Below are 57,671 nucleotides of genomic sequence, written 5' to 3' on the forward strand. Positions count from 1 at the left end.
GTTGGGGATGGCGTCTGGGATGTTATTTTCGGTCCCATCATCCTTGGCAGGGTCGATGTGCGGGATGCCACTGATGGTTATGTAACACTTAAGGTGTTGTCACCTATGTGAGTGAACTTTTGTGTAACCCATGTGGGTGATCCGTACACGGCCCCTTGCCGGTGTAATTTTTTATTGACACCCAGAAAACCTGTCAGTATCGTCCTCGCTCCCTCCTTTTCGGCTACCTCTGCCGTGAACCGCCCAGGCGTTAACTCGCGAAGCGGTCATACACGTTGCCGGCACTTATACGGTCGCTATCGACTAGCGCGCCTCATTTCCGCTATCAAGTGTAAAGGATGATTCAATGATCATTCGTCAGGCTACCCACGCCGACTACCCGCAACTGCTCGACATCTGGCTGCGCTCGGTGCGCGCCACTCATCACTTCCTGCAAGAATCCGATATTCAGGCATTGCTGCCTCAGTTACGCGATAGCTACCTGCCCGCTGTTGAATTATGGGTTGCGGTAGATGCCGAGGACTGCCCGCTGGGGTTTATCGGGCTTAATGAAAACCACGTAGAGATGCTCTTCATCGAGCCAGATCTGCGCGGCAAAGGTATTGGCCGCGCACTGCTGGACCATGCCCGCCGCTCGCGCAGCCAGCTGAGTGTCGATGTCAACGAGCAGAACCCCGAAGCAGCAGGGTTCTATCTACATTACGGGTTCGTTCAAACAGGTCGCTCTGCGCTGGATGGCGAGGGCCGGCCCTTCCCCTTGCTACACCTGAGCCTGCCCGGCTAGGCCTGTAAACGTGGATCGCTCCAAAGCTTGTGCTGCGGGGCGATTCATTTTCCGTCAAGTTCTCGAGTTCTACATCAATCCGCTGGGATCTACCCGCGGGGCGGCCTGGCGCTGCGCGCAAGCAGGCCCTTGATGCACACCAGCAAAGGCGCCGCGACAGCGAACAGCAGTACCACGGCAGTGAACGCCACATCGAAGGCGATTACCGCTGACTGCCCTGACACGGCGCGCCCCAGCAGCGCCAGCGAAGCCCGGCCGGCCGCGAGGGTGTCCAGCCCCCTGCCCTGCAGCATGGCGACCGTGATGCCGAGCCGCTCGATGACCGTGGCGGCGCCGGCCGTGACATGGGCGCCCAGCACTGCCGCATTGTGCGCCAGCTGCTGGTCGATGAGTGTCTGGAAGCCGGCGACGCCCATCAGCCCGCCCAGTTGGCGCCCGACGTTGAACAGGCCGATCCCGCTGGCGAGGTTTTCAGGCGCCAGCTTGTCGAAGGCGATCAGGGTGATGGAAAGGAACAGAAAGCCCAGCCCCAGACCGCGCAACAGCACGCCGCCCAGCATGTCCGGTGCGCCACTTTCACTGGTCGAACCCGACAGCATCCACATCGCCCCCATGATCATCAGGATGCCGAAGGGCACCGTGGCGAATGGCGCCACGCCACGGGCCTGGATGAGATAGGCCGCCAACAGCAGCGCGCCGATGAAACACGCGCCACTGGGCAACAGCAACAAGCCGGCGTCGGTGGGCGTGAAGGCCAGCACCGTCAGGGCAAATGCCGGGATCAGGTAGGCACTGCCGAACAACGCCGCACCCGCGACGAAACTGACGATGAAGGCGAAGGTGAAGTCGCGGCAGCGGAACAGGCTGAAGTCGAGCAGGCCCTGGCGGTTGCTCAGCAACTGATGACCGAGAAACAGCAGCAAGGCCGCGACGCCGACTGCCGTGGCGCCGAGGATGTGCAGTTCTGCGAACCAGTCCCAGCGGCTGCCCTGGCTCAGCACGTAGGTAAGGCAGCCGAGGCTGGAGAACGCCAAGAGCATGCCCACGGCGTCGGACCTTGGGGCGGTCGGCAGCGCGACGTTCGGCACGCCCGCCATCAGCAGGACGCCTGTCGCGGCCAGGGCCAGGGGCAAGACACTGAAGAAGATCCAGGTCCATGACTGGCTGTCGATCAGCCACCCTTGCAAGGCTGGCGTCAGGGTGGCGGGCGCAACCACCGCGCCCATGGCGAAAAGTGCCTGGAGTACAGGTTGCTGGTCGCGTGGGCAGACGAGAAAGATCAAGGCCTGCCCGCCCACCAGCAGCACACCGCCGGCCAACCCCTGGAGCACGCGCAGCACGGTCAGCAGGTCAAGGCTGTCGGTAAAGGCAGACACACCGCAAGCCAGCCCCATGACCAAGGTCGCCGCGATGATCACCTGACGTGGCTGGATACGCGCCACAAACCAGGCGGCACTCATGAAGCCAATGAGCTTGCTGGCGGTGTAGCCAACATCCAGCCAGGCGAATTCGTCCGGCGTTGCGTGGGTATCGCCCAGCATGTCGTTACGGCCAAGTACCAGCACGCTGCTGGCGAAGGCCTCGGTCAGTGCGGCCAGGATGATCCCGACGATCAGCAGCAGCCCCTGCAGTGATCGGCCTTCGATCGATGCAGCGTTCTGGACGCCGGGGCCGGGAGTGTTCACGAGCCGCCTCCAGTTTCAACCTCGACCCGTGCCGACAGCCCCGGCACGATGCGCCCCGGCAGCGGGTTGTGCACCAGGCGGATCTTCACCGGCACGCGCTGCACCACCCGCACGAAGTTGCCCGTTGCGTTGTCCGCTGGCAGCAGGCTGAACGCGGCACCACTGCCTGGCGCAAAGCTGTCGACCACGCCTTCGAGCGCGCCGTCCGGATAACCGTCGATCGTCACCTGCGCCCGCTGCCCCGGTTGAATCTGCGCAACCTGGGTTTCCTTGAAGTTCGCCACCACCCACACACTCTCCACGGGGACAAGGTCCAGCACTGCCCCGCCCGGGGTAACGAAACGCCCGACGCGCACCTGGCGGTTGCCGACAACACCGGACACTGGCGCGCGTACTACCGTGTGCTCCAGCTCCAGCCCTGCCAGGTCGCGCGCGGCCTGCGCCTGGGCGATCGTCGCCAGGGCCGACTCACGCTGGGCCATCAGCACGGCGATGCGTTGCTGCTGGGCCTCGAGCGTGGCCGATGCGGCCGCTACCGTTGCCTGGGCGCTGCTGCGGGCAGCATCGGTCTGATCAACCACCGACTGGCTGACGGCACTGAACACGATCAGCTTGCGGCTGCGCTCGTGAGTCTTGTTGGCCAGCCCGCGCTGGGCGACCGCCGACTGCACGCTGGCCTGCGCCTCGCGGATCTGCGCGTGTTGCAGCTGGGTCTGGGCCTCGACATTGGCCAGGCTCGCCTCGGCCGCCTTGAGGTTGGCCTCGGCCTGCGCGAGCTGCGCCCGATAGTCGCGGTCGTCGATCCGAAACAGTACCTGCCCTGCCTGCACGCGTTGATTGTCCTCGACCTCGACCGCCACGACATAACCCGCCACCTTGGCAGCCAGCGAGGTGACATCGCCGCGCACGTAGGCATTGTCGGTAGACGTCGCACTGCTCGAGCGGGCAATGGCCCACCCTGCGGCCAGCACCGCCAGGGCGACGATGCACAGCACGATGCCAATGCGCTTTTTCTGCTTGGGCTTGGTGCTGTCGCCCGTGGCGACAGGCTCCTCGAGCGTGTTCATTATGCGGATTCCTGTGCGGTGCCCCGGCAGCTTGCCAGCCACCGGGGGCCTTCAGTCGTGACGTTGCTTACTTCGCGCTGGGGGTCACCAGCACGGTCTCGGTGCTGTCGAGCACGAATACCGCCATCAAGCGTGCGGGCTTGGTGTCACTGGCATTGGCACTGACGCCATGGAACGCGCCAGGCGCCTCGTACCAGTTCTCGCCTGCCGTGTAGGTTTTCTCCGGTTCGCCGTTGACGCTGCTGCGTACCTCACCTTCGAGCACGGTGGCGTAGATGAAGGCAGAATTCGGATGCCGGTGGGACGGCGACGACGCCCCCGGGGCATAGTCGACGATCACGCCGCGCATGCTCTTGCCGGGGACATTCGGCAAGGGCTTGTCGAACACGACAGTGACCTTGCTGACCGGGCGCTCGTCGGCCGACGCCGGGTTGATCGCTGCCGTGGTAAGGAACAGTGCCGCGACGACCACGGCGCCGAGGATTCGACTGGACATGATGGACTCCTGGTGAAGGTTGTTTGCGATGGAGGTTGCTGTTTCTCAGGAACGCGCGAGCCAATCCTCGAAGCGGGTGCCGCCCAGGCGTGCCGCGCTACCCGGGGTCAGGGACTGGTCATCGAGCTCGGCGCCGAAATAGCGGGCATGCACGTCCGCGACGACTGTGCGCGCATCGCCGGTCAGGCGCAGGAAGCGCCGGACCAGCTCGTCAAGAGGCATGGCCTCTGGCCCGGCCACTTCGAGGGTGCCGTTGACCGGCGCCGCAAGCGCTACATCGAGCAGCGCCGCCGCAACGTCGGCCGAGGCCATCGGCTGGATCAGCGCCGGCGACAGGCGCACCTCGTCAGCCACGGTGGCCGCCTGGGCGATGCCGCCGACGAATTCGAAGAACTGCGTGGCCCGTACCAGGGTGTAGGGGATGCTCGAGGCCTTGATAATCGCTTCCTGGGCGACCTTGGCGCGGAAGTAGCCGTTTTCCGGCAGGCGCTCGCAACCGACGATCGACAGCGCGACATGGTGGCGAACCCCGGCCGCCGCCTCGGCGGCCAGCAGGTTGCGGGTCGATGTCTGGAAGAACTCCAGCACGGCCTGGTCTTCCCAGGACGGTGCGTTGGCGACATCGACGACCACGTCCGCACCGTCCATGGCCGCTGCGAGCCCTTCGCGGGTGATGCTGTCGACGCCTGTGCTGGGCGCCGCCGCCACGGCTTCATGGCCGCGCTCACTCAGGCTTTTGACGAGTTTCGAGCCGATAAGGCCGGTGCCTCCGATGACAACGATCTTCATGGGGTCTCTCCTGTTCTCGACCGCAACCATTGCCGTCGATGCAGGCTCAAGATGCGCTCCGGGCCCTTGGGAGTCTTTGCCTTGAGGCTGTATTTACCTTCAAGAAAGCTTGGTTTTGCGTCCAAGCCCGCGCGGACAGTGCAGGCCCTTTCGCGCTGCCGTATCATCGACGGCGACACTTATGAAGCAATCGCCTCGGACACGATGCCTAAGGCGCTCGGCCAGGGGACAAGACGTTGCAATTCGTGTTTGAAGACTACGTGCTCGATCAACAGCGCCGGGAGCTGGCCCTGCGCGGCCAGGTGGTGACCATCGGCCCGCAGGTCTTCGATCTGTTGCTGTTGCTGGTGAGCCAGCGTGACCGGGTGATCAGCAAGGACGAGTTACTGCAGACGGTCTGGAGCGGGCGGGTGGTCTCCGAGTCGACGGTCACCAGCCATATCAATGCAGTGCGCAAGGCCATCGGCGACACTGGCGAGGCCCAGCGCCTGCTGCGCACGGTCGCCCGCAAGGGCTATCGTTTCGTCGGCGAAACCCGGGAAGTACCCAGCCTCGAACAGCCCGCCACGGAGCCAGCCGAGCAGTCAGCGGAGCAAAGCCTCGCCCTGCCGGACAAACCGTCCATCACGGTCCTGCCCTTCCTTAACCTGAGTGGCGACCCGGGGCAGGACTATTTTGCCGATGGCATCGTCGAAGACATCATTGTTGCCCTGTCGCGCATCCGTTGGCTGTTCGTCATCGCTCGCAACTCCAGTTTTACCTTCAAGCACCGCCCAGTCGACCTCATCGAGGTGGGGCGCACCCTGGGTGTGCGCTATGTGCTCGAAGGCAGCGTGCGCAAAGTGGCGAACAGGGTCCGTATCACCGGCCAGTTGATCGACGCCAGCAGCGGTACGCATATCTGGGCGGAACGCTTCGAAGGGCAGCTCGACGATATCTTCGAACTCCAGGACCAGATCGCCGAAAGCGTGGTCGGGGCGATCGCGCCACAACTCGAACGCGCCGAGATAGAGCGGGCCAAGCGCAAGCCTACGGGCAGCCTGTGCGCCTACGACTACTACCTGCGCGGCACCGCGAAGCTGCACCTAGGCACGCGCGAGGCTGTGGAGCAGGCATTGGCGCTGTTCTACACCGCCATCGAACTGGACCCGGACTTCGCCTCGGCCTATGGGATGGCTGCCTGGTGTCATTTCTGGCGCAAGCTCAACGGCTGGATGGCCGATCGCCCGCGTGAAATAGCCGAAGGCGCACGGCTGGCCAGACTGGCCGTGGAACTGGGCCGCGACGACGCCGTTGCCCTGACCCGCGGCGGCCATGCGCTGGGCCACCTGGCCAGGGACCTCGACCAAGGTATCGCCCTGCTCGACCGCGCTCGACTGCTCAACCCCAACCTGGCGCCGGCCTGGTTCCTTGGCGGGATCCTGCGCGCGCTACGCGGCGAGGCCGACGTCGCCATCGCCAACCTGGAGCACGCGGCACGCCTGAGCCCCCTGGATCCGGAAATGTTCCGGATGCACGTGGGCATGGCCCTGGCCCACTTTTTTGCCGGGCGCTTCGATTGCGCCCTGGGCTGGGCCGAAAAGGCCCTGGGCAATCTGTCCAGCCTGCTGGCCGCCACCGTGCTGGTCGCGGCCAGCCAGGCACACATGGGGCGGGAGGGCGAGGCCAGGCAGGCCATGACAAGGCTGCGTGAGCTGGACCCGAATCTGCGGGTCTCGCAACTGAGGGAATGGCTGCCGATCTATCGGGATGAAGACCTCACCCTGCTCGCTGAAGGGCTGCGCCGGGCAGGGTTGCCGGAGTAGGTGCCGATACTGGATCAAGCGCTTGCCGGGCCACCGCCCGGTTTTCAGAGATCCAGGGCGCCCCTTAGCAAGGCGTTGAGCATCCCCGCCACATCGTCCCCCTGCTCGTCCAGCACACGCAGCGGGATGCCCTGCAACGCCGCTTGCGAACCCGCCACCCCGGTCAGGGCCAGCGGGCAGGCAACCTCCATCTGCAACGCGCGCAGTCGTCTGGCCAGGCTAACGTTCACCGGCCCCTGCACCGCGATCACCAACGCCGCCGGCTGGGTCGCCGCGCACACCAGCGCAAGCTCCTCCAGCGGCTGCCCGCAGCCGAGCACGTCGACGTGCTGTTGCTCGCCGCTCAGCAGCAGGCCGGTACACAGCAACGGCAGTTCGGCATGCCCCTCGGTGCCGGCCAGCAGCACCCTTGGCGCATCGGCCTGGTTCATCTGCAGGCGCAGCAGCAAGCGGGCGCGCAGGAAAGTGTCGAGGAACAACCATTGGCTGCGTTCCCCGAAGGCCCTGCCCGCCGCCATGTCCTGCCACACCGGCAGCAGCACTTCACGCAGCACGGTGGCCTTGGGCAGGAGCGTGAACAGCTGGCCATGGACACCTTCCAGCGCCCGTGCATCGAATGCCATCGCCGCCCGTTTCACGCTGGCGCGCCAGGCGTGGAAGGCCGAGTCCTGCTGCATGGGCACCTGACACTGGGTGGCAAGCATTTCGCCGACCTTGCTGATCGGCACGCCGTTGGCTGTCCAGTGCAGGATGTCGCGGATACGCTGCACGTCGGCGGGCGTGTACAGGCGATGGCCGCCGTCGGTGCGCTGCGGACGGATCAGCCCGTGGCGCCGCTCCCAGGCACGCAAGGTCACCGGATTGATGCCGGTCAGGCTGACCACGTCGCGCATGGGCAGTAAATCGGGTGAGGTGGCTTCGGTCATCACGAGCGGTCGTCGGAAAGGTGGCACATTCTAAACCCATACATTCTTTCTGCGTGGAGCGCAGGTAGGCCATTATGTAGCGAATCGCGCCGGTACTTCGTACAGTGCCGGCTTACCGTTCAGGCTTTTCACGGGTGGCTGCAATGATCAACGCAAAACTCCTGCAACTGATGGTCGAGCACTCCAACGATGGCATCGTCGTCGCCGAGCAGGAAGGCCACGACAGCATCCTGATCTACGCCAACCCCGCCTTCGAGCGCCTCACCGGCTACTGCGCGGACGATATCCTCTACCAGGACTGCCGCTTCCTCCAGGGCCAGGACCATGACCAGGCCGGAATCGCCATCATCCGCGAGGCAATTCGCGCGGGCCAGCCCTGCCGCCAGGTGCTGCGCAACTACCGCCAGGATGGCAGCCTGTTCTGGAATGAATTGTCCATCACCCCGGTGCGCAACGAGGCGGACCAGCTCACCTACTACATCGGCATCCAGCACGACGTTTCGGCTCAGGTCGCCGCCGAGCAACGAGTGCGCGAGCTGGAAGCCGAAGTCGCCGACCTGCGTCTTCAACTGAAGGCCGCAGGGCGCTGAGCAAAATATCTGTACAAGAACGTTGACTTGTACAGATTTAATCGTAGGCTTCCACTATACCTGTACAAAAATACCAGGTTGTACAGGATTGCCCGGAGCCGAGCATGTCAACGTACCTGCAGCAATTCGCCGAGCGCTTCGCCCAGCTCGATGGGGCCCACCTCGATGCGCTGGAAAACCTGTACAGCGAAGACATCGCTTTCCGCGACCCTCTGCATAGGATCGATGGGCTGAAGGACCTGCGGGCCTACTTCGCCCAGCTGTATGCCAATGCCCATGATATCCACTATGTCTTCGCCGGTGCCGACGAGGTGATACCCGGGCAGGGCTACCTGCGCTGGACCCTGCAGTTTCGTCACCCACGGCTGGCCGGCGGTCGCCCGGTTTCCCTGCAAGGCTGCAGCTACCTGCAATGGCGGGACCGGGTGCATTTGCACCAGGACTTCTTCGATGCCGGTGCGCTGCTCTACGAGCATATTCCGTTGATGGGCGGGGCGATTCGCTGGCTCAAGGGCCGCTTGGCATGAGCCGCTGCTGGTTGACCGGTGCCAGCAGCGGCATCGGCGCGGCGCTCGCGCAGTGCCTGCTGGAACAAGGCCATCAGGTTGCCCTGGGCGGTCGCCGGACCGAGCAACTGGTGCCGTTTGCCGAGCGCTTTCCCGGGCAGGTGCTACTGGCCAACGGCGACCTGGACGATCCGGCGCAGGTCGCGCAGATAGCAGACCGCATCCGCCAGGCCTGGGGCGCCCTGGACCTGGCGATCTTCAACGCCGGTACCTGCGAGTATCTGGAGCCCGGCCGGTTCGACCCGGCACTGGTCGAGCGGGTGATGCGCACCAACCTGCTGGGCCTCAGTCATTGCCTGGCGGCCGCCCTGCCCCTGCTGCGGGCCGGCGCACGTCCCCACCTGGTGGTGATGGGCAGCTCGGTGACCTGGCTGGCCTTGCCCCGGGCCGGTGCCTATGGCGCGTCCAAGGCCGCCGTGCGCTACCTGGTGGAGTCGCAGCGCATCGACCTGGCGCAAGCCGGCATCGACGTCACCCTGGTCAACCCGGGCTTCGTCGATACGCCGCTGACCCGGCGCAACGATTTCCCGATGCCGCAGCTGTGGTCGGCCCAGCGCGCCGCCCGGCACATCGTCACGCGGCTGCCGCGCCGGCCCCTGGAAATCAACTTTCCGAGCCTGTTCACCTGGGGATTGCGCCTGCTCGGGGCGCTGCCGGCACGGGCGCGCCTGGCATTGGGCCGGCGTCTGGCACGCCGAGAAGCGGACTGAGCAACCATGCGCATAGCCATCATCGGCAGCGGCATCGCCGGCCTGACCTGCGCCTACCTGCTGTCGCGCAAGCACGAAGTAACGGTATTCGAGGCTGCCGGCTGGGTCGGTGGCCACACCCACACCATCGACGTGGCGTGGCGCGGTGAGCGGCATGCCATCGACACCGGGTTCATTGTCTTCAACGACTGGACCTATCCCCATTTCATCCGTTTGCTCGAAGCGCTCGGGGTCGCCTCGCAGCCGACCCAGATGAGTTTCTCCGTGCATGATCCGCGCAGTGGCGTGGAATACAACGGGCACGACCTGAACACCTTGTTCGCCCAGCGCCGCAACCTGCTGTCGCCGGGCTTCTGGGGCATGCTCCGCGATATCCTGCGTTTCAACCGCCAGGCCCTCGCCGACCTCGAGCAACAGCGTATCGACGCCACCACCACCTTGGGCGCGTATCTTCAGGAGCGCGGCTACGGCCCGCGTTTCATCGAGCATTACATCGTGCCCATGGGCTCGGCGATCTGGTCGATGTCCCGTGCCGACATGCTCGGCTTCCCGCTGGCGTTCTTCGTACGCTTCTGTCGCAACCACGGCTTGCTGTCGGTGAACCAGCGCCCGCAGTGGCGTGTCGTCGCCGGCGGTTCGCGCAGTTATGTCGCCCCGCTGTGCCGCCCCTTCGCCGAACGCATTCGCCTTGACTGCAAGGTGCACCGGGTCGGCCGCGACGAAGGGGGTGTCACCCTGGTCAGCGACGCCGGCACCGAGCGCTTCGACAACGTGGTGTTCGCCTGCCACAGCGACCAGGCTCTGGCCCTGCTGGAAGCCCCGAGCGTGCACGAGCGAGCGGCGCTGGGCGCCATCAGCTATGCCGACAACGACGTGGTGCTGCACACCGACACCCGCCTGCTACCACGCCGCCGCAACGCCTGGGCCAGCTGGAACTACCGCCTGGGCGGCCCCGAGCAGGCGCCGGCCGCGGTGACCTACAACATGAACATCCTGCAGGGCCTCCAGGCAGCGACGACCTTCTGCGTTAGCCTGAACCAGACTGCGCTGATCGACCCTGCGCAGATCCTCGCCCGCTTCAGCTATGCCCACCCGCAGTACAGCCTGGCGGCATCCGCCGCGCAGGCCCGGCAAACCCAACTGCAAGGCCAACAGCACAGCTATTTCTGCGGCGCCTACTGGGGCAACGGCTTCCACGAGGACGGCGTGGTCAGCGCGTTGCAGGTGGCCAGGCATTTCGGAGAGCAGTTGTGAACAGTGGCCTGTGCCTGGGCTGGCTCAGCCATCGGCGCCTGAGCCCCCGGCCCCATGCCTTCCGTTACCGGATCGGCCTGTTCTACCTGGACCTGGACGAACAAGCCTGGCTGATGGGCCTGTCTCGCTGGCTGGGGCGTTGGCGCCTGGCCCCGCTGTGCTGGCGGGAAACCGACTATCTGCCGGCGCTCACCCGCCAAGGCCTGCCGCTGGCCGAGGCCGCGCGCCTGCTGGTACGCCAGGCCACGGGACAAACGCCCGAAGGGCCGGTACGCCTGCTGACCCAGCTGCGCTGCTGGGGGCTGTCGTTCAATCCGGTGAGCTTCTATTTCTGCGATGACCGCGACGGGCACCTGGCGGCGATCCTGTTGGAGGTGCGTAACACGCCGTGGCGCCAGCGCTTCCACTATGTGCTGCCGGTGCAAGGCGACCTGGCGACAACTTTCGCCATGGCCAAGCGCTTTCATGTTTCGCCGTTCATGCCCTTGGACATGGACTATCGCGTGCGCTTTCACCTGGACCAGGCACAGGTGCGCATCCACATGGAGAACTGGCAAGGCGACCGGAAAGTGTTCGAGGCCGACCTGGCCCTGAAGCGCCGACCGCTGGATCGCAAGGCCGTGCGCGACTACGTCCTGGCCTTCCCCTGGATCAGCCTGCGCACCGTCTCGGCCATCTACTGGCAAGCACTGCGCCTGTTGGTCAAACGCACGCCCATCCACGACCACACCGCCAGCCGGGGCAACCTGGCGCTCGGCCACCCTTGCGAGGACCCCGATCATGCCGACTCCCACCCTGAGCGTTAGCAAGTCCGCGGGCCTGGCGCCACTGCTCGGCGGATTGGCGCGCAAGGCCGTGCTCGCCCAGCTGGGCAAGCTGCGCCATGGCCATCTGCGCCTGCTTTGCCACGGTCGGCAGTGGGCGTTCGGCGACCCCGGCAGCACGCTGCAGGCCGAGGTAGAGATACTCGATGACGCCACCTGGAGCCTGGTCGCCGGCAATGGTTCGATCGGTGCGGGCGAAGCCTACATCCATGGCTACTGGCGCAGCCCGGACCTGGCGTTGGTCACCCGCCTGTTCGTGGCCAACCTCGATGTGCTCGACGCCCTCGAGGGTGGCCTGGCCCGCCTGGGCCGCCCTGCCCTGCGCCTGCTGCACCGCCTGAACCGCAACAACCGGCGTGGCGCCCGTCGCAACATCCTGGCCCATTACGACCTGGGCAATACCCTGTTCGAGCAACTGCTGGACCCGACCATGATGTATTCGGCCGCGCAGTTCGAGCACCCCGCGCAATCCCTGGAGCAGGCGCAGCGGCGCAAGCTGGAGCGCATCTGCCAGAAGCTTGAGCTTGGCCCGCACGACCACCTGCTGGAAATCGGCTGCGGCTGGGGCAGCCTGGCCATCCACGCCGCTACCCGCCACGGCTGCCGGGTGACCACCACGACCTTGTCGCACGCGCAGTACACCCACACCCTGCAACGGGTGAAGGCCCTTGGCCTGGAGCAGCAGGTGACAGTGCTGTGCGACGACTACCGCGACCTGACGGGCACGTTCGACAAACTGGTCTCCATCGAGATGATCGAAGCGGTGGGCCACCGCTACCTGCCGGTGTACTTCCGCCAGTGCGCGTCACTGCTCAAGCCCGACGGGCTGATGTTGCTGCAGGCCATTACCATCCGCGACCAGCGCTACGCCCAGTCGCGGCGCTCGGTGGACTTCATCCAGCGCTACATCTTCCCCGGTGGCGCCCTGCCCTCGCTCAGCGTGTTGCTGGACACCGCCAGCCGCCGCACCGCGCTCAACCTGGTGCACCTGGAAGATTTCGGCGCCGACTACGCGCTGACCCTGCGGCACTGGCGCGACAACCTGCGCCAGGGGCGCAACACATTGGCGGCACTAGGCTACGACGAGACGTTCCAGCGCCTGTGGGAGTTCTACCTGTGCTACTGCCAGGGCGGCTTCGAGGAACGGGCCATCGGCGTGGCGCAACTGCTGTGGGCCGCGCCCCAGGCGCGAAGGGCGCCGTTGCCCGGGCAATGACGATGCCTGCTGGCTGGCTGATCGCCAATGCGCTGTGGCTGCAGATTGGCTGGTGGGCTTGCGTGCTGGGCGCAAAGGTTGCGTGGCTATTGCTGCTGGTGCCGCTGGGCATGGCCGTGCACCTCAAACTGTGCCCGGCCCGGAGCGCCGAAGTCGGCGCGCTGCTACGCGTGACCTTGGCCGGTTGCATGCTGGATGGCCTGCTGGGAGCGATCGGTTTGTTTCGTTTCGAGGCATGGCCACTGCCCTTGTGGCTGGCGCTGCTGTGGCTGGTGCTGGCCAGCGGCTTGCGCCACAGCCTGGCATGGGTGGGATGGCCGTTCTGGCGCGGTGCGGCAGTCGGCGCGCTGGGTGGGCCGCTGGCGTACCTGGGCGGTGCCAGACTGGCCGATGTCGTCTTGCCCCTGGGGCCAGTGGTCACGGGCTTGCTGCTGGCGCCGGTCTGGGCCCTGGCCCTGCCCTTGCTGGTGCGCCTCGCGGTGCGTCGTTGAGCGCCTGCGCAATCACGGCGCCCGCTTGGCGGTTGGTCTGGTGACTCGCAGGCTTATCAGGGATGGGGCGCAACGACACTGGACACTGGATCAAGGAAGATCAGTTGCAATGGCTCCGCCAGCAGCTGGTCAGCCTGCTCGGCAAAACACTGAAAGTGTTCGGTGGCCAAGTGGGTGTCCAGGGCCTGTTGATGGTCGAACGCTTCGCGCATGTAAAACGTCCCGGGCTCATCGCTGCGCTCGAACAGCATGTAGTCACGATTGCCAGGTTCGGCCCGGGTCGGCTCGATCAAGGCCAGCAAGGCCTCTTTCAGCGCCGCTGCCTGGCCTGGCTTGGCCTTGAGGATGGCAAGGGAAACGAGGGGATGGTCTTGTGTGTTCACGTCAAGCTCCTGGTCAGGTGATTGCCAGCCAGTCTGGCGTGCCCGGCGCCTGGGAAAAACCGGCTGTGCGCGTGAACACTTTCACTGAAATAGTGAAAATTTCCCGTGAGGAGGACAAATACAACCTGCTCCTGCAGGCCTGATACAGGCCAATCAAAGCAGGCTACGGATCTCTGATACCAGCGCCTGCGTCGCCTCTTCAAGCGTTCCTTCATTGCGGCATAAAAACCACCCTTGATCGGCAACCACTTGCGCGAACGCTTGGGTGCACGCGACATGCTCCTCCAGCGCGTGCATCACGGTACTGCTCAACCCGCGCGACCGCGCCGCTGCCCTGTTCCACGAGATTTCAGGGTCGGTGACAACGCCCACATGCAGGTCCGGCACCCGCACGTGGCGTTCGATGTTCAACCGCAGGATCTCGGCAAACGGTACCAGCCGGCGAAACGCCGCATCGGACGGGTACCAGCGATCGATCAGGATGATGCTGTCTGCTGGCTGCTTGGCCAGTACGTGTTGGGAAATCCAGGCACGGCTGTGCGCCAGGCGCTGACAAACCTGCATTTCCAGGTCCCGGCTGGGTTTCCTGACGAACTGGTTGACCAGGACCATGGTTTCGCCCCGGTACGGATCGCTTTTCTTCTCGCTGATGCGGATCACTTTCCTGTTGTCCGCCCTCAGTGCTTTGGTGAGGGCTTCCAGCAGTGTGGTCTTGCCGGTGCCCTTGGGGCCATCCAGGGAAATGAACAGCGAACGACTCATGCGTCACACAACGGTTGAATTCCTTCACGAACAGTCAATGAACTGGGCTCGGTCACATCAGGCAGTAGAACTCACTGACCTCTGCGACGATCTCCCGGGCGGCATTGTACAGCCTTGCCTCGGGAGTCAGGGCCATGGAGCGGGCTTCCAGCACATAGCGCTGGCCAGCCTGGAAATGGGCGTAATCGAGGGTGAGGTAGCACTGGCGGACGGTGGTGCCGCCCAGCATGCTCATGCCTCCTCCACCGTTCGTTTCATAGTCGAAGCGCACGACCAACTCGTGACTGCCGGGGCTGACCTGGAAGAAACGGCCTTCGTCCAGGCGTTGCTTGTCCAGGCGTTCGGCCAGCAGGACGCGGTCGTTGGGGAATGGCAGCGACAGGTCGACCCAGGCCATCTGCGGGTTGGCGGTTGGCAGTGGGGTTTGGCAGCCTGGGATGGCGGTGATCAGTAACAGCATTATCAGCCGGCGCATGGTGAGGTTCCTTGGGGACCTGAATCAAGGATAGCGCTGGGGCGTACGGTTGTTAATCACCGCGTGGAAACGGGCTGGTGCAGGGAAGCGATAAAACTCAGGCCCGCCGGGTTGAACCCGAACAGGCCTGAGGAAGGGAAACTGTCGGCCGGCTGGCGGCCGTTGAAGCTACAGACTTTCGTCGAGGAACTTGACCACGGTGCCCATGCACGCCACCCGCTCTTCAACATGCGGCATGTGGCTGGAGTTTTCGAACAGCGCCCAGCGGATGCCCGGGATCAGGTCCAGGTATGGCTTGACCACCAGCGGCGTGGCCTCGTCATAGCGCCCGGAGATCAGCAGGCTCGGCACGTTGATTCGCGGCAGACGGTCGACGATGGTCCAGTCCTTGGTGCTGCCGATGATGTGAAATTCGTTGGGCCCGGTCATCGCGTGGTACACGGTCGGATCGGCCTCGACCTGGGCGAAGGTGCGTGCCACCTCTTCCGGCCAGGGCTTGAGCCGGCACACATGACGGTCGTAGAACACCTGGGTGGCGGCGATGTAGTCGGCCGCGGTGTAGTCGCCCACGGCTTCGTGGCGCAGCAGGGTGTCCTGGACGTCCTTGGGCAGTTCTTCGCGCAGGCGGTTGGCCTCGCGCACCCAGGTGCGCATGTCGGCCGGCGAATTGGCGATCACCAGGCAGCGCAGGCCCCGGGGCTGGCGCACCGCGTGTTCACTGGCGAGCATGCCGCCCCAGGACTGGCCCAGCAGTGCGTAGCGCTCGCTGATGCCCAGGTGCTCGAGCAGGTTGTCGAGCTCATCCAGGAACAGCTTCACCGTCCAGAACGACGACGGCATCTGCGGCAGGTGGGTCGAGCGGCCGTTGCCCAGCTGGTCGTAGTGGATGACCGGGTAGCCGCCAGCGGCGACATCTTTATAGGCATCGACATAGTCGTAGGTGCAGCCCGGGCCGCCGTGGAGGATGACCAGGGGGGTGCGGCCACAGGCCAGGTCGCCGGTGACGCGATACCAGGTCTGGTAGTCGCCAAAGGGGGCAAAACCTTCGCGCGATGGGGTGAGTTCCATTTCATCCGGCTCCGTGTGAATCATGGAACACACGATAACCCTACGCGCAACGCGGCATAACTAGAGAGTTCGCTAGGTTTTCGGTTTTTTTTGCCCCTTTCACGGGTCGAGCAGGCGGTAATGCACCGCCCGGGCGACCGCCTGGACGCGGTTCTTGGCCCCCAACTTGTGCATGGCCGAGGTCAGGTGCAGGGAAATCGTCGCCAGCGAGCGGTTGAGCTTGTCGGCGATCTCCCCTGCCGTCAGGCCCTCGGCGGCCCAGCGCAGGCACTCGACTTCGCGGCGGGTCAGGCGGATGACGCGGGTGGCCGACTCCTTGGCCAGCAATGGATGGGCGGCCTCCTGCAAGGCATGGGCGATCAGGCTGAAATCGGCAAGCTGCTCCCGGGCGTCGTCCAGGTCGCGCTGGCTGGCCTGGGGGCGCAGGCCGGTCAGGGTCGCCAGGCCGCCGCGCGGCAGGTGGATGGGTACGGTTACCCCGCAGGTCAGCTGCGCATCGTGCAAGTAGCCGACCACCGGGGCATGGCGCCTGTCGATCAGGCGCTGCAGGACGGTCTCGCCCTTGGGCAGGTACGACCAGACGAAGGGGGCGATGGAGGACACGGCCACCTGCTGCACCGGGTCGATCTGGTAGAAGCCCTCGGAGCACCACAGGTCCTGCCAGTCCTTCGGGGTCTGGCGCAGCCTGACCACGGACGGGGTGATCAGCTCGCCGGTGTGGTCCAGCGGTACCGGGCTGTAGTCATACACCAGGGCGTCGAAGCCTAGTTGCGCCGCCAGGTCGGCGACGCTGTCCATCTGTTCGTCCAGGCTGTTGCCTGACGCCAGACGCGAATTGAGTTCAGCCACCTTGGCCTGCATACCTGACACTCCCTGTGTTCCTTGTGGATTTCCAACTTGAAGTCCGGCACGTAGAATGCCACGGCTTGGCGCGGGACTGCCATACAAAACCTATAGGAAACACTAGCTTGTAGGCGACGAAATCTCCTGCGCTAGTTATAGCCCCAAGCCATGGCCAACAGGAGAGTAGCGATGTGGCGTGAGATGCAACCTGACCAGCGGTTCGATGTAGAGGTCGATGGCCACAACGTCGTGGTGTACAGCTTTGGCGCAGGGGACGAGGTGCTGCTGTGCCTCAATGGCGGGCCGGGGCTGCCCTGCGACTACCTGCGCGACGCCCATGCCTGGCTCAAGGACAAGGGTATCCGCGTGGTCGCCTTCGACCAGCTGGGCACTGGCGCCTCCGACCGCCCGGATGACGACAGCCTGTGGAACATCACCCGCTATGTGGCCGAGGTCGAACGCGTGCGCCAGGCCCTGGACCTGGGGCGCGTGCACATGCTGGGGCATTCCTGGGGCGGCTGGCTGGCAATCGAGTACGCCATTCATCACCCACAGGCGCTGAAAAGCCTGATTCTCGAGAACACCGTCGGCGACATCCCGCACCTGATCACCGAGCTTGCGCGCCTGCGTGCCGCGCTGGGCAGCGAGACCGTGGCGATGATGCAGCGCCACGAGGCCCTGGGCACCCTCGACCATCCCCAGTACCAGGCGGCCATCACCCTGCTCAACTACCGCCATGTCTGCCGCCTCGAGCAGTGGCCGGCACCGATCCAGCGCTCGCTGGGCGACTGGAACATGGGCCCGTACAGCACCATGCAGGGCCCCAACGAGTTCCTTTATATCGGCAACCTCAAGGACTGGAACCGCCTCGAGCAGATGGGCGAGTTCCGCATGCCGGTGCTGATCACCACCGGCCAGCATGACGAGCTGACTCCCGCCTGCGCCATGCGCATGAACCTGGCCCTGCACGGCCGCGCCGAGCTGCACGTGTTCCCCAACAGCAGCCACATGCCGTTCTACGAAGAACCCCAGGCCTATTTCCCGGTGTTGCTGGACTTCCTGCAACGCAACCGGGGTTGATCGATGAACCTGGCACGTTACCGGTTCGTCCTGATCCGCCCGTTGCAACTGCTGCCGGTACTGCTGGGCATCAGCATCATCACCTTCGTGCTGGTGCGCTCGATCCCGGGCGATCCGGCGCGGGTGCTGCTGGGCGCGCGCAGTACGCCGGACGCGATCGCGAAGATTCGCGCCCAGTTCGGCCTCGACGAGCCGATCTGGGTGCAGTACCTGTATTTCCTGAAGAACCTGCTCAACGGCGACCTGGGCAAGTCACTGCTGTATAAGGTCGATGCCCTGCCGCTGATCGCCGGGCGCATCGAGCCGACTTTGTTGCTGGTACTGGGCAGCGTGCTGCTGGCGTTGCTGATCGCCGTGCCGCTGGCCACCGTCGCCGCCCGGCACAAGGGCGGCTGGGCCGACAACCTGATCCGCCTGTTCACCACCGCCGGGCTCGGCCTGCCGGCCTTCTGGCTGGGGCTGATGCTGATCCTGCTGTTCAGCGTGCACTGGGGGCTGTTCCCGGTGTCCGGCTATGGCCGCACCTGGCCAGACAAGCTGCACCATTTGGTGTTGCCGTGCCTGACCATCGCCCTGGCGCTCTCGGCGGTGCTGGTGCGCAACCTGCGCGCGAGCATTCTCCTTGAGCTGCAGGCCGACCACGTCACCGCCGCCCGCGCCCGCGGCCTGGGCGAAGGGGCGATTCTGCGCCGGCACGTCCTGCCCAACGCCATGTTGCCGACCATCAACCTGCTGGCGGTCAACATCGGCTGGCTGATCAGCGGCACCGTGGTGATCGAAAGCCTGTTCTCACTGCCCGGCGTCGGCCAGCTGCTGGTGCGCGGCATCTTTACCCGCGACTACATGGTGGTCCAGGGCGTGGCCATGGTGCTGGCCTGCGCCACGGTGGCGGTGAACTTCATCGCCGACGTGGTGACCACCGCCCTCGACCCACGGGTGAACATCCAATGAGCCAGAGCCCCGCACTGGCGCTGCGCTGGCGTCTGGCCTGGCATCTGGGCAATGGCCGCCTGACGCTGTACTGCGGCCTGGCGATCGTCCTCGGCTGGTGCCTGCTGGCCTTGTGCGCGCCATGGGTCGCGCCGTTCGACCCGTTGGCGCAGAACGCCGACCTGCGCTTGGCCGCGCCCAGCCTGGCCAACCCGTTCGGCACCGACAACTTTGGTCGCGACATCCTTTCGCGGGTGATCTGGGGGGCGCGCATCGACCTGCAGATGGCGCTGATCGGGGTGATCTTCCCGTTTCTGCTCGGCACCTGCATCGGCGCGGTTTCCGGCTATGTCGGCGGGTTGCTGGACAACGTCTGCATGCGCCTGGTCGATATCGTCCTGGCCTTCCCGTTCCTGGTGCTGATGCTGGCGATCATGGCCATCCTCGGCCCTGGCCTGGGCAGCTTCTACATCGCCATGGCCCTGGTCGGCTGGGTGTCCTATGCGCGGCTGATCCGCTCGCAGATCCTGGTGCTTAAGCAAGGCGATTTCGCCCTGGCGGCCAGGAGCCTGGGGTTCAGCCATCGACGTGTGCTGTTCGGCCACCTGCTGCCCAACGCCCTGTTCGGCTCGGTGGTGTTCTGCATGTCGGACGCCGTGCTGGTGCTGCTCAACGGCGCGGCCGTCAGCTACCTGGGCCTTGGCGTGCAGCCGCCCACCCCGGAGTGGGGCACCATGGTCGCCGAGGGGCAGAGTTTCATCACCAGCGCCTGGTGGATCTGCACCTTCCCGGGCCTGGCCGTGGTGACCCTGGCCATGGGCTTCAGCCTGCTGGCCGACGGCGTCGCCGAGCTGCTGGGAGACCGCACATGAGCCCTGCCCTGCTCCAGGTCCGCGAACTGAGCGTCATCGCCCGCGCCGGCCAACGCGAGATCACCCTGGTCGATCGCCTGTCGTTCGACCTCGGCGAGGGCGAGATCCTCGGCCTGGTGGGCGAAAGCGGTTCGGGCAAGACCCTGGCCTGTCGCGGCCTGATGCGCCTGCTGCCGTCACCGAACCTGCGCCTTGAGGGCCAGGCCGTGCGTCTGGCCGGCAACGACCTGCTGCGCCTGGACGAGGCCGGCATGCGCCGAATGCGCGGTCGCGAGCTGGGCATGATCTTCCAGAACCCCAGCAGCCACCTCGACCCGCTGATGCGCATCGGCGCGCAGATCGCCGAGGGCATCCGCCTGCACCAGGGCGCCTCGCGCCACGAGGCACGGGCCGAGGCCATCGAAGTGCTGCGCCAGGTCGGTATCCCCGACCCGAAAACCCGCGTCGACAGCTATCCCCACGAGTTCTCCGGCGGCATGCGGCAACGGGCAATGATCGCCGTGGCCCTGGGCTGCAACCCCAAGGTGCTGATCGCCGACGAGCCGACCACGGCGCTGGACGTCACCGTGCAGGCGCAGATCCTGCGCCTGCTGCTGGAGCTGCGCGACCGCCGCGGCCTGTCGATGATCCTGATCAGCCACGACCTCGGCGTGGTGGCGCAGACCTGCGACAGCATCGCCGTGATGTACGCCGGGCGCCTGTGTGAACACGGCGCCAAGCAGGCTCTACTGAGCCAGCCGCGCCATCCCTACAGCGCCGGATTGCTGGCCTGCCACCCCGCGGCGCGGCGGCACGCGGGGCTGATGAACACCATTGCCGGGCAACCGCCGCTGCTCGACGCCCTGCCCGCCGGGTGCCGATTCGAACCGCGCTGCCCGCAGGCCACGCCGGACTGCCGGGCACATCTGCCGGAACTGCGCGTCTCCGGCCCCGGCCATCGCCTGGCCTGCCATACCCCGCTGCTGGCCGGAGGCCTGTCATGACCACGCTGTTGCAGGTCAACGACCTGCATGTGCAGTTCCCCGCCCCGGGCGGCGGCGTGTTGAACCTGCGTCCACGCAAGGTCAACGCCGTCAACGGCGCGTCGCTGAGCCTTGCCGCCGGCCAGGCCCTGGGCCTGGTGGGCGAGTCGGGTTGCGGCAAGAGCACCCTGGCCCGGGCCATCCTGCAGCTGACCCCGGCCAGCAGCGGCCAGGTGCTGTTCGATGGCAGCGACATGCGCCAGGGCAACCGCCTGGATATCGAGCGCCTGCGCCGTGAGACCGCAATGATCTTCCAGGACCCGTACAGCGCGCTCAACCCGCGCCAGCGCGTCGGCCAGATCCTCGCCGAGGTGCTGCAGGTGCAGCGCAAGGTGCCCACCGCGCAGATCCCCGCCCGGGTCACCGAACTGCTCGGCCTGGTCGGTCTGCGCGCCGAGCTGGCCAACCGCAAGCCCGGCTCGCTCAGTGGCGGCCAGTGCCAGCGGGTCGGCATCGCCCGGGCGCTGGCCGTCGAGCCCAGGCTGATCGTCGCCGACGAGTGCGTTGCCGCCCTCGACGTGTCGATCCAGGGGCAGATCATCAACCTGCTGCTGGAACTGCGTCAGCGCATGGGCCTGGCCCTGCTGTTCATCACCCACGACCTGGGCGTGGTGCGCCACCTGTGCGACCGCGTGGCGGTGATGTACCTGGGGCGGATCGTCGAGGAAGGCCCGGTGGCCGAGGTCTTCGACGACCCGCGCCATCCCTACACCGCCGCGCTGGTGCAGTCCATCGCCGACATCGACCCGGCCCGGCGCCTGCCGCAGCAGCCGCTGGCCGGCGAGCCGCCGAGCCCGCTGCAGCCACCGTCCGGCTGCGCCTTTCACCCACGTTGCCGCCACGCGTTGCCCCAGTGCGGCGCAGCCATTCCCCCCAGCCACGCAGAAACTGGCCGCTACCATGCCTGCGTCCACCCGCGCCTGCCGTGCTGACCCACCCCACATGACCATCAAACGGAGCTTGAGCATGAAACCCACCGCATTGAAGTTACTCACCGCCGCCGTGCTGGCCGCCAGCACCCTGGCCGGCGGCATGGCCCAGGCCGCCGGCGTGCTGACCATCGGCTGCCGCGAGGAGAGCACTACCTTCGACCCGATCAAGAGCGCGCAGAACCGCGACAGCTGGGTCTTCGCCAACGTCTACGACGTGCTGGTGCGCGTCGACAACAGCGGCACCAAGCTGCTGCCGGGCCTGGCCGAAAGCTGGAAGGTTTCCGACGACGGCCTGACCTACACCTTCAAGGTGCGTGAAGCCAAGTTCTCCGACGGCTCGCCGCTGACTGCCAGCGATGCGGCGTTCTCCCTGCTGCGCATTCGCGACAACCCCGGCTCGCTGTGGGCCGACTCCTACAAGATCATCGACAAGGCCGAAGCACCGGACGACCGCACCCTGGTGGTGACCCTGAAGAACAAGTCGGTGCCGTTCCTCGCACAGCTGGCGACCGCCAACGTGTCGATCCTGTCGAAAAAGGCCATGGACACCATCGGCGAAGAGGCCTACGCCCAGGAGCCGGTGACCTCCGGCGCGTTCAAGGTCAAGGAATGGCTGCGCGGCGACCGCGTGATCCTGGAGAAGAACCCCTACTTCTGGGAAGCCGACAAGGTCAGCCTGGACGGCGTGGAGTGGATCTCCATCCCCGACGACAACACGCGCATGCTCAAGGTCCAGGCCGGCGAGCTGGACTCGGCGATCTTCGTGCCGTTCTCCCGCGTCGACGCGCTGCAGAAAGACAAGAGCCTGACCATCCACATCGACCCGTCGACCCGCGAGGACCACCTGCTCATCAACCATGAGAAAGGCCTGCTGGGCAAGGTCGAGGTGCGCGAAGCCATCGACCTGGCGATCGACAAGAAGGCGCTGGTGGAAACCGTGACCTTCGGTCATGGCGAAGCGGCCTATTCGTACATTCCCAAGGGCGCGCTGTACCACAATGCCAACAACCCGCAACGCCCGTTCGACCCGGACAAGGCCCGTGAACTGCTGAAGAAGGCCGGTGCCGAGGGGCTGAAGATCAATTATGTGGTCAACGCCGGCAACGAGGCCGACGAGCAGATCGCCGTGCTGGTACAGAAGCAGCTGGCCGATGTCGGCATCACCGCCAACCTGCAGAAGGTCGACCCGACCCAGAGCTGGCAGATGCTGGTCGATGGCGACTACGACCTGTCGGTGATGTACTGGACCAACGACGTGCTCGACCCGGACCAGAAGACCACCTTCGTGCTTGGCCACGACACCAACCAGAACTACATGACCCGCTACCACAACGACAAGGTCAAGGACCTGGTGGCCGCGGCCCGGGTGGAGACCGACCCGGTCAAGCGCGGGCAGATGTACCAGGACCTGCAGAAGCTGGCCAAGCAGGACGTGCACTGGATCGACCTGTACTACAGCCCGTACATCAACATCTCGCGCAGCAATATTCAGAACTTCCTGCAGAACCCGCTGGGCCGTTTCACGCTTGAGGAAACGGTGAAGCAGGAAGCAGGGGTGAAGACTGCACAGAAGTGAAGGTCAGGGGGCGGCTGATGGCCGCCCCCTTTTGTTTCACACCTTGGCCTTGCGCCGGCGCACCCACACCCAGGCAGCCCCCGCCAACACCACCAACCCCACCGGTAGCACCTGCGCCTTGTACGGCCGCAACGCCGCCCGTGCGGCATCCAGCTTCTCTGTCACGTAGCGTTTGTTGGCCTGGTCGAACTGCGGCGCTTCGCACTGGTTGCCGAAATCCTCTGCCCACTGCACAAACGGCCCCTGCTGGACATAGCGCTTGTACAGTGCGCTTTCCTGCTCGCTGCCGGGCACCCAGCCCGCTGCCGTGCACAACACCGCGGCGAAGGCCTGGCTGCTGCGCGGCAACTGGTCCGCAGCCTGGTTGGCCAGGTCGGCGGCGACATAACGATAGTGGTAACGCTGGTCGGGCTTGGCCTCGGTCGCCAGCTGGCGCTGCACCTCGCCGGCACCGATGAACGGCCCGGGCTGCAGGGTGGCGCTGCCCAGGCTGAAGCTGCCGCCCAGCCAGGCATAGTCCGGCGCCATTTCGTAGCCGAGGATCTCCATGCCGGCGCCGCGTGCCAAGGTGGCCGCGGCAAACAGCGCCTCGGCGCGGCCCGTGGGTGTCCAGCGCGAGACGGCCTCCTGGCGGTGCTGGCCATAGGCCTTGGCGTCGGCCTGCAATTGGGCCGTGGCGAAGTAGCCGGGCGCCTCATCGTAACGGCCCTCGCGCAGCAGGCGTCGGCCCAGCAGCTCGCGCAGCTGCGTCGCCACCGGCCGCGGTGCATAGCCGCCCTCTTCCACCTTGGGCGCCGCTGGCGCCGGCACATGGGCATCGACATAGCCCTTGAGCTCGTCCAGGGTCAGCACGCGGTCGGCCACGTTGGCGGTGTCCTGCCAGTAGATGTCCTGGCTGCGGTACAGCAGGTCGAACGCCTGCAGATAATCGCCGCGCTCCAGCGCCAGGATCGCGCCCTCGCCTTCGACCCGGCAGCCGGGCTTCACGCTTTCGTAGTCCCAATCAGGTGTCTGTCTCGAGCCCCACGACTCTTCGCGGGGGAACGCGGCGGCGGCCTTGGCATAGGCCGCTGCGGCCTGGGCCTTGTCGCCATCGCGCAAGGCCAGCTTGGCGCGCAGCCACCAGGCAAGGCCGCTATCGCCAGCCTGCTGCAGATAGCTCCTGGTCGCGGCATAGTTGCCTTGCTGGTAGGTCAACGCCGCCAAGCGGTCGGCGTCTTCCAGCTTGTCGCCGACACTGGCCTGCAGCAACGCGGGCAGGCGCCGGGCCTGGGTTGGCGGCTGGCCGTCGTAGTCCCAACCAACATGGCTGAGCAGATAGGCGGTGAGCAGCTTGCGCGGCATCGGTTGTGCCAAGTGCGTCTTCAGCTGTTCATCCGGCAGGCTCACCAGTTCGTTGGCAAGCTGCCTGAGCGAGCTGTAGCCGCTGCCCGAGCCCAGACGGCTCTGGCTGGCATACAAGCGGATGGCGCTGTTCCAGTCGCCGGCGAGCTTGGCCAGGCGGGCTTCCTCGCCAAGGCTGGCAACCCCCAGCTCCAATGGGTCGCTGAAGCCTTCGGCGCTGAGCGCGCGGGCTTTTTGGAAAGCTTCGCGCGCCTGGGCTTGCAGGGCCTGCGGCGTCTGCTGCGGATCATCACTGGCCTCGATGCTCCTGGCCATCAAGGCCCGCCCCAGCGAGTAGGCCGCCCAGGTGCTGCGCAGCTTGCGTTGTTCAGCGGGCAGGGCCAGCACCTGGGCGAAATAATCCGCCGCCAGGGCGTGGTCGTCGCTGTCGAAAGCCACTGCGCCGGCAATGTACAGGCGCAGTTCATCCGGCAGTTCGGCGCCCTGCTCCAGCACCTGTTGCGGATCCGCCAGGGCACGCAGTTGCGCGACCTTCTCGCGCAGCGCTTGCGGCAACTCGTCGGCCTCAATACGGCTGCGCTGCTCGCGGTAAGGTCGGTCGTTGTCGTCACCGTCCCAGTAAGGGGTCAGGGTCGCATCGGTGGCGGGCTTGAGGCCTGCGATCTGCTCGCCGAGGCGATTCACCTCGAAGCCGAAATTGCCCTCCGGCAACTCGGCCAGGGTCTGCGCTCGGTCGCCGAGCAACTGCATCGGGAAGTCCGGGCCACAGGCCAGCGCCGGAACGGCCGGCACGCTCAGGGACAGGTACAGCAGGCGCCGGGGCCAGTTACGGGTAGACATTCCATGCTCCTTGATCGATTCCATGGCAGCGCGCCCAGCCGAGGACGCGCCGGCCGCCAGCGGCGAGACGCGCGCTGGACTGGCGGTTGAAGATGAGGTGTTGCGAGGCTTGCTGCAAGCGGTAGCCGTTGAGCCCGTCGGCAGCGTCACAGGATGCGACGTCCAGTTCCACCCGCGCAGGCATCGGCAGGTCGAGATTGCCGACGTTGACCAGCGTGATGTCGCGCAGCCCCGCCTGCCCGGACAGTTCGACCTGCCAGTGGCTGGCGAGCGCGTCGCCTCGCGCCACCGCCGTCAAAGTGGTCAGGCTCCAGGCGCGGCGGTCGCCGGGCAGTGGCAGGCGGAACCAGATCAACCCGGCCAGGTGCGCAGGTGGCTGGTTGCGCAATTGGCTGCCCAGGTCCGCCAGCTGTTGTGGATCGGCCAGCAGTTCGCGGCGTTCGCCACCACGGTTCAACGGTGTTTCGCTTTCCACAATGGGCGCGCCACCGGTATCGGGCAGCAATGCGACGCCATAGGCGGGCAAGGCCAGGTAGAACGGCTTGTCGCTGACGCGACTCCATCGTTCGGCCCATTTCCGGGCTTTTACCGGGTCGAACAACCCCTGGCGCGGGTCGCTCACTGCGTGCACCTGCAGCACACTGCTGTCCACCGCCTGCAACAGCGCCGGCAGCTGCGGGCTGTCGAGCCAGGCGGGCAATGCGGTAATGCTCAGCTTCAGGCCCGGCGGCAGTTGCTCGCGCAGTTTCAGAAGAAATTCGCCATAGCCCGCAAGGCGGGCGCTGCCGCTGTCATGGTCGATCTCCAGCCCGACAAGGGGCACACCTGCGGCCTGCCAGTCCGCCAGCAGACGCGCCATCTGTGGGCCTGCCTCCTGCAGGTCGAGCGCCGGCAGCTGGCCGTCCAGGCGCACCACGGCGATCACCGGCCGGCCATCGGCCTTGAGCCGTGGCAGGTCGACCAGCGCCCTGCTCCACCCGGCCTTGGGCTGCGCTTGCAAGGCCAGCACGCGCAAGGTCGAAAAGTCGGCGCGGCTGTGCGCCAGGGCCTGCTCGTGGGCGGGTTGCCATTGGCGTTGCCAGATATACAGTTGCTGGTCGAGGGGCGGTGCGGGCTCGGGCCGGCAGCCGGCGAGCGCTCCGAGCACGACGCAGAAGAACAGATGATGCAGGGACAGGTTGGCGGGCATGCAATCCTTTGTCTGGCGCGTTCGGCTGCCGGTGGCGAGGTGGCGATATTACCTCAACTCAGCCTCCAGGCGGCGTCCTGCCAGCTGTGGAGTACAGATGTTCTCCCTGGTGTTCTCCCTGGGCGAATGTGCCAGGATTACCGTCGCTGAGCGGGCAACGCGATCTGCCGCCAGCCGTGTCGGTAGTTTGTTGCCCGGGTTGTATCAATGCGGTGAGTAACGCGTCTTCATTCAGTACGCGTGATTTTAAATAGCTGCGCACTAGTTAGAAGACTATCTAGCTTCGGCTCCAACTATAAACTTGCACATCAAAGGACAAGAATTAACTTAATTGATTATCATTCATCAACTCAGCCCCCTAAAACATCAAGATTAATCACTTATATATAGTCATGATTAATAATTCGCAAGCCTTCTAACACCATCGTAAAAACAGCGCGATTTATCTAACGCCCGCCCCACATTTACTTGCAAAAGCGAAGCGGCCGACTAGTTTTGTGTTTGTCTTCGCCAACATTATAACTACAACTCCCCCGCCATTTAGTTCAAAGGAGTCCCTGTCCTCGCGCCTATGGGGCGTGACGCTCGATTGCTGAAACGGAAATCAGTCAAATAACAAGAGGGACGCTTGATGAAGCGCAGCCGCAGGTATCGTGCGCTCTCGCAAAGAGGGCCGGGCAAACATTTCTGGTTGTCAGTACTGTGTTTCTCAGGCCTGGTGATCGCCAGCTTTGTGTTATTCGAACAACAGATCCAGACTTTCCTCTCCCACCTCGAACACTTCCTGCCTTCGACCCCGGCCCAAATGCTTACCCTGGCGTTGCTGCTGATCGGCTTGCTGGCGCTGGACGTGGTACTACCCGTGCCGTCGAGCATGGTCGCGCTGCTTGCGGTGGCGACGCTTGGCAGCATTGGCGGCTACCTGGTGATCTTCATCGGCCTGTGCCTGGGCGCCGGGCTGGGGTATGCGCTGGGGGCCGGGTATTTTCGCCTGTTGTCCAGCCGCCTGGGCCTGCACCAGCGCCAGCCGGGGCAACTGGCGTATCGGCTGGGCACGCTGTCGTTGATCTGCCTGCGCGGCGTGCCGGTGCTGGCGGAAACCTCGGTGGTGGCGGCCGGCATGCAGCGCTATCCGCTACGCGCCTTCATCCTGGTCACTACCCTGGCCAATGCCGGCCTGGCACTGGCCTACAGCGCCATCGGCACCTTCCTGGTCGCGCAGAACGCGCTGCTGGTGACCCTGCTCGCCGGCATGGTCCTGCCCGCGCTGTTCATCGCCGGGTACAGCCTGTTCAAGGCCTTGCGCAAGGGTGAGCCACTGCGCGGGCGTTTCACGGTCAGTTACGACTACCCCGTGGTGTTCACCGACCACCTGTTCGATCCGCTCAACACCTGCCTGCATCGCCAGCTCACCGCACAGCAGCGTGGCCGCGTAACGGTGCTGGTCTTCGCCGACGAACAGCTGCTGCGCTGCGCACCGCAGCTGCCGGGCCAGATCGACGCCTACTTTGCCGCCCATGACGCAGACCTGAACCTGAAAGCCGCGCCCATCGCCGTGCCGGCCGGTGAGCTGAGCAAGGACGCACAGGTACTGCAACAGCTCTACAGCGACATGCTGAGCCATGGACTGGACCGCCACTGCTTCGTTCTGGCCTTGGGCGGCGGCGCCGTGCTGGACGCGGTGGGCTACGCCTGCGCCACCTTTCACCGGGGCATGCGCCTGATCCGCATCCCCAGCACGGTACTGGCACAGAACGACGCCGGCATCGGCGTGAAGAACGGCATCAACGCCTTCGGCCAGAAGAACCTGCTCGGCGCCTTCTACCCCGCCAGTGCGGTGATCAATGACTTCCAACTGCTCACCACACTTGCCCACCGCGACCGCATTGCCGGGCTGGCCGAGGCCGTCAAGGTGGCGCTGATCAAGGACCGCGCCTTCTTCGAGTGGATGGAGCGGGAGGCCGATGCCCTCGCCCACTTCGACCATCCGGCCAGTCGTTACGCCATCCGCCGTTGCGCAGAGCTGCACCTGGGGCACATCACCGGCGCTGGCGATCCCTTCGAACGCGGCAACGGGCGTCCCCTGGACTACGGCCATTGGGCGGCGCACAAGCTGGAGAATTTCAGCCAGCACCGCCTGCGCCATGGTGAGGCGGTGGCAGTGGGCATGGCCCTCGACGGGCTCTATGCCAATGCCCTGGGGCTGTTGAGCGATGCCGACAGCGAGCGGATCTTGAGCCTGTTGCTCAAGCTCGGTTTCAACCTGTGCCCAGCGGAGCTGAACCTGAAGGATGCGCATGGGCGTTCGCGGGTGTTGCTCGGGCTCGAGGAGTTTCGCCAGCACCTGGGCGGCCAGCTGTCCATCCCCATGCTCAGCGGCATCGGCGCATCGGTGGACCTGCACGAGATCGACGACGGCCTGATGGAACAGGCATTGCTGCGCCTTGCCAGTTATCGCGGCAATCCGCTGACCCTCGGCGAAGGCGTTGCGCAATGAACCAGATGAAGACCTGGATGACCGTCGGCCGCGTCTCCAACCTGCCCACGGTATGGACCAACACCCTGGCCGCCGCACTGTTGGCCAGCAGCGCCGGGGCCCTGGCACCACCCTCGTCACTGGTGTGGATCCTGCTGTTGGCCATGCTGTCGCTGCTGTACCTGGCCGGCATGCTGCTCAACGACCTGCTGGATGCCGACTGGGACCAACAGCATCACAACCCGAGGCCGATCACCCAGGGCCTGGTCAGCCGCCGTCAGGTGCGCCTGGCCACCTGCCTGGCACTGCTGCTGGCGGCAGCCGCGGCCCTGGGGCTGAGCCGGCTGATCGAGCAGCCCCATTGGCTGCTGGCCAGCGTCACCCTGCTGGTGGGCTGCATTCTCGGCTACAACCTGCTGCACAAGAAATACGCCCACAGCGTCTGGCTGATGGGCGCGTGCCGCTCGGCGCTGTACCTCACCGCGGCGGCCAGCCTGGCGGTGCCGGCGCAGCCCATCTGGCTGTGCGCGATCCTGCTGGGCGTGTACATCAGCGGCCTGACCTACCTGGCGCGCCAGGAGCACCTCAACCAGTTGCTCAGCCGCCTGCCCCTGCTGCTGATGCTCAGCCCGCTGGCCCTGGCGGCCTACGCCGACACCCTGTGGTTCTGGCCGGTGTTGCTGCTGTGGCTGGGCTGGTTGGGCTGGCACTACTGGCTGCACCTCGCCGATCCGCGGCGCCGACAAGTACGCGCCTTCATCGGCGCTGGGCTGGCGGCCCTGCCACTGTTCGATGCCCTGGTGCTGGCGGTGGCCGACCAGCCCCTGGGCAGCCTGTTGTGCGTCCTGGTGTTCTTCCTGCTTCCACACCTCCAACGCTGGATCAAACCAACATGAACAGTCATATCGCTTCGTCGCCCACGGCGGCGCTGGAGATGCGCCACGACTGCCTGGCCGCACGGCAGCAGGCCTTGGTCGCGCAACTCGATCAGGCCGAGTTGCAGTGGTGGCACCAGGCACAGGCGCGCCTCGGGCAGGCGCCGGACGCCAACACCGCCGCCCTGCTGAGCAGCCAGTGCAAGCGCCGGATCAGCGACCGGGCCATGCCCGACGATGAGGGCTGGAGCCAGTTGCAAGTGGCGCGCGCGCTGCTGTTGGCGCAGGTCCTCGGCCAGCAACCCCAGGCCGGGCAGCTGCCTTTGCTGCGCCAACTGTTCCTGTGGGGCGACGACCACGAAAAGGTCGCCCTGCTCAAGGCCCTGGATTGGCTCGACAGCCGTGGCGCGTGCGTGGAGCTGGCCTTGCAGGCCGGGCGTACCAGCAACAGCCAGGTGTTCGCCGCCCTCGCCCTCGACACCCTCTATCCGTCCCGCCACTACCCGGAGCGGGCGTTCCACCAGCTGGTGCTCAAAGCGCTCGGCATGGGGCTGGACGTGAGCCGCCTGCGCGGCCTGAGCCAGCGCCAGGGCGTCTCCCTCAACCAACTGGCCCTTGATCTGCTGGATGAGCAACTGGCTGCCGCGCGTCCGGTCTCCGGCGGTCTGTACCTGGCGATTGCCTTCAGCCTGCTCAGCCCGGCGCAGCACCAGCGACTGCTCGGCCTGTGCCGCCAGCAATGCCTGCCTTCCGGCTGGCATGACCAGCTGGCCGCCCACTTGCCGACCTGATTCCCGACGATGCCTTCTCCCTGACGAGGATTCACCATGCCCAAGTACTTCGACCCGCATATCCATATGGTCAGCCGCACCACCGACGACTACCAGAACATGGCTGCCGCCGGCATCACCGGGGTGATCGAACCGGCGTTCTGGCAGGGCCAGGCCAGGACCAGCCTCGGCAGCTTCGTCGACTACTTCGACACCCTGCTGGGTTGGGAACGCTTTCGCGCCAGCATGTTCGGCATCCATCACTTCTGCACCATCGGCCTCAACCCCAAGGAGGCCAACGACCTGTCGATCGCCAATGAGGTACTGGAGGTCCTGCCGCGCTATCTGGTCAAGGACGGGGTGGTGGCGGTGGGTGAAATCGGCTACGACGACATCACCCCCGAAGAAGACCGCTTTCTCGCCGCGCAGCTTGAGCTGGCGCGGCAATTCAACCTGCCGGTGCTGGTGCACACGCCACACCGCGACAAGATCGGCGGCACCAAGCGCACCCTGGCGGTGATCCGCGAAGTCGGCATCGCCGAACACCTGGTGATCATCGACCACCTCAACGAACTGACCCTGCCGCTGGTGCTCGACAGCGACTGCTGGCGCGGCCACTCCATCTACCCCAACACCAAGATGTCCGAGCAGCGCATGGTCGCGCTGCTGCAGCAGTACGGCACGGAAAAAATGGTGGTCAACAGCGCCGCCGACTGGGGCATCAGTGACCCGCTCAAGGTGCCCAAGACCGGCCAGGCGATGCTGGCCGCAGGCTTCAGCGAAGCCCAGGTCGAACAGGTGCTGTTCCACAACCCGGTGGACTTCTTTGCCCAGAGCGGCCAGCTGGACAAGGCCCTGGTCAGCACCCCGCTGCCCATCGACCAGCGTCGCCAGTGGCAGGAAAACTCGGCCCTGCGCGGCCAGGATCCGGTGGTCAAATGAGCACTGGCCGGGGTTGGAGCGCCTCGCAGCTCGGCTATTGCGGCAATGTGCACCCGGCACCTGACCTGGCCGCGCTGCGCGCCTCCATCGAGCAACACTTCCAGGGGGTGCGCCGACTGCGCGGGCTCGATGTGCAAGACAGCGGGCTGTGGATCAGCGCCCGCGCCGTATCCGAGTTGCGCCAAGCGCCGGCACGGCAGGCGTTTCTCGACCTGCTGCGGCAAAGCGGGCTGCGCCTGACCTCGCTCAACGGCTTCCCGTATGGGCAATTCCATGACGGCGCGGTGAAAGCCGCTGTCTACCTGCCCAGCTGGGCTGAGCCGCAGCGGCTGGCGTACAGCCTGGAACTGGCGCGGCTGCTGGCCGAGGCCCTGCCGCCAGACTGCCGGCAAGGGGTGATTTCCAGCGTGCCGCTGGGCTACGCGGCCCACTGGAGCCCGACGCTGCAGCAGCGTGCCGAGGAACAGCTACGCCAGCTCACGGCGGCACTGGCCCGGCTGCATCAGGAGACCGGCAGGAAGATCGTGATCTGCCTGGAAATGGAGCCGGACTGCGTGCTGCAGACCACCGACCAGGCCATCGCTTTCTTCCGCCACTGGCAGGCCAGCGACCCACACCATGGGTACCTGGCGCTGTGTTTCGACGTCTGCCACCAGGCGGTGATGTTCGAGGACTGCCGGCAGTCCCTGGAAAGGCTGCGCCAGGCCGGGGTGCCCATCGGCAAGATCCAGCTGTCCAACGCGATGATCTGCCGCCTGCCGAGCCAGGACCCGAGCCGCTGCGCGCAGGTGCTCGAAGTGCTGGGCAGCTTTGCCGAAGCCACCTATCTGCACCAGGTGCAGGCACGCGACAGCCAAGGCCACCTGTGCGCCTGGGCGGACCTGCCGGCTGCGCTCACCGCCTGCCTGGCGGAGCCCGGGCGCTACCAAGAGTTAAGGGTTCACTTCCACATCCCGCTGTTCAGCGAACACCTGCTGCTGCCGGAGCTCGGCGCCAGCCAGGCCGCCCTGGCGCAGACCTTCGATTTTCTCGCTGCGCACGAGGACATCCGCCCCGTGCTGGAAGTGGAAACCTACAGTTGGGGCGTTCTGCCTGCGCAACTGCGACCCACCACCGCCCCTGCCCAGCAACAGGGCATCAGCGACGAACTGCGCTGGGTCGAGGATCAGTTGCGCCAGCGTCGCCTGCTGCAACCCCACGCACAGGAGGTGTGTGCCGATGCCCTCTGAACAGCCCCGCCAGCCGCTGCTGCTGATCAACGTGGTCGGGCTGACGCCCGCGCTGCTTGGCGCGGCAACGCCGCACATCAACCGGCTGTTGCAAAAGGCCAGGATGGCCAGCCTGCAACCGGTGTTCCCTGCCGTCACCTCCACGGTGCAGGCCTCGATCCTCACCGGCCTGCCACCGGCCGGGCACGGCATCGTCGGCAACGGCTGGTACTTTCGCGACCAGGCCGAAGTGCGTTTCTGGCTGCAACCCAACGCCCTGATCCAGGGCGAGAAGGTCTGGCAGACGCTCAAGCGCGAACTGCCGGGCTTTCGCTGCAGCCAGTTGTTCTGGTGGTACAACATGTACGCCGACGTCGATGCCGCCATCACCCCGCGCCCGCACTACCCGGCCGATGGCCGCAAGCTGTTCGGCCTGTACTCGTCCCCGGCAGACCTGCATGCGCGGATCGAAGAGCAGATCGGCGCGTTCCCGTTCCCGGCGTTCTGGGGGCCGGCCGCCGGCATCGCCTCCAGCCGCTGGATCGTCGACTGCGCCATTGCCGAGTTCCAGCTCGATCGCCCGGACCTGCAGCTGGTCTATCTGCCGCACCTGGACTACTGCCTGCAACGGCTGGGGCCGGACCATCCGTCGATCGTCGACGAAGTGCGGGCCATCGACGCCGAGGTCGGCCGCCTGCTGGGCTTCGCCAAGGCGCAAGGCGCGGCCGTGATGCTGCTGTCGGAGTACGGCATCGAGGCAGTCAGTCAATCGGTGTCGATCAATCGCCTGTTGCGCGCCGAAGGCCTGCTGCAGGTGCGCCAGTCGCTGACCTGGGAACTGCTCGACCCCGGTGCCAGCGATGCCTTCGCCGTGGTCGACCACCAGATTGCCCATGTCTACGTCCGCCACGCCCGCGACATCCCTCGGGTCAAAGCCCTGTTACAAGGCCAGCCCGGCATCGAGCGGGTGCTGGACAGGACCGAGCAGCAGGCCTGGCAGCTGGACCATGCGCGCAGTGGCGAACTGGTCGCCGTGGCCGCCGCGGACCACTGGTTCGACTACCGCTACTGGCTCGACGATCGCAAGGCACCGGACTTCGCCCGCACCGTGGACATCCACCGCAAGCCCGGCTACGACCCGCTGGAGCTGTTCATCGACCCCGCCATCCGCTTCCCCAGGTTGAAAGTGGCGCGCCGTCTGCTGCAGAAGAAACTCGGCTTTCGCTACTACATGGACCTGATCCCGCTCGACACCTCGATGGTCCGTGGCAGCCACGGCCGCCTGCCCGCCAGCGCGCAGACCGGGCCACTGCTCATTACCGATTGTGATCTGCCGTTGCCGGGCAGCCTGCCGGCGACAGCGGTGAAGCAACTGCTCCTGCAGCATTTTCTGGGGCACTCATACACCGACCTGGCCAAAGCCAAGGAGCTTACATGCGGCGAGCCATCTCAATAACCGTCCTCAGCGCACTGGCCGGACTGGCCCAGGCCGAGGGCACCACCCCCTTTGATTGCAACCAGTTCATGCAGTTTGGCGGCAATGTCGACCAGGCCCGGCAGACCTTCGCCCAAGGGCCGGAAACCATGAGCTGGAACTGGTTCGTCTGCCTGAACCAACCAGTCGAGAGCAACAGCCCCAACCGGGTCTGGGAAACCCTCAAACCCTCGGACCAGGTCTACCTGAGCAATGGCGCCGCGCCACTGCCCTGGGGCCAGAGCGAGCCGGTGCCGGCCGCGGTGCTGCAGGCCGCCCAGGCCCAGGGCCTGAACGTCAACCGCACGTTCCACAACCTCAATGCCGTGCAGCAGGTGGATGGCCTGATCCTGGAAATGGGCGGCGCGGTGCCGACCGCGCAACAGGGGCAACCGGTGCGCTTCCAGCTGTTGATGGGCGAAGACACCTTCGACTACATCGTGCAAAAGCAGGTGTACAACGTGAACGGCCAGGCCGCCTTGACCAGCAACCTGGCATTTCCCTCCACCGCCTGGGAGCTCAAGGCCGCCTGGCTGTGGATCGGCAATGACCCGGATTATCAGCAGCAACTGCAAGGCGATGGCTACTACATCGCCCAGGCCTACTACCAGCAGGACAACGGCCAGTACCAGGTCGGCTACGCCGCGCTCAGTGGCCTGCACGTGGTCAACAAGCTGAACCCGCAATGGGTCTGGACCACCTTCGAGAATCGCAACAACGGCAAATACACCGTGACCAACGCGATTCCGTCCACCCCGATGAGCAACAGCACCGGGCCGACCCCGGCGGCGCAGGCGGCCAACACCACGTTCCAGGCCCTGTACCCGGATCTGGCGCAATACGACCTGATCGGCACCCAGTCCGAGACCACTCCGACGGTGCTGGCCAACTCCCAGCTCGAGTCGGCCTTCCAGAGCCAGTCCTCGTGCTTTGCCTGCCATGGCACGGCGGCCTACTCCAAGACCAAGGGCTATTTCAATTTCGCCCAGAAACAGCAGGGCGGGATTGTCTATCCGACCGCCGAAGTGCCGGCGTCCGAATTCGCCGGGTACAACAAACTGGACTTTGTCTGGTCGCTGAAACGCGCCCAGTGGCAACGCTAAGGAGCACGACATGAGCGTACTGAACTTCCCGCGCATCTACCTCGGCGGCCATATGTTCTGGAGCCCGCCGACCGCCAACAACAACGACATGTTCCCCCTCTACGATGCCTCGAAGATGCGCCTGAACTGGCGTTTCCTCGAGTACTACGGGATCAACCCGGCGAATGCCAGCAGCAAGTTGATGCCATGGGTCATCGCCCCGCAAGTGCTGCTCGAAGCACCCACCTATGTGACCCAGGTGCCGGGCAACGTCTCGCAGAATCCCAGCGTGATGATCCCCGGCGAGTGGAACCTGTTCGGCGACAACGCCTGCGGCACCGTCAACTACACGCCGGCAGACCCCACGATCCCGGCGACCGCCTCCGTCATCACCGGCGGCGAGCTGCCCGGTGGCGGCTATGTCAGCCAGGACCCGCTGATCAACCAGACCTACAACCTGTTCGGCAACCCGTTCGGCAGCGACGCCCCCACCCCGGCGCGTTTCGTCGACGTCAGTCCCTGGCAGAACACCTTCACCGCGCTGTATTTCGACCGACTGGTACTTGGCAACGCTCAGTGCGGCCTGACGCTCATGCGCGAGCACCGCATGCTCGACCGTTTCCTCAACTTCAACTGGGCGACCCTCGGTGGCCTGATCTATGTGACCACCACCTGGCAGACTTGCTTCCCCAAAGAGAACCTGAGCTGGGCCCTCGGCAACTCGCAACTGCTGCAGAACCTGCAGCAACAGATGGAGCAGCAGAAGGCCAAAGGGCTGATGTTCCGCTTCTCTACCTACCTGACCTGCTACGACATGAACGGCGTTTTCAATGACCAACCTCCCATCATCACCCACACCGTAGACTCGAAGATCCTGGCCAACGTGCAGGCGATGTACCAGAAAGGCATGGACAATGTCGGCAGCATCTTCTTCAACCCCGCCTACAGCCGCACCGCCGGCACCCTGGGCCTGTGGTTCGACGACGAGTTTCCCACGGCGCCCGCCGGGCGGCGGCTGGTGCCTTGCAAACCGGTACAGTTGCAGAAGGACGGCGTGGACTTCAAACCCATGACATTGGGCGTGATCTCGGCGCAGGTGCATGACGATACCCTGTCGCTGGACCTGCTCAACGGGTTCCCCAGCTATGCGCTCGATGCGAATGCCAAGATTCCTGAGCCGGCGAAGTTCGATGCTGGCAACTACCAGCTGGGGATACGCCAGGGCGAGCAATTCACGCCGTTGGCCAGTTTCGGCTATGACGACTATCAGCAGGCAGCCTTCGACAAACGTTCGGGGATCCTCGACCTGCCGCTGAGCGCCGAGGCGCAGAAGCAGTTGCAAAGCGGCGCGCTGGAGCTGCAGCAGCAAGGCACCACGCCGGTGCAGGCGGCGACCCAGCAGATGTGGACCGCCGAAGTGGTCGAGAGCGCCAGTTTCATCGATGTCGGCGACACCAGGACCTTGCAGATCATGGTGCAGTACGACGGCCTGCCCGCGCCGGCCGGCACCGTGCTGACGGTGGCCGAGTACAACAACGCCTACATGATGTGCACCACCGACTACTACCTGGCGTTCAGCAACCCGGCGGACTTCACGCTGTTCCTGGAGGACCCGGACGATCCCGCCAACAACACCCCCAACCTGCCGCAGTTCGTCGGTACCCCGTCGCTCACCCGCCAGCTGAGCGAAGGCACGGGCCGCAGACTCACGGCGACCCACCCCGCCGGCCCGACCACCGGCATGAAAGCGGTGAGCTACCAGCAGTACCTGCCCACGCCAGGTTCGGTGGCCCTGAGCCCCAGCCTGGCGTTCGCCAAGCCCATTCAGGGCCAGGGCACGCTGAAGGATGAGCCGAAGGGCAACGTGCAGTTCAGCACCACGCAGATCACCACCGACGCCAACGGGGTTGCCCTGCTGACCGTCAAGGCCGTGGCGTCGGGCTTCCCGACCTTGCGCTTCTTCGTGCATGAGGGCGGGCAGCCGCCGCAGGTCCCGTTCAGCTTCAAGCTGATGCAAACCTATACCGACTTCCTCGCGCCGCTGCGCGTGCTGCCCCAGGAACCGGAGATACAGCAGGCGTTCGTCGATGCCTGGAACCAGGTCTACAAGCAGCAGAACGCCGGCCAGTTGATCTGGGAAAGCTTCATCTACCCGCTCATCCTGCAGCCGTTCTTCTACATGTACCCGATCATGAACAAGTACATGCCGCTGAACTCCCTGGCACGCATAGAAGGCGCGGTCGACCAGCTCATCGTGCTGATCAGCAAGGAGTACCAGGAGGAAAGCACCCTGGCGATGCCCATCACCCGGGACATGCCGCAAAGCCGCCGGGCGGTGCTGGAGCTCTGGGCCCAGGCCCTGGTGAAACGCAACTACCCACCCATCGAACTGAGCATGAGCGACTACCCGCAAGCCTGACCGACAGGACCGCCGGGTGACGAGGCTGTCACCCGGCACACTTCACAGGAGTGTCCCATGAACACCCGCATCCTCGACCGACTGTTGCTGCTTGTCCTGCTGCTGTGCCCCGCGCTGGTCGCCCAGGCGGACGACAGCGCCGTCTATTTCACCATGGGCGTGCACAACACCCTGGGGTGCGATGCGAGCAACGGCAACTGCATCGCCAAACGCGCACCGAGCGACCCGTCCGATCCGTTCTTTCCGGCGTACTGGATCAGCGACTGGACGATGTACCGGGTGATGCACAACTACCAGAAGAATCCGCCGCCCTACAGCAACCCACCGGCCACCCTGGCCCCGGCCGACTACACCGTGTCGCGTGGCACCAGCTACTACGACACCACCTACATTCCAGCGGACGGCGACGGCTTCGGCGCCATGATGGAGCACTACGAGAAGTACTGCCTGCCGATCTTCCCGATCAAGAACAACAATTACACCTGCTCGTTCGTGTCCCTGGGTAACAAGGCCTACTTCCTCACCTACCCGCAGGACCGGCCCAAGGACATGCCGCCCTGCTGCATGTTCTCGCCGATGAACCACCCGCCTCGGCAGGACTTCATCAAGCACCTGCCCTACAGCGCCGCGCGCAGCCAGCACCTGGACGCCAGCGTGCAGGCCTATGCCCTGGACCTGGAGTCGCCGCAGGGGCCGATCCTGTTCGGCTATGCCTTCTACAACAAGGCCACTGGCCAGCCACCCTACCGGCAACCGCAGTCGTTCTACTTTTCCGGGGACGCCAGCGTCGCCAACGCACCGATCGTCAGCCAGAACTACACCGGCTTTCGCATCGCCAAGCCCGACCCCGCCCAGACCTGGGCGCAGGTCGCCGCCATGTGCCCGTCGAACCCGCCGCCCTGCCAGCTGTTCGAGCCGCCAGCCGGGCAGAGCAACGGGCACAAGGCGCAGTGGAACCAGCTGATGCAACGCAAACCCTGAGCCCAGCGAGGGATCGCCATGAAACCGATGATGCGTTTTTCCGTACTGCTGCTGGGCCTGGCCTGCCTGCCGGCGCTGGCCAGGGAACAGGCCGAGCCAGCGCCCCTGGCCACCCAGCTCAACTGCCAGCCACCTGCCAATGCACCGGCCCCCACGGCTGGCCAGGCGCAGTTCGACCAATACAGCTGGCAACTGTTCATTGCCCTGAACTGGCCCGCCCAGGACCGCCAACGCGGCAACCCGGACTGCACCCGGCAGCCTGGAGACGCCGGCTACACCGTCTGGCAGACCTACAAGACCGTCGACGAGATCTTCCTGCCGGGTGGCGCCGACCCTGGCCTTTGGAACACCCCGCAGGGCGCCAGGAGCCTGGGCATCATCAACATCGCCGCGCTGAAGAACAGCTCGCTGGTCAACGCCATCGACCAGGCCGTCGGCGGCTGGCTGATCGACCAGGCCGGTAACCCGACCTACTACGATATCTCGGCCAACGAGGCGTCCTACAACTACATCGTCGCCAACCAGTTCTACAACGCCGATGTGGTATCCAAGGCACGCAATATCCAGTTCCCCTATGGCGTCATCGAGATCAAGTCGAGCTGGCGCATCCTCGGCCCCCATGACAACGCCAGCCGCTACCTGACCATGCTGGCGCGGGTGGCCACCTTCGATGACCAGGGCCGGCGCAACGGCGTGACCGAGGCCTACCTCGGCCTGGTGGGCCTGCACGTGATCACCAAGGCCAAAGGTTATCCGCAGTGGATCTGGTCGACCTTCGAGCAGATCGACAACGTGCCGCCCAAGGCGCTGGTGGGCGGCCAGTGGGTCGACCAGCCTGCATCCGGCACCGCCTATTCCTACTTCAACGCCGACGCGCCCGCCGCAAGCCTCAACCAGTCGCCCTGCGACTGGCAGACCCAGGGCACGCAACTGGTCTGCGTGCCCAAGCCCGGCACCACCTTCCAGACCCCCAACCCGCTGAACCGCGTCACCCCGATCGCCGATGTCACCCAACAGGTCAACGCCGCCTACCGCGCCGACCCGGGGCTGCAACGCAGCGTGCTCAAGTACTACCAGCTGGTCACCACCCAGCGCCCGCTGATGCCCGACAACCCCGGCAATCCGCTGGGCCAGCCGACGCCCGCACTGTCGGCCAACGTCACCATGGAAAGCTACATCCAGCCCAACAGCAGCTGCATGAACTGCCACTCCATGGCCACGCCGGTGAAGAGCCCCTACAAGTCCGACTACTCCTACCTGTTCAAATTCGCCCATGCGCCCCTGGGCAAAACCATCAAGGACGAGGATTGAACCATGAGCATCCTGAATGGCCCCCGCCTGAACTTCTGGGGTGGCATCCGCACCGATGTCAGCCTGCCGAACAACTCGCCGACCATCCCCTTCGATGGCAACGACGAGTGGCCGATCTTCGACCTGACCACCTCGACCCTGGCGCCGGGCGCCGAGTCCTATACCGACGATCAGTTGAACGCCATGCTCAATGCGCCGAATGGTAACTACTACACCGCCGGCGGCTGGAACCACTATGGGCAGCACCTGGTAGACCTGCAAAGCGCCATGATCAGCTCGCAGGGCAGCCCCGGCAGCGTCAGCACCAGCGGTGACCTGGTGGGGCAACCGGTGTACCTGCTCGGTTCGCTGGACCCGGCGACCGGCCAGCCAACCAATTCCGGCCCGATGATGGTGGACCTGGACCCGACCTCGACGACCACCACGCAGATCTTCGTCGGCGGCCTGCAGATCGGTGGCAACAGCGATACCCAGCTGCTGATCCGCTGCGACACCGTGTGCAGCAGCCTCGATGTGAAGAAGCGCGTGCTGTTGCCCGCGTCGATGGACGCGCCGGGCTCGTTCCGCCTGAGCGGCACCTTCCAGCTGACCTTCCCGCTCGCCAGCATCGTCAGCTGGAACCGCGACAGCCCCGGGCTGCGCGCGATCATCCAGGCGCCGGGGGCGACCGGGATCGTGTTGCGCTTCGTGATGTTCGAGATGTGCCCGGCGATGACCACCGCGCAACTGGACGCCGACTACGCCGCGGGTCAATACACCCCGAACCCGAGCATCGGTCGGGTCATCGGCACCCTGGCCCCGGCTTTTGCCAACGAGCCCGCCAACTGCCTGCCGGGACGCCAACTGGTCAACCAGAGCACCGGCGCCACCGCCTACGCCGAGCTTGGCGGCAGCGGCCTGCTGAGCGTCGACATGGTCAACCTGATTCCGAAGCAGACCTTCAGGGCCGTGCGCGACGACATCACCAGCCCCATCGGCCCCAACGCCAACTATGGGCCGGTCACCTTCACCGCCGGCTCGGTGCCCCTGGCCACGCTCGATCCGAACAGCGACCTGCTGCTCAACTACTACGTGTATGGCGGCCTGGTCGACTTGCCGCTCGACGCCAGCCAGCAGCAGGCGACGAAAACCTCGGTGCTGCACGTCGACGCCCCCAGCGCCGTCGCCGGCACCCTGTTGCATGCCTGCGAGTCGGTCTATCGGGTCTACGCCGACCAGCGCAATGTCTACACCGAGGACTACCCAGACGGCCTGTCGATCACCCTGCAGGTGCGCTACCTGGGTGGCCCGGTAACCACCCTCAGCAAGATATTTCTCGATACCGGCCCTTCCGGCCCGGCCTACGGAGCGCCGGAAAACTGGGACTTCCTCGACGTGCCCGAGGTCCTGGTGGTCGATGCCGGCCAGCTCGCGGTCAGCCTGCCGGTCAAGGTCAAGCCCGGCACCGACGCACAGGCCGGGTTCGTCGCCCTGAGCTACTCCGTCAACGGCCTGGCCGCCGGCAGTTTTTTCACCAACTTCCGCAAATTCGCCAGCACCGACTTCGGCATCGCCACGGGCAGCACCATCACCTGGCAGCAGGTATACCCGAATGTCCTGCGCTTTCACTACCTGGCCTTCCCTGCCATGTCCCGGTACGTGCCGCTGAACCAGCCCGACGCGATCATGGCGGCGAAGGGGCCGATCCTCGCCCGCACCGCCGATGCCTACAAAGGCACCACGCTGTTCATGCCGGTGGTGCGTTCGATGTCGCCGAGTCAGCGGGCGCTGCTGCGCGCCTACCTCACCGGCGAGCCGTGGCAGCCACCGCAGTAGCCGCTACCCCTGTTTGCTCACGGAGAGAAGCCGATGCCTGCACCTGTTCATGTACCCACACAGCCACGCGAAACGCTGCGCCCCAGTACCCTCGTCGCCGAGGGCTTGCTCAACCCACGCGGCATCTGCCTGCAGGCCGATGGCAGCCTGTTGCTGGCCGAGGCCGGCTCCGGCCTGCCCGAGCAGCCCTTCAGCGGCCGGATCAGCCGCCTGCGAGCGGATCCAGCCTCACCCGGCGCCTACCTGCCCCGGGAAACCCTGGCACAGGGCTTTCGCGCCATGAACATGCAGGCGCGCATGTTGCGCGACGAAATCATGGGGTTGTCGGATATCGCCTGCGCTGACGGACGCTGCCTGGCCAGCCAGACCGACTATGTCGGCGGCTCGAGGTTGCTCGACCTGCAGTTCGACCCGCCCGAGCCGGTGTTCCACAGCCGCGGCAACCTCAACGCACTGTGCTTTCACCCGACCCGGCGCAGTTGGCTGGCGGTCAAGCCCGATAGCAACCAGTTGGTGGAGTTCGCCGATGGCCAGCAGGAGCGCGTGCTCGTCGCGTTGCCCGAATTGCCCCAAGGCCAGGAAGCCGTGCCCGTCACGCTGGTGTACGAACCCGACACGGACGCGGTGCTGATCAGTCTGTTCTCCGGCGAGCTGCACGGTGACCCGGTGCGCAAGGGCATCGACTTCGCCGACAGGGCCGGACGGGTCATAAGGGTCTGGCCAGACGATGGACGCATCGAGGTGGTTGTACAGGGGTTGCAACTGCCCACCGGCCTGGCCCTGGATCACAACGGCAACCTGCTGGTGCTGGAGCTCTGCGACAGCGTGCAGCAACCTTTGACGGCCGACTGGCAAGGCGAAGCGCGACATGGCGGCTTCACCCGGTTCTCGGGAAGGCTCCTGCACTGCAACCTGCAGACAGAGCAGGTGACGGTGCTTGCCCGAGGCCTGGATACCCCGTCCAACCTGTGCCTGGTGCGCGATGGGGTGTTGGTCAGCGAAGGCATGGGGCTGCTGGGGCGGGCACTGCCCACGCCAGCGGGCGAGGTGGTGCCGTTGGCTGGCAGCGTGCGTTGGGTAGGGCTTTGAGACGGCATACAGTCAAAACCTTGAACATTCCCGGCGTCCGGCGTACAAAACTCCCTGCCCTCCCCAATCCCGCAAGGAGCACCGGATGCTGGAGCTGCACACCGACCGCCTCTACCTGCGCACCCTGACCGAAGCTGACTGGCCGCTGTTCCTCAGGCTCCACCGCGAGCCTGAGACCATGCGCCATGTGTTCGACGAACTGCCGGAAAGCGAAGTGCGCCGTGGTTTCGAGCATCGCCTGGCGCAGTGGTCGCCCGAGGCGGAGCACTGGCTGTGCCTGGTGATGGTCGACAAGGCCAGTGGCTGCGACGTTGGCGTCACCGGCCTGCGCGTGCTGCGCCCCGGCCACGCCGAGCTCGGCTACCTGCTGCTGCCGCACTGGCACGGCAAGGGCCTGGGCAGCGAGTCGCTGCGGGCCATCCTGGCATTCGCCGCCGATAAAGGCCTGGGTTCGCTGGAAGCCACTGTCACCGACGGCAACGACGCCTCCTGCCGGCTCCTGGAAAAGTGCGGTTTCACCCTCGCCCGCCGCGTGCCCCACGCCTACCTGCTGCGCGGCACGTTGCATGACGACCTCATCTACACCCTCGACCTGCGCGGATAACCCATGAACCCCTATCAATGCCTGCCGCCCCACGCTTTCTGGCGCACGGCGATTGCCGAGCGGCCTGCCGAACAGGTCGGCGATTTGTGGTCGCCCGCCTTCGACATCGACGCCAAGGATGCCATCGTCACCGCCGGCTCCTGTTTTGCCCAGCACATCGGCCGTGCCCTGGTGGCCCGGGAAATGAACTGGCTCGATGCCGAGCCGGCTCCGGCCGACTTGCCCGAGGACGAGCGAAAGGCGCGACAGTACGGGGTGTTCTCGTTCCGCACGGGCAACCTCTATACCCCGGCCATGCTGCGCCAGTGGCTGCAATGGGCGCTGGATGATCAGCCCCAGTCTCGTGAGACCTGGGCGCATGACGGACGCTATTTCGACCCTTTCCGCCCCACCGTCGAGCCTACCGGCTTCGCCAGCGAGCAGGCGTTGTTCGCCTCGCGCCAGGCAACCCTGGCAGCGATCCGCCTGGCGGTGCGCCGCGCCAAGGTGTTCGTCTTCACCCTCGGCCTGACCGAGGCTTGGGTCCACCGCGACACCGGCGTGGTGTATCCGCTGTGCCCCGGCACCGTGCGCGGCGAGTTCGACCCGCAGGTTCACCAGTTCCGCAACTTCGGCTTCACCGACACCTGCCAGGCCATGACCGACGCCATCGCGCTGATGCGTGCGGTGAACCCGGACCTGAAGTTGTTGCTCACCGTCTCGCCGGTGCCGCTGACCGCCAGCGCCACCGGCGAACACGTGCTCAGCGCCACCACCTATTCCAAGTCGGTGCTGCGCGCCGTGGCCGGCCAGCTGTGCCAGGATCTGCCCGAGGTGGACTACTTCCCTTCCTACGAGATCATCACCGGCACGCCGTTCAAGGGCGCCTTCTACCAGCCCAACCAGCGCGAGGTGACGCCCGAGGGCGTGGCCTTCGTCATGCGCCAGTTCTTTGCCGGCCTCGCTGCCGAGGCCGCGCCCGCGGCAATCGTCGCCACCCCGTCCGTAACCTGTGAGGACCTTGTCTGTGAAGACGCCAGGCTCGACTACTACGCCTAGTTTCCTGCTGCTGGGCGATTCCCATGTCGCGGTGGTCGGACTGGCCGCCAAGGCGCGGGGGTTGGCCTTCGGTGGTGGGCCGTTGGGTGCCGGGCGCGATTTCGGCGTCGACTTCTTTAGCCTTACAGCGGACGACGTGGCAATGCGCGACCCCGAGCTCGAGCAACTGTACCGCCAGGCCCTCGCCCAGCTCGATGCTCCCAGCCTCGCGCGGATCCCCGGCCCCCTGGTCTGCAGCATCGGCCTGAGCCTGCACTACCTGGCTACCACGCAGAACTGGCTGTGCTACCAGGGCGCGGACGGCGAGTTCGACCCCGGCTTTCTCGAAGGCCCGCTGTTCGCCACGATCATCGACACCTTGTCACGCCCTGCTCTGGCGTTCTACGAGCAGGCGCTGGCCCTGGACGTGAAGGTCTACGCCGTGCTGCCGCCGCAACGGGTGCCACCGATGTCCGACGCGCGGGTGTTTCTGACGGCGCAGGCCCGGCTGGTCGAGCGCCTGCGCGGGCTGGGCGTGGAACTGGTCGATGTGCGGGAAGCCGCCAATGACGACCGGGGGCTGCAGCGGGTCGAGTTCTGTGAAGTCGACGACCCGCTGCATGGCAACCTGGCCTTTGGCGAGCTGGTGCTCGACCAGTTGTTGCGGCAGATGGCCTAGGCCTGCGGCCGCCCGCCGAGAATCGTCACCCGCTCGCCATACCGCGAATGCGGGAAGTAGTCCCACACCGCATGATGCTGGGTGCAGCGGTTGTCCCAGAACACCAGGGTGCCGGGCGCCCAGCGCACCCGGCAACTGAGCACCGGTTCCCGGGCCACCTGGTCGAACAGCATGTTCAGCAGCACCTGGCTCTCGCCGGCGGACAACTGCACGATATGCGAGGTGAAACCCGAGTTGACGAACAGCGAAGGCCGCCCGGTCTCGGGATGGCGCACCACCACCGGGTGCTCGGTCTTGGGCAGGCCGGGCGGCGGCGTATAGCCCTTCCACGGGATCTCGCCGTCATGGATGGCGGTCAAGGTGCCGAGAAATGCCTGCATGGCCGGCGACAGCATCTCCAGCGCCAGGTGCATGTTGGCGAACAGGGTGTCGCCGCCGGTGCCGATGGCCGGGGTTTCCTTCACATACAGCATCGAGCCCATGGACGGCTCCAAGTCGGCGGTGCCGTCGGTGTGCCAGGTCTCGCCGGCGACGAAACGCGACTGGGCGTTGGCACGGATCACCACCAGTTCGGCGTCGTCACCGTCGATGTCCTCCACGGGCAAGGCGCGCAGCTGGCCGAACAGGCGCCCGAAAGCCTTGTGCTGCTCGACGCTCAGTTGCTGGTCGCGGAACACCAGCACGTGGTTCTCCAGGAACGCCCGGCGAATCTCCAGCAACTGTTCCGGCGACAAATCACGCGACAAATCGACCCCGCCGATCTCGGCACCGATGACCGGCGTCAGCCGCTCCACACTGATGCTGCGGTACGGCGCGCGCTGGGCGCCGGCAATCCGTTCGATGGCGTTCAATCCCTGTTGATCCATGCTTCGCTCCCTGATGTGTGTTGATTGAGTTGGCGCGCCAGGCTCAGCAGCCCCGTCGCCAGGTGCGTGGCCGGCGCCATGCGCTGCTCGGTCGAGGTCGCGCAGGCCCAGCTGCAGACCCGCGCCAAGGCGCCGACGACACTGGCGCACGCCTGTTCGTCAACGTTGGCATAGGCGCGGGCGGCGACCTCGCTGCTGGCCGCCGCATTGGCCGTGGCGAAAGCCTGGGCATTGGCCTCGGTGCTCAATTGCGCGTAATGCCGGGCGAAAGCCCCGGCATCACCGAACTGGCCGGCGATCATCGCCTGGTTGCTTGGCGCCTGGCCGTAGTCCAGGGCACTCTCGTAGGCCTGGGCGTAGGCCGCTTCGACGTCGTAGGCCCGGCGAAACGCGGGCAACAGTACCGGCCTGAGCGCGGCGCGCCACTCACCGACGCGCCCGCGCAACCCCAGGCCGGCGCGTTGGTGCAGGCGTTGCAGCGTGAGCAGCGCCTGGGCGTGCCCGGGCAGCGCCTCGGCGAGCAGCGGCAGCACTACCTCGGCCTGCCACCGATGCAGCAGGCGCCAGTACGCCTGCCGCTCCAGCGGCAGCGGCAATGGCCCGGTCTGCAATACCCGCAGCAAGGGGCTGAGCCACACAGGTGGCGTGGCCTGTTCAGCCAGCATGGACACCCTCCCCCTGCGCTTGCAGGTCGGCATTGATCGCCTCGGCGATCTGCCGGGCCCAGGGGCCGGCGACGATGCCGTAGTGGTCGGTATCCAGTGCCGCCCAGTCGCTCAGGCCCGGCAGCAATGCCTGCCAGGCCTGGCGCAGGTCCTGCGCCTGCCAGCCGCTGCCGATGCCGTAGGGGTTGGGCCGGGTGGCGATGAACAGCCGCCCGGGCGTGTCCGCCAGCATTGGCGGCACGTGCCCGAGCATGCTCGCCAGGTTGTTGCGACAGCAGGTCACCAGGCGCTCCAGATAGCGCGCACCGTCCGCCTCGCCATTGCGCAGGGCGAACTCGCGTTCGAACACCTGCTGGATCTGCGCCTCGTCGATCTGTTGCAACTCGGTGCCGGCATCCGGCGCGGGGGGATCGACCAGGTACAGCGTCGGCGCCTCGCGCCCGGATTCAAGGGCCAGGGCGCACAGGGTCTGGGCCACCCAGGCGCCGAAGGACCAGCCCAGCAGGCTCCAGCGCGCACCGGCGGGCAGTTCAGCCTGAATCGCGTCCAGGTACAGCTGCGCACGGGCCTGCAGCGAGAGGTTGGGCAGCGCCGGCTGGCGCAGCACCGGGTCGGCGATCACCCGCACGCAAAGGTCCGGATGCAGCGCCGTGGCCAGCTCGCGGTAGGCCTGGACGTCGCCGCCGACCGGGTGGATCAGGTACAGCCATTGGCGGCCGTCGCCCTGCTGCCAGGGGTCGATGCGCAGCGCCTGGCGCCATGGGTCGGCGTCGCCCTTGGCCTGCCCCGGCTCGTCGGCAACCAGGGCCAGCACCTCGCCCAGGCTGACCTGCGGGCTGAACTGCGACAACTGCACGACCTGGCCGGTGGCGCCCTGCAATTCATCGATCAGGTCGAGCAAGGTCAGCGAGTCAGCGCCCAGGTCGTACAGCGACGCATCGTCCGCCAGCGCGTCCACGCCCAGCCACTGGCACAGACAACCGCGCAGACGCGCTGCCAGCTCGCTCCCGCTCGCCTGCACCACGGCTTGGGGTTGCGCCGCCGCCACGCCATGACGCACAGGATAGAAGCGCCGGGCGTTTTCCAGTGACGTGGTCGAGACCAGCAGCTGGGGCAGTTGCGCGGCCATGGCCCGCTCGAACACCTCGCAGCCTTCCGCCGCCGACAGCCCGACCTTGAGGTGCTGCTGGTGCGCGGCATCGCTGCCGTTGGTGCGGGTGGCCATGCCGGTGTCGCGCCAGATATCCCAGTTGATCCCCAGGCGCACGCAGCCCTCGTCGGGCGTTGCGCGGTAATGGGCAAAACCGTCGAGCACGCCGCTGGCCGCGGCGTAGTCCAGGTGCCCCACGCCGCCGAACAGTGCCGACATGGACGAGCAGTACAGCACGAAGCCCGGTTTCATCGGTGCGATCAACGCCTCCACGGCGAGCAGGCCACGGGTCTTGGCGGCCATGGCGGCGGCCATCTCCCCGGCGTCGCGGTGCCGGATCAGGCTGCCGGCACCAACGCCCGCGGCGTGGATCACCCCCTCGAAGCGCCCATAGCGGCGGGCCAGGTCCTCGAGTACCTGGGGCCAACGCGTCAGGTCGGCAAGGTCGGCCTGCACCCAGTCGACCCGCGGGTGATCCATGTCCACCGTCGGCGAACGCGACAGCAGCACCACGCGCCGCCCCTCGGCGCGCAGCAGGTGTTGGCACAGGGTACGGCCGATGCCGCCAGCACCGAGGATCAGGAACGTGCCGGTGTGGGCAAGGCTTGGCGCCGTGGCCGGCGGCAGCGGGCTGGGCACCAGCCGCGGCTGCCACAGGTAGCCGTCGCGCAGGGCCAGGCGCCGGGGCAACGCCTCGGGCTCGCCCAGCAAGGTGGCCAGGGCGCTGGCGTGCTCGCCCAGCGCCGCGCTCGGGCAGTCCAGCCAGTGGCAGCGCAGCGGGTATTCCTGGGGCGCCACTTCGCTCACCCCCGCCAGGGCCGCCAGCTCCGGCCGCGCCACCGCGCCCTGCACCGGGCACGCCTGCCACGACAGCAGCCACAGGCGCAGGCTGGCGTCACACGGCGCCTGGCCCCAGGCCCGCAGCAGGCTGCCGGGCGTATCCAGGCAGGCCCATTGCGCCGCCGCGAGGCTGCGCTCGTCGACCGCGCCGCTCACCGACAAGGGCAAGGCGTGCAGCCAGTCCAACGCCCCTGGCAGTGCGTCGAACAGGCGGCCCAGTGCCTCGGCGTCAAGCACGTCAAGTTCGAAACGGTCTGCGGCAAGCTGACGGAAACCCTTGCCCGCCCGCACGTGCACGACCCGCTGGCAGGCTTGGCCCAATGTCGCGAGCACACCTTCGTCGGCGGCGTCATGCGCGCACACCACGAGCGTGCGCTGGCCCTTGTGCACGGCCGCCGTGCCCAGGCGCCGCACGCGCTGCCATTGGCGCTGGTGGAACCAATCGGCCAGCGGCTTGCGCTCAGGCGTCGTGTGCCCCTGGAAACGGTAGGTTTCCAGGTCGAAGGCGGACGGCGGCAGGTTCCAGGGCGGCGCCGCCGAACGGCTCGGCCACTGGATCTGCGCACCCTCATACCAGGCTGCCAGCACGGCCTGGGGCGAATGCTCGCTGGCCAGCAGCCGGGCCGACGAGGGATTGACCTCGCGCACCGCCGCCAGCGACAGGGCATCGCCTGCCTGGTAGACCATCCCGAAACGCCAGCGCCCCTGGCGACGGCCGGCCTGCAAGTGCCGCAGCAGCACCTGCAGGTCACCGGGGTTGGCCCGCAGCCAGTCGCCGACAACGCTGATATCGCGCTCCAGCGCCGTGCGGCTGTGGGCCGACAACAGCAACAGTGGCATTCCCTCTTCCTGCACCTGCGGCTCGGCCTGCACCGCGCCGACGATCACATGGGCGTTGGTGCCGCCGATGCCGAAGCTGCTCACCCCGGCCATGCGCCGCTGCCCCTGTGGCCAGGGTTGCGCCGTGGTCGGGATACGGAACGGCGAGCGCGCCAGGTCGATCTGCGGGTTGATGGCGGAGTAACCCAGGTTGGGCGGGATCACCCCGTGGTACACCGCCAGCGTGGCGCGGATCAGCCCGACCACCCCTGCCGCCGCGCCCAGGTGGCCGATCTGGCTCTTCACCGAGGCCAGCGCGCAACTGCCCGCTGGCGCCTCGCCGAATGCCTGGGTCAGCGCGGCGACCTCGACCGGGTCGCCGAGCAAGGTGCCGGTGCCATGGGCCTCGACATAGCCGATGGCGCTGCCGCTCACCCCGGCCTTGTCCAGGGCCCGGGCGATTACCGCGCCCTGCCCGGCCACCGACGGCGCGGTGTAGCTCATCTTGGCGCGGCCATCGTTGTTCAGCGCCGAGCCTTCCACCAGCGCGTAGATACGGTCGCCATCGGCGCGGGCGCGGGCCAGCGGCTTGAGCACCACCACCCCGTAGCCGCTGGCGCCGAGGGTGCCGCTGGCGTCTTCGCTGAACGGCCTGCACAGCCCGTCGCGGGAGAAGATGTGCTGCGAACGATAGCGGTAACCGTCGGCCAGGGTCGGGTCGATCAGCACCCCGGCCGCCAGCATCAGGTCGCTGTCGCCCTGGCGCAGCAGGTTGCAGGCCAAGTGCACGCCGATCAGCGAGCTGCCGCAGGCGGCCTGTACGCTCAGCGCCGGGCCCGTAAGGTCAAGGTGATAGGCGGCCTTGGTGGCGAGGAAGTCCTTGTCGTGGTGCAGGGCCAGCTGGAAGCCGTCCGGCAACTCGTCGGCGCCCTGCTCGCGCAGCATCTGCTGGAAGTAGGTGGTCTCACCGCAACTGGCCACCAGGCCGATACGCGGGCCATCCGTTGACGGCACGATGCCGGCGTGCTGCAGGGCCTGGACGCAGGCCAGCAGCAGGTGGCGTTGCTGCGGGTCCATCAACCGCGCCTCCTGGCGGCTGATGCCGAAGTACTCGGGGTCGAAGTCGAGCATGCCGTGCAATTGGCTGCGGGCACCGACCAGGCCGTCGGCAGCGGCGAAGTGCTCGATACCCAGCGCATTGTCCTGGACCATCGTCCAGAACTCGCCGAGGTCGCGGGCACCGGCGACGTTGACCGCCATGCCGATGATCGCCATCGGCTGTTCGCGAGCATCGGTGGCACGCGCACGCGGCGCCAGGGTGGCTTCGTCACGCGCCAGATGCGCGGCCAGGCGGCGGATCGTCATGTGCTCGAACAGCTCGGCCATGCTCGGTGCAGGGGTCAGGGCCTGGCTGTAGCGTGCCTGCAGGCGCATCAATCCCAGGCTGGTGGCGCCGGCCTCGAAGAACGTCTGCTGCGGCTCAATGTCGTGGCCGATCACCTCGCGGAACAGCGTCGCCAGCTCAAGCTCCAGTGGGCTCGACGTGCCCGCCACCACGCGGCGGCGCTCCAGGGGCTCGCCCTGCCCGACCAGCGCCTTGCGCTCGATCTTGCCGCTGGGGGTGCGCGGCCAGGCGTCGATCCGTCGGTACTGGTCGATGCGCACATGGGCCGGCAGCTGTCGTGCCACCTGCTGGTCGAGGGCCTGCACCGTCGGCGGCGTGCCACCAAGCTGCAGCCAGGCGACCAGGCGCGCAGGCTCGCCCTGTACCGTCACCACGGCGTTGGCCACGCCGCTCACCGCCATCAACGCCGCCTCGACCTGGCCCAGCTCCAGGCGATGGCCGCTGAGCTTGACCTGCTGGTCGTCACGGCCCACGTAGTGCAGGCAGCCCTCGGCGTCGGCCCAGGCCAGGTCGCCGGTACGGTAGTACAGGCAGCGGCCACCCTCGGCCTGGGGCAGTTCGACGAAACGCTCGGCGTTGAGCGCGGCATCGCCCAGATAGCAGCGGGCAACCATCGCCCCGGCCACCAGCAGGTAGCCCTGGCTGCCGATGGGCACCGGGCGGTCGAGGGCGTCGACCAGCAACAGCCGCGCATTGTCGACCGCCTGGCCGATGGGCGCGCGCAGCGGCCAGCCGCGCACGTCCGGCGGCAGCCGGTAGGCGCTGACCACATGGGTTTCGGTGGGGCCGTAGTGGTTGAACAGGCTGGCCTTGGGCATACCGTCGAACCAGGTGCGCAGCGCCTCGCTGCACAGCAACTGTTCGCCGGCCGTCACCACCTCGCGCAGGGACGCGGGATAGATGCCCTGGGCCACGGCGGTCTGCGCCAGGTGCTGCAAGGCCACGCAGGGCAGGAACAGCCGTTCGATGCGCGCCTGTTGCAGATACCCCAGCAGCGCCTCGGCGTCCTGGCGCCAGTGCGGTTCGATCAGGTGGTAGCAACCGCCGCCGCAAAAGGTGCCGAACAGCTCCTGGAACGCCACGTCGAACGACAGCATGGAGAACTGCAAGGTCACCGAACGGGCCGGCAACTGCCCGCCATTGCGCTGCCAGTGCAACAGGTTGCACAGGGTACGGTCGGTCACCTGCACGCCCTTGGGCGTACCGGTCGAGCCTGAAGTGAACAGCGTGTACAGCGGGCGCTCGCCGCGGTGCCGGGGCCGCGTCAGGCTTGCCGGCGCGGCGTCGAGGTTGACCCGCTGGCAGCGGCTGGCGTCGACATCCAGCGGTTGCAACGCCGCCTGCGTGGCCGTGCTGAACAGCACGCAACACGCTTGCGCCTGGGCCAGCACCTGGCGCTGTACCGTCAGCGGATAGCTCGGGTCCAGCGGTACGGCGGTGATGTTGAGCTTGGCCAGGGCCAGCAAGGCGACCACATGCTCCACCGACGGCGCCAGCAGCAGCACCATGGTCAACGGGCCTTCGCCTGCGTAGCGGCTGGCCAGGGTCGCCGCCAGGGTGTCGGCCAGCGCATCCAGCTCGACGTAGTCCAGCTGTCGCGCTCCGGCCACCAACGCCATGGCCTTGGGGGTTGCCTGCACCTGATGCTCGAACCAGTCGGCCAGCGTGACGAATGGCAGGCAGACATCGGCGCCTTTGCTGGCCGCTGGCAAGCGTTGCCGACAAGGCGCCACCAGGCTGTCGAGGGTCGCCCGGGGGTCTGCCAGCAACAGGTCCAGGCCCTGGTGCAGCAACCTGTCCAGCGCGGCCACCTCCTCGGCCTCGAAATGGCTGCACTGGTATTCCCACCAGCATTCCAGTGGCCCGTCTCCGCCCACCACCAGCAAGCTCAGCGGGCACTTGGCCTGCGGCGTCGCGTACGGCTCCAGGCTGGCCCGCAACGGGGCGGCGGCGAGCTTGGCGTAGTCGGTGTTTTCCAGCACGAACAGGTAATCGAACAGGCCATGGCCCGAGGACAGCCGCAGGTCCTCGACCAGATCGGCCAGGGCCACGTCCTGCAAGGCCAGCACGTCACGCACGGTGGCGGTCTGTCGGCGCAATTGCTCGCCGAGGGGTTGCGTGGCACGCAGGTCGGTGGGGATCAGCACGGTGTTGGCGAACATCCCCACGCAGTCCTCGAACTCGGCCAGTGGCCGGTTGGCCACCGGGCTGGCGATCCGCGGGCGCTCGCAACCGACCACCGCGTGCAGGCTCCAGGCGAAGACGCTGAACAGGACGTCGAAGCGGGTCAGGCGCTGCTCGGCGCAAAAGCGTTCGAGGGCGGCGCTGCGCCGTTCACCCAGTGGCTGGCGATACAGGCGCCCGCGGGCATCGTCGGGGCGCCTGGCCGGGCGCGGCGAGGTCGCCTCGCCATGGCGCGCGTGCAACGCCACCAAGGCACGGCGCTGTTCACGGTAGGCCGGGCTGACGCTCCATTGCCGCTGCCACAGGGCAAAGTCCAGGGTGTCCAGGGCCGGCGCCGGTGCCTGGCTGTCGCGCCCCAGCAGGGTGTCCTGGTACAGGCTGGCCAGATCATCGAACAGCAGGTTCATCGACCAGCCGTCGGTGATGCTGTGGTGCAGATTCAGCAGCAAGCGGCAGCTGCCGTCGGCATGCGGCGCCACCCAGGCGCGCAGCAAGCTCGGGCTGGCCAGATCGAAGGGGGTGTCGAACACCAGGTTGGCGAAAGCTGGCCAGGAGTCCTCGGACAATTGGCCGGGTGCCAGCAGCCGACAGACTGCCGCCGCGTCAGTGATCACCTGCTGCGGGCCGTCGGCGCCTGCCACGAACGCGGTGCGCAGCGCCGGATGGCGCGCCACCAGGCGGCGCAGCGCTTCGGCCAGGGCCTCGGGGTTCGCACCCGGCGCCAGGTGCAGCACCATGGGCACGTTGTAGGCGGTCGATTCGGGCAGGCGTTGCTGTTCGAGCCACAGGCGGCGCTGTTCGCCGCTGGCCGAGCCGGTTTGGCGGCCGTGGGGGGCCGGCGCGGGCGGATAGGCCGTGGGCCCGCCCTGCCCGTGCTCCAGGCGCATGGCCAATGCGGCGAACGGCTCCTCGAGCAATGTCCCGATGGCGATTTCCTGGTGCCAGTGGCTGCGGATCGCCGAACGCAGGCGCATGGCCTTGAGCGAATCGCCGCCACTGCCGAGCCAGTCGTCCCCGGCGCCCAGGGCGGCCTGACCAAGCAGGCCACGGGCCTGCTCCAGCAGCCAGTGCAGTTGCGGCGATTGCATGCCCGCCTCGGCGGGCGCTCGCCAAGGCAGAGTGGCCTGGGCCAGCAGCTCGGCCTGGTCGATCTTGCCGTTGGCGGTCAGCGGCAGGCGCGGCACCTGGAACAGTTGCTGCGGGCGCATCCAGGGCGCCAGATGCTCGCGCAGGTAAGCCTCGAACTCGCGGTGGTCCAATGCCCCGCGTGGCACGAGGAAGGCCAGCAACTGGTGGTCCTCGGCGGCCTGCCGGCGGCTGCAGACATAGGCCTGCGCCACCTGCGGGTGTTCGCGCAGGCGCTGCTCCACCTCGCCCGGCTCGATACGGAAGCCGCGGACCTTGACCTGCCGGTCTACCCGCCCCAGGCACTCGACCAGCCCTTGCGCGTTGATGCGCACCAGGTCGCCGGTGCGGTAGTGCATCTGCAAGTCGCCATCCGCCGTGGGCAGCAGCACGAATCCGCGCGCAGTCTCCTCGGCGCGGTTGCGGTAGCCACGGGCCACGCCGCTGCCGCTGAGGTACAGCTCGCCGACCGCGCCCGGCGCCACCGGCTGCTGGTCTGCGTCGAGCACCTGGATGCCGGTGTCCGGCAACGGCAGGCCGATGGGCACACTGTCGCCGGCAAACTCCCGTGGGACTGCATGGCACAGGGCGAAGGTGGTGCATTCGGTGGGGCCGTACACGTTGAACAGGCGGCAGGCGCTATGCGGATTGGCCTGGTACCAGGCGCGCAGCGCCACGGCGCCGACCTGCTCGCCGCCGGTCAGCACCTGGCGCAGGCTGGCGAAGCAGGCCGGGTACTCCGCGCTCAGGGTATTGAACAGCGAAACGGTGATGAACAGGGTGTCGACCCGCTGCGCTTCGAGCACCTCGGCCAGGCACCGGGCGTCGAGCAGGTCGTGGTCGGCGATCATCACGCAGCAGCCGCCGTTGAGCAACGGTGCCCACAGCTCGAAGCTGCAGGCATCGAAGGCGGGGTTGGACAGGCAGGCAAAACGGTCGCCGGGGCGGATCTCGATATAGCTGCCGGCCTGCGCCAGGCGCAGCAGGCCGCGCTCCCCTACCTCCACGCCCTTGGGCATGCCGGTGGTGCCGGAGGTGTAGAACAGGCACATCACCTCGGCGAAGGCCTGCGGCAACGGCTGCGCCGGTTGCTCGGGGTAATCCAGCAACGCCTCGACACTGGCCTCCCACGGCCCCGGCAGCCCTTGGGGCGCATCCGCCAGGCTCACCACACCGACACAGTCGGCATCGGCCAGCATCAAGGCCCGGCGCTCGTCGGGGCTGGCGCGGTCCAGCGGCATCACCACGGCGCCGGCCTTGAGCGCGCCGAGCAGCGCCGCCACCCCCTGCCAGCCACGCGGCAGGTAGAACGCAAGCGCCTGGCCCGGCAACACGCCCCGCGCCCGCAAGCCCCGGGCGATGCGTTCACTGGCGCTGGCCAGCTGCGCATAGCTCAGCCGCGTCTGTTGATCGATCACCGCCAGGGCCTGCGGGTCTCGTTGTACTTGAGCGGCAAAACGCGCGAGCACGGTGTCCTTGAGCACGCTCATCATTTGCCCTCCTGGGCGTCGATACGTTGCAGTTCACGCTGGAGGGTGCGTGACACCCGATGGATCTCGGCGCTTTCGAGCATGTCCCAGTGGCCGCCCTGCACCAGCGTGGCCAAGTAGCCATCCCCGGCACGGCGCCGCCAGAACGCCCGTAGCCCGCGCAACTGCCCGCGGGCCATGTCTTCCCGCGCCTGCACCAGCACCACCCGCCCGGCCTGGGGTGGGCAGGCGTAGGCGGCCATGGCCAGGCGGTTGTGGTTGTAGACGTTGAAGTAGCGCTCGACCTGGGCGTCCTCGATACCGGGGTACATGCCGTTGAAGCGCACCAGCTTGTCGCGGAACTCGGCCATGTCGACGGTACCGATCTGCGCCCGGAAGGCCGGGTCGTCCGAGCCCTGGGTGTCGAGCAGTACCACGCTGACCTGGCCGTGCCCGGCCAGGCGTAGGCGCCGGGCCATTTCGTAGGCCACCAGGCCGCCGAAGGACAGCCCGGTGAGCAGCAGCGGGCCGCGCGCCAAGGGCTCGATCAGGTGCAGGTAGGCAGCGGCCATCGCCTCGACCGTGGGCTCGGTGGCTTCGCCGGGGTTGAGCCCCGGCGATTGCACGCCGTACACGCCAATCGCCTCGGGTAGCGCCTTGGCCAGCGACAGGTAGCAGAACGCGGTGCCGCCGGCCGGGTGGATACACACCACGTTGTGCCGTCCCTCGCCCTGGCGGAAGGTGATCAGGTTGCCGTTGTCCCCTTGGGTGGCGGCCCCGTTTCTCAGCCAGCCGCCCTGGGCCTCGATGGTCGGGTGGCCGAGGACCACCCGCGCCGGGACCTCGACCTCGAAGGCCTGGCCGATCTGGTAGGCCATCTTGACCGCGGCGATGGAGGTGCCGCCGACAGCGAAGAAGTTGTCGCGGATACCGATCTGCGGGGCCAGCAGCAGGCTTTTCCAGATCTGGTAGAGGGTCAGTTCGATATGGTCGCGGGGGCTGCCAAGGTTGACCTGGCGCGCGGCCAGGTCGTGCTCGGCGCGCTCGGCCAGCGCCTGGCGATCGACCTTGCCATTGGCGGTCAGCGGCATGCTGTCGAGCCACAGATAGCTACTGGGCAGCACGGCGCTGGGCAAGGTGTCGGCCAGGTGCGCGCGCACGGCCTGCTCGTCCGGCCTGGCGGGCGCCACGCAGCAAGCCACCAGGCGCTGGTGCTCGGCCTGCTCGCCCAGCATCAGCACCACACTGGCGCTGATGCCGGGGAAGGACTGCAACCGCGCCTCGACCTCGCCCAGCTCCAGGCGCACGCCGCGCAGCTTGACCTGGAAGTCGTCGCGCCCCAGGAACTCCAGTTGCCCGTCGGCACGGTAGCGGGCCAGGTCGCCGCTGCGGTAAAGGCGATCACCGGGCACGAACGGGCTGTCGATGAAACGTTCGGCGGTCAGCGCCGGCAACCCGAGGTAGCCACGGGCGACGCCCACGCCACCGATGTGCAGGTGGCCGGTGACACCGGGGGGCACCGGCGCATCGAAGTCGTCGAGCACATGGAAGCGGTTGTTGGCGATGGGCCGGCCGATCGGCAAGCGCAGGGCCGGCACCGCATCACCCGGCGCCAGGGTCCAGATGCTGTTGATGACCGTGGTCTCGGTCGGCCCGTAGACGTTGTGCAGCCGCGCCTTGGGCAGGCGTGCGCGCAACAGCCGCGCCAGGGCCGGCGACAGCTCGCCGCCGCCGCAGAACACATCGGTCAGGCTGTGGCACAAGCCGGCCTCCTCCGCCTCCAGGAACAGCTGCAGCATGGCCGGCACGAACACCATCGCGGTGACGCCCTGCTCGCGCACCAGCCGCGCCAGGTAGCCGGGCTCCAGATGCCCGCCGGGCCGGGCG

General features: G+C 66.7%; 46 protein-coding genes (1 of these 46 running past the window's edge). 30 read left to right on the forward strand and 16 right to left on the reverse strand.

Annotated features, from left to right (window positions below; all coding sequences use genetic code 11):
* Window positions 1-346 precede the first annotated feature (346 nt).
* The gene (locus tag ABZO33_RS21055) at window positions 347-784 is read left to right on the forward strand and encodes an acetyltransferase (protein WP_414537611.1); all 438 of its coding nucleotides are present in this window, start codon (window positions 347-349) and stop codon (window positions 782-784) included.
* 89 nt (window positions 785-873) lie between these two features.
* Here the strand turns inward: ABZO33_RS21055 and ABZO33_RS21060 are convergent, their stop codons facing one another.
* The 4 genes from ABZO33_RS21060 to ABZO33_RS21075 all read right to left on the reverse strand — a co-directional run bounded on the left by ABZO33_RS21060 (window position 874) and on the right by ABZO33_RS21075 (window position 4,821).
* A complete protein-coding gene (locus ABZO33_RS21060; RefSeq protein ID WP_414537612.1) occupies window positions 874-2,469 on the reverse strand; it encodes an MFS transporter in 1,596 nt (531 codons plus the stop codon).
* Entirely contained in the window at window positions 2,466-3,536 is a 1,071-nt protein-coding gene (locus tag ABZO33_RS21065; protein WP_414537613.1) for an HlyD family secretion protein, read from the reverse strand. The genes ABZO33_RS21060 and ABZO33_RS21065 overlap by 4 nt, the downstream gene beginning before the upstream one ends.
* A 67-nt stretch (window positions 3,537-3,603) precedes the next feature.
* Entirely contained in the window at window positions 3,604-4,032 is a 429-nt protein-coding gene (locus tag ABZO33_RS21070) for a cupin domain-containing protein (RefSeq protein ID WP_414537614.1), read from the reverse strand.
* A gap of 45 nt (window positions 4,033-4,077) precedes the next feature.
* Window positions 4,078-4,821 carry an SDR family oxidoreductase gene (locus ABZO33_RS21075; RefSeq protein WP_414537615.1) on the reverse strand — a complete coding sequence of 248 codons (744 nt, stop codon included), beginning with the start codon at window positions 4,819-4,821 and terminating at the stop codon, window positions 4,078-4,080.
* 236 nt (window positions 4,822-5,057) lie between these two features.
* On the opposite strand from ABZO33_RS21075, the gene ABZO33_RS21080 reads away from it, so the two are divergent.
* Entirely contained in the window at window positions 5,058-6,626 is a 1,569-nt protein-coding gene (locus ABZO33_RS21080; RefSeq protein ID WP_414537617.1) for a winged helix-turn-helix domain-containing tetratricopeptide repeat protein, read from the forward strand.
* A 44-nt stretch (window positions 6,627-6,670) separates the two neighbouring features.
* Here ABZO33_RS21080 and ABZO33_RS21085 read toward each other — a convergent pair whose 3' ends face one another.
* Window positions 6,671-7,552, reverse strand: coding sequence for a MerR family transcriptional regulator (locus ABZO33_RS21085; RefSeq protein WP_414537618.1), 882 nt, complete (start codon window positions 7,550-7,552; stop codon window positions 6,671-6,673).
* 143 nt (window positions 7,553-7,695) lie between these two features.
* On the opposite strand from ABZO33_RS21085, the gene ABZO33_RS21090 reads away from it, so the two are divergent.
* The 7 genes from ABZO33_RS21090 (at window position 7,696) to ABZO33_RS21120 (ending at window position 13,203) form a co-directional block, all read left to right on the forward strand.
* Complete coding sequence (locus ABZO33_RS21090; protein ID WP_414537619.1) at window positions 7,696-8,142, forward strand: PAS domain S-box protein; 447 nt, start codon at window positions 7,696-7,698, stop codon at window positions 8,140-8,142.
* Between the two features lie 104 nt (window positions 8,143-8,246).
* Window positions 8,247-8,669, forward strand: coding sequence for a nuclear transport factor 2 family protein (locus ABZO33_RS21095; protein ID WP_414537620.1), 423 nt, complete (start codon window positions 8,247-8,249; stop codon window positions 8,667-8,669).
* Window positions 8,666-9,418, forward strand: a complete 753-nt coding sequence (locus tag ABZO33_RS21100; RefSeq protein ID WP_414537621.1) for an SDR family NAD(P)-dependent oxidoreductase — start codon at window positions 8,666-8,668, stop codon at window positions 9,416-9,418. Before ABZO33_RS21095 ends, ABZO33_RS21100 begins: the two co-directional genes overlap by 4 nt.
* A 6-nt stretch (window positions 9,419-9,424) precedes the next feature.
* A complete protein-coding gene (locus ABZO33_RS21105) occupies window positions 9,425-10,672 on the forward strand; it encodes an NAD(P)/FAD-dependent oxidoreductase (protein ID WP_414537622.1) in 1,248 nt (415 codons plus the stop codon).
* The gene (locus ABZO33_RS21110) at window positions 10,669-11,478 is read left to right on the forward strand and encodes a DUF1365 domain-containing protein (RefSeq protein WP_414537623.1); all 810 of its coding nucleotides are present in this window, start codon (window positions 10,669-10,671) and stop codon (window positions 11,476-11,478) included. The genes ABZO33_RS21105 and ABZO33_RS21110 overlap by 4 nt, the downstream gene beginning before the upstream one ends.
* Window positions 11,453-12,712 (forward strand): class I SAM-dependent methyltransferase, encoded by a 1,260-nt coding sequence (locus tag ABZO33_RS21115; protein ID WP_414537624.1) that lies wholly within the window; start codon window positions 11,453-11,455, stop codon window positions 12,710-12,712. Before ABZO33_RS21110 ends, ABZO33_RS21115 begins: the two co-directional genes overlap by 26 nt.
* Window positions 12,713-12,714: 2 nt before the next feature.
* Window positions 12,715-13,203 carry a DUF2878 domain-containing protein gene (locus tag ABZO33_RS21120; RefSeq protein ID WP_414537625.1) on the forward strand — a complete coding sequence of 163 codons (489 nt, stop codon included), beginning with the start codon at window positions 12,715-12,717 and terminating at the stop codon, window positions 13,201-13,203.
* Between the two features lie 56 nt (window positions 13,204-13,259).
* Here ABZO33_RS21120 and ABZO33_RS21125 read toward each other — a convergent pair whose 3' ends face one another.
* The 5 genes from ABZO33_RS21125 to ABZO33_RS21145 form a co-directional block, all read right to left on the reverse strand.
* Window positions 13,260-13,586, reverse strand: coding sequence for a putative quinol monooxygenase (locus ABZO33_RS21125; protein ID WP_414537626.1), 327 nt, complete (start codon window positions 13,584-13,586; stop codon window positions 13,260-13,262).
* 153 nt (window positions 13,587-13,739) lie between these two features.
* Window positions 13,740-14,348 (reverse strand): dTMP kinase, encoded by a 609-nt coding sequence (locus tag ABZO33_RS21130; RefSeq protein WP_414537627.1) that lies wholly within the window; start codon window positions 14,346-14,348, stop codon window positions 13,740-13,742.
* 52 nt (window positions 14,349-14,400) lie between these two features.
* Complete coding sequence (locus ABZO33_RS21135) at window positions 14,401-14,823, reverse strand: hypothetical protein (RefSeq protein WP_414537628.1); 423 nt, start codon at window positions 14,821-14,823, stop codon at window positions 14,401-14,403.
* A gap of 168 nt (window positions 14,824-14,991) precedes the next feature.
* Window positions 14,992-15,891 carry a proline iminopeptidase-family hydrolase gene (locus ABZO33_RS21140; RefSeq protein WP_414537629.1) on the reverse strand — a complete coding sequence of 300 codons (900 nt, stop codon included), beginning with the start codon at window positions 15,889-15,891 and terminating at the stop codon, window positions 14,992-14,994.
* Between the two features lie 99 nt (window positions 15,892-15,990).
* Window positions 15,991-16,752 carry a LuxR family transcriptional regulator gene (locus ABZO33_RS21145; protein ID WP_414537748.1) on the reverse strand — a complete coding sequence of 254 codons (762 nt, stop codon included), beginning with the start codon at window positions 16,750-16,752 and terminating at the stop codon, window positions 15,991-15,993.
* Between the two features lie 171 nt (window positions 16,753-16,923).
* Here ABZO33_RS21145 and ABZO33_RS21150 point away from each other — a divergent pair, with 171 nt between their 5' ends.
* Genes ABZO33_RS21150 through ABZO33_RS21175 form a run of 6 tightly spaced genes read left to right on the forward strand, consistent with a single transcriptional unit; the run spans window position 16,924 to window position 23,146 of the window.
* The gene (locus tag ABZO33_RS21150; protein WP_414537630.1) at window positions 16,924-17,814 is read left to right on the forward strand and encodes a proline iminopeptidase-family hydrolase; all 891 of its coding nucleotides are present in this window, start codon (window positions 16,924-16,926) and stop codon (window positions 17,812-17,814) included.
* 3 nt (window positions 17,815-17,817) lie between these two features.
* A complete protein-coding gene (locus tag ABZO33_RS21155; protein ID WP_414537631.1) occupies window positions 17,818-18,765 on the forward strand; it encodes an ABC transporter permease in 948 nt (315 codons plus the stop codon).
* Window positions 18,762-19,616: an ABC transporter permease gene (locus ABZO33_RS21160; protein ID WP_414537632.1), complete on the forward strand. Its 855-nt coding sequence runs from the start codon at window positions 18,762-18,764 to the stop codon at window positions 19,614-19,616. The genes ABZO33_RS21155 and ABZO33_RS21160 overlap by 4 nt, the downstream gene beginning before the upstream one ends.
* Window positions 19,613-20,599: an ABC transporter ATP-binding protein gene (locus ABZO33_RS21165; protein ID WP_414537633.1), complete on the forward strand. Its 987-nt coding sequence runs from the start codon at window positions 19,613-19,615 to the stop codon at window positions 20,597-20,599. The genes ABZO33_RS21160 and ABZO33_RS21165 overlap by 4 nt, the downstream gene beginning before the upstream one ends.
* On the forward strand, window positions 20,596-21,570 hold the full coding sequence (locus tag ABZO33_RS21170) for an ABC transporter ATP-binding protein (RefSeq protein ID WP_414537634.1): 975 nt from the start codon (window positions 20,596-20,598) through the stop codon (window positions 21,568-21,570). Before ABZO33_RS21165 ends, ABZO33_RS21170 begins: the two co-directional genes overlap by 4 nt.
* A 34-nt stretch (window positions 21,571-21,604) precedes the next feature.
* Window positions 21,605-23,146 carry an ABC transporter substrate-binding protein gene (locus tag ABZO33_RS21175; protein ID WP_414537635.1) on the forward strand — a complete coding sequence of 514 codons (1,542 nt, stop codon included), beginning with the start codon at window positions 21,605-21,607 and terminating at the stop codon, window positions 23,144-23,146.
* Between the two features lie 36 nt (window positions 23,147-23,182).
* Here the strand turns inward: ABZO33_RS21175 and ABZO33_RS21180 are convergent, their stop codons facing one another.
* Window positions 23,183-25,330: a hypothetical protein gene (locus ABZO33_RS21180; RefSeq protein ID WP_414537636.1), complete on the reverse strand. Its 2,148-nt coding sequence runs from the start codon at window positions 25,328-25,330 to the stop codon at window positions 23,183-23,185.
* Entirely contained in the window at window positions 25,317-26,519 is a 1,203-nt protein-coding gene (locus ABZO33_RS21185) for a DUF3142 domain-containing protein (RefSeq protein WP_414537637.1), read from the reverse strand. The genes ABZO33_RS21180 and ABZO33_RS21185 overlap by 14 nt, the downstream gene beginning before the upstream one ends.
* Before the next feature lie 631 nt (window positions 26,520-27,150).
* On the opposite strand from ABZO33_RS21185, the gene ABZO33_RS21190 reads away from it, so the two are divergent.
* The 15 genes from ABZO33_RS21190 (at window position 27,151) to ABZO33_RS21260 (ending at window position 45,261) form a co-directional block, all read left to right on the forward strand.
* Window positions 27,151-29,016: a 3-dehydroquinate synthase gene (locus ABZO33_RS21190; RefSeq protein ID WP_414537638.1), complete on the forward strand. Its 1,866-nt coding sequence runs from the start codon at window positions 27,151-27,153 to the stop codon at window positions 29,014-29,016.
* 5 nt (window positions 29,017-29,021) lie between these two features.
* Window positions 29,022-29,891, forward strand: coding sequence for a UbiA family prenyltransferase (locus tag ABZO33_RS21195; protein ID WP_414537749.1), 870 nt, complete (start codon window positions 29,022-29,024; stop codon window positions 29,889-29,891).
* Window positions 29,888-30,661, forward strand: coding sequence for an EboA domain-containing protein (locus ABZO33_RS21200; RefSeq protein ID WP_414537639.1), 774 nt, complete (start codon window positions 29,888-29,890; stop codon window positions 30,659-30,661). Before ABZO33_RS21195 ends, ABZO33_RS21200 begins: the two co-directional genes overlap by 4 nt.
* A 36-nt stretch (window positions 30,662-30,697) precedes the next feature.
* Window positions 30,698-31,582, forward strand: coding sequence for a TatD family hydrolase (locus tag ABZO33_RS21205; protein ID WP_414537640.1), 885 nt, complete (start codon window positions 30,698-30,700; stop codon window positions 31,580-31,582).
* Complete coding sequence (eboE, locus tag ABZO33_RS21210) at window positions 31,579-32,811, forward strand: metabolite traffic protein EboE (protein WP_414537641.1); 1,233 nt, start codon at window positions 31,579-31,581, stop codon at window positions 32,809-32,811. Before ABZO33_RS21205 ends, eboE begins: the two co-directional genes overlap by 4 nt.
* Window positions 32,801-34,246 carry an alkaline phosphatase family protein gene (locus ABZO33_RS21215; RefSeq protein ID WP_414537642.1) on the forward strand — a complete coding sequence of 482 codons (1,446 nt, stop codon included), beginning with the start codon at window positions 32,801-32,803 and terminating at the stop codon, window positions 34,244-34,246. Before eboE ends, ABZO33_RS21215 begins: the two co-directional genes overlap by 11 nt.
* The gene (locus ABZO33_RS21220) at window positions 34,225-35,367 is read left to right on the forward strand and encodes a hypothetical protein (RefSeq protein WP_414537643.1); all 1,143 of its coding nucleotides are present in this window, start codon (window positions 34,225-34,227) and stop codon (window positions 35,365-35,367) included. Before ABZO33_RS21215 ends, ABZO33_RS21220 begins: the two co-directional genes overlap by 22 nt.
* Window positions 35,368-35,377: 10 nt before the next feature.
* Window positions 35,378-37,765, forward strand: coding sequence for a hypothetical protein (locus ABZO33_RS21225; RefSeq protein WP_414537644.1), 2,388 nt, complete (start codon window positions 35,378-35,380; stop codon window positions 37,763-37,765).
* A 57-nt stretch (window positions 37,766-37,822) separates the two neighbouring features.
* On the forward strand, window positions 37,823-38,746 hold the full coding sequence (locus ABZO33_RS21230) for a hypothetical protein (RefSeq protein ID WP_414537645.1): 924 nt from the start codon (window positions 37,823-37,825) through the stop codon (window positions 38,744-38,746).
* A gap of 18 nt (window positions 38,747-38,764) precedes the next feature.
* Window positions 38,765-40,057, forward strand: coding sequence for a hypothetical protein (locus tag ABZO33_RS21235; RefSeq protein WP_414537646.1), 1,293 nt, complete (start codon window positions 38,765-38,767; stop codon window positions 40,055-40,057).
* Window positions 40,058-40,060: 3 nt separating this feature from the next.
* Entirely contained in the window at window positions 40,061-41,872 is a 1,812-nt protein-coding gene (locus tag ABZO33_RS21240; protein ID WP_414537647.1) for a hypothetical protein, read from the forward strand.
* A 33-nt stretch (window positions 41,873-41,905) separates the two neighbouring features.
* Window positions 41,906-42,961: a hypothetical protein gene (locus ABZO33_RS21245; protein ID WP_414537648.1), complete on the forward strand. Its 1,056-nt coding sequence runs from the start codon at window positions 41,906-41,908 to the stop codon at window positions 42,959-42,961.
* Between the two features lie 85 nt (window positions 42,962-43,046).
* On the forward strand, window positions 43,047-43,565 hold the full coding sequence (locus tag ABZO33_RS21250) for a GNAT family N-acetyltransferase (RefSeq protein ID WP_414537649.1): 519 nt from the start codon (window positions 43,047-43,049) through the stop codon (window positions 43,563-43,565).
* Between the two features lie 3 nt (window positions 43,566-43,568).
* The gene (locus ABZO33_RS21255) at window positions 43,569-44,603 is read left to right on the forward strand and encodes a GSCFA domain-containing protein (protein ID WP_414537650.1); all 1,035 of its coding nucleotides are present in this window, start codon (window positions 43,569-43,571) and stop codon (window positions 44,601-44,603) included.
* Window positions 44,572-45,261: a hypothetical protein gene (locus tag ABZO33_RS21260; RefSeq protein ID WP_414537651.1), complete on the forward strand. Its 690-nt coding sequence runs from the start codon at window positions 44,572-44,574 to the stop codon at window positions 45,259-45,261. The genes ABZO33_RS21255 and ABZO33_RS21260 overlap by 32 nt, the downstream gene beginning before the upstream one ends.
* On the opposite strand, the gene ABZO33_RS21265 is transcribed toward ABZO33_RS21260, so the two are convergent.
* The 4 genes in view from ABZO33_RS21265 to ABZO33_RS21280 are tightly spaced (each overlapping or abutting the next) and all read right to left on the reverse strand, a layout consistent with a single transcriptional unit that may run on beyond the window.
* The gene (locus tag ABZO33_RS21265; RefSeq protein ID WP_414537652.1) at window positions 45,258-46,127 is read right to left on the reverse strand and encodes a TauD/TfdA dioxygenase family protein; all 870 of its coding nucleotides are present in this window, start codon (window positions 46,125-46,127) and stop codon (window positions 45,258-45,260) included. The genes ABZO33_RS21260 and ABZO33_RS21265 overlap by 4 nt on opposite strands.
* Window positions 46,109-46,792, reverse strand: a complete 684-nt coding sequence (locus tag ABZO33_RS21270) for a hypothetical protein (protein ID WP_414537653.1) — start codon at window positions 46,790-46,792, stop codon at window positions 46,109-46,111. Before ABZO33_RS21270 ends, ABZO33_RS21265 begins: the two co-directional genes overlap by 19 nt.
* Window positions 46,782-55,808: an amino acid adenylation domain-containing protein gene (locus ABZO33_RS21275; RefSeq protein ID WP_414537654.1), complete on the reverse strand. Its 9,027-nt coding sequence runs from the start codon at window positions 55,806-55,808 to the stop codon at window positions 46,782-46,784. Before ABZO33_RS21275 ends, ABZO33_RS21270 begins: the two co-directional genes overlap by 11 nt.
* Window positions 55,805-57,671, reverse strand: partial view of an amino acid adenylation domain-containing protein gene (locus ABZO33_RS21280; protein ID WP_414537655.1) — the end only. Its footprint extends 2,249 nt past the window's final position; the window shows 1,867 of its 4,116 coding nt (coding positions 2,250-4,116); the start codon falls outside the window, past its right edge; its stop codon occupies window positions 55,805-55,807. The genes ABZO33_RS21275 and ABZO33_RS21280 overlap by 4 nt, the downstream gene beginning before the upstream one ends.

Source organism: Pseudomonas sp. CAM1A, from assembly GCF_047501685.1.
Classification (GTDB): Bacteria; Pseudomonadota; Gammaproteobacteria; order Pseudomonadales; family Pseudomonadaceae; genus Aquipseudomonas.

Coding starts and splice junctions, on each gene's coding strand:
- ABZO33_RS21100 (WP_414537621.1), top strand. CDS start 8,666: ATGAGCCGCTGCTGGTTGACCGGTGCCAGCAGCGGCATCGGCGCGGCG.
- ABZO33_RS21105 (WP_414537622.1), top strand. CDS start 9,425: ATGCGCATAGCCATCATCGGCAGCGGCATCGCCGGCCTGACCTGCGCC.
- ABZO33_RS21150 (WP_414537630.1), top strand. CDS start 16,924: ATGTGGCGTGAGATGCAACCTGACCAGCGGTTCGATGTAGAGGTCGAT.
- ABZO33_RS21245 (WP_414537648.1), top strand. CDS start 41,906: ATGCCTGCACCTGTTCATGTACCCACACAGCCACGCGAAACGCTGCGC.
- ABZO33_RS21155 (WP_414537631.1), top strand. CDS start 17,818: ATGAACCTGGCACGTTACCGGTTCGTCCTGATCCGCCCGTTGCAACTG.
- ABZO33_RS21175 (WP_414537635.1), top strand. CDS start 21,605: ATGAAACCCACCGCATTGAAGTTACTCACCGCCGCCGTGCTGGCCGCC.
- ABZO33_RS21185 (WP_414537637.1), bottom strand. CDS start 26,519: ATGCCCGCCAACCTGTCCCTGCATCATCTGTTCTTCTGCGTCGTGCTC.
- ABZO33_RS21215 (WP_414537642.1), top strand. CDS start 32,801: ATGCCCTCTGAACAGCCCCGCCAGCCGCTGCTGCTGATCAACGTGGTC.
- ABZO33_RS21235 (WP_414537646.1), top strand. CDS start 38,765: ATGAAACCGATGATGCGTTTTTCCGTACTGCTGCTGGGCCTGGCCTGC.
- ABZO33_RS21160 (WP_414537632.1), top strand. CDS start 18,762: ATGAGCCAGAGCCCCGCACTGGCGCTGCGCTGGCGTCTGGCCTGGCAT.
- ABZO33_RS21170 (WP_414537634.1), top strand. CDS start 20,596: ATGACCACGCTGTTGCAGGTCAACGACCTGCATGTGCAGTTCCCCGCC.
- ABZO33_RS21230 (WP_414537645.1), top strand. CDS start 37,823: ATGAACACCCGCATCCTCGACCGACTGTTGCTGCTTGTCCTGCTGCTG.
- ABZO33_RS21075 (WP_414537615.1), bottom strand. CDS start 4,821: ATGAAGATCGTTGTCATCGGAGGCACCGGCCTTATCGGCTCGAAACTC.
- ABZO33_RS21085 (WP_414537618.1), bottom strand. CDS start 7,552: ATGACCGAAGCCACCTCACCCGATTTACTGCCCATGCGCGACGTGGTC.
- ABZO33_RS21070 (WP_414537614.1), bottom strand. CDS start 4,032: ATGTCCAGTCGAATCCTCGGCGCCGTGGTCGTCGCGGCACTGTTCCTT.
- ABZO33_RS21190 (WP_414537638.1), top strand. CDS start 27,151: ATGAAGCGCAGCCGCAGGTATCGTGCGCTCTCGCAAAGAGGGCCGGGC.
- ABZO33_RS21195 (WP_414537749.1), top strand. CDS start 29,022: ATGAAGACCTGGATGACCGTCGGCCGCGTCTCCAACCTGCCCACGGTA.
- ABZO33_RS21180 (WP_414537636.1), bottom strand. CDS start 25,330: ATGTCTACCCGTAACTGGCCCCGGCGCCTGCTGTACCTGTCCCTGAGC.
- ABZO33_RS21120 (WP_414537625.1), top strand. CDS start 12,715: ATGCCTGCTGGCTGGCTGATCGCCAATGCGCTGTGGCTGCAGATTGGC.
- ABZO33_RS21270 (WP_414537653.1), bottom strand. CDS start 46,792: ATGCTGGCTGAACAGGCCACGCCACCTGTGTGGCTCAGCCCCTTGCTG.
- ABZO33_RS21140 (WP_414537629.1), bottom strand. CDS start 15,891: ATGGAACTCACCCCATCGCGCGAAGGTTTTGCCCCCTTTGGCGACTAC.
- ABZO33_RS21220 (WP_414537643.1), top strand. CDS start 34,225: ATGCGGCGAGCCATCTCAATAACCGTCCTCAGCGCACTGGCCGGACTG.
- ABZO33_RS21250 (WP_414537649.1), top strand. CDS start 43,047: ATGCTGGAGCTGCACACCGACCGCCTCTACCTGCGCACCCTGACCGAA.
- ABZO33_RS21145 (WP_414537748.1), bottom strand. CDS start 16,752: ATGCAGGCCAAGGTGGCTGAACTCAATTCGCGTCTGGCGTCAGGCAAC.
- ABZO33_RS21275 (WP_414537654.1), bottom strand. CDS start 55,808: ATGATGAGCGTGCTCAAGGACACCGTGCTCGCGCGTTTTGCCGCTCAA.
- ABZO33_RS21095 (WP_414537620.1), top strand. CDS start 8,247: ATGTCAACGTACCTGCAGCAATTCGCCGAGCGCTTCGCCCAGCTCGAT.
- ABZO33_RS21200 (WP_414537639.1), top strand. CDS start 29,888: ATGAACAGTCATATCGCTTCGTCGCCCACGGCGGCGCTGGAGATGCGC.
- ABZO33_RS21090 (WP_414537619.1), top strand. CDS start 7,696: ATGATCAACGCAAAACTCCTGCAACTGATGGTCGAGCACTCCAACGAT.
- ABZO33_RS21255 (WP_414537650.1), top strand. CDS start 43,569: ATGAACCCCTATCAATGCCTGCCGCCCCACGCTTTCTGGCGCACGGCG.
- ABZO33_RS21115 (WP_414537624.1), top strand. CDS start 11,453: ATGCCGACTCCCACCCTGAGCGTTAGCAAGTCCGCGGGCCTGGCGCCA.
- eboE (WP_414537641.1), top strand. CDS start 31,579: ATGAGCACTGGCCGGGGTTGGAGCGCCTCGCAGCTCGGCTATTGCGGC.
- ABZO33_RS21165 (WP_414537633.1), top strand. CDS start 19,613: ATGAGCCCTGCCCTGCTCCAGGTCCGCGAACTGAGCGTCATCGCCCGC.
- ABZO33_RS21130 (WP_414537627.1), bottom strand. CDS start 14,348: ATGAGTCGTTCGCTGTTCATTTCCCTGGATGGCCCCAAGGGCACCGGC.
- ABZO33_RS21065 (WP_414537613.1), bottom strand. CDS start 3,536: ATGAACACGCTCGAGGAGCCTGTCGCCACGGGCGACAGCACCAAGCCC.
- ABZO33_RS21225 (WP_414537644.1), top strand. CDS start 35,378: ATGAGCGTACTGAACTTCCCGCGCATCTACCTCGGCGGCCATATGTTC.
- ABZO33_RS21205 (WP_414537640.1), top strand. CDS start 30,698: ATGCCCAAGTACTTCGACCCGCATATCCATATGGTCAGCCGCACCACC.
- ABZO33_RS21240 (WP_414537647.1), top strand. CDS start 40,061: ATGAGCATCCTGAATGGCCCCCGCCTGAACTTCTGGGGTGGCATCCGC.
- ABZO33_RS21265 (WP_414537652.1), bottom strand. CDS start 46,127: ATGGATCAACAGGGATTGAACGCCATCGAACGGATTGCCGGCGCCCAG.
- ABZO33_RS21135 (WP_414537628.1), bottom strand. CDS start 14,823: ATGCGCCGGCTGATAATGCTGTTACTGATCACCGCCATCCCAGGCTGC.
- ABZO33_RS21055 (WP_414537611.1), top strand. CDS start 347: ATGATCATTCGTCAGGCTACCCACGCCGACTACCCGCAACTGCTCGAC.